The organism is Hamadaea tsunoensis DSM 44101 (assembly GCF_000428945.1).
Lineage (GTDB): Bacteria > Actinomycetota > Actinomycetes > Mycobacteriales > Micromonosporaceae > Hamadaea > Hamadaea tsunoensis.
This window is the reverse complement of sequence record NZ_AUAX01000007.1, coordinates 336692-383907: the sequence shown is the minus strand read 5'-3', so window position 1 is coordinate 383907 and position 47216 is coordinate 336692. Positions and strand designations below refer to the sequence as shown.

Annotated in this window: 47 protein-coding genes (1 of these 47 cut by a window edge); 29 read left to right on the top strand and 18 right to left on the bottom strand. The window is 71.7% G+C overall.

What is annotated here, in order from left to right; translation table 11 throughout:
• Nucleotides 1–160 precede the first annotated feature (160 nt).
• Nucleotides 161–937, bottom strand: coding sequence for a transglutaminase-like domain-containing protein (locus G401_RS0116180; protein ID WP_027343327.1), 777 nt, complete (start codon nucleotides 935–937; stop codon nucleotides 161–163).
• A 116-nt stretch (nucleotides 938–1053) separates the two neighbouring features.
• On the opposite strand from G401_RS0116180, the gene htpG reads away from it, so the two are divergent.
• Nucleotides 1054–2952 (top strand): molecular chaperone HtpG, encoded by a 1899-nt coding sequence (htpG, locus tag G401_RS0116175; protein WP_027343326.1) that lies wholly within the window; start codon nucleotides 1054–1056, stop codon nucleotides 2950–2952.
• Between the two features lie 151 nt (nucleotides 2953–3103).
• Here htpG and G401_RS46085 read toward each other — a convergent pair whose 3' ends face one another.
• A complete protein-coding gene (locus G401_RS46085) occupies nucleotides 3104–3571 on the bottom strand; it encodes a hypothetical protein (RefSeq protein ID WP_034591765.1) in 468 nt (155 codons plus the stop codon).
• 330 nt (nucleotides 3572–3901) lie between these two features.
• Here G401_RS46085 and ahcY point away from each other — a divergent pair, with 330 nt between their 5' ends.
• Nucleotides 3902–5356: an adenosylhomocysteinase gene (gene ahcY, locus G401_RS0116165; RefSeq protein WP_027343325.1), complete on the top strand. Its 1455-nt coding sequence runs from the start codon at nucleotides 3902–3904 to the stop codon at nucleotides 5354–5356.
• A gap of 56 nt (nucleotides 5357–5412) precedes the next feature.
• Here ahcY and G401_RS0116160 read toward each other — a convergent pair whose 3' ends face one another.
• Nucleotides 5413–6000: a TetR/AcrR family transcriptional regulator gene (locus tag G401_RS0116160; RefSeq protein WP_027343324.1), complete on the bottom strand. Its 588-nt coding sequence runs from the start codon at nucleotides 5998–6000 to the stop codon at nucleotides 5413–5415.
• 35 nt (nucleotides 6001–6035) lie between these two features.
• Between G401_RS0116160 and G401_RS0116155 the strand changes: the two genes are divergently transcribed.
• The 3 genes from G401_RS0116155 (at nucleotide 6036) to G401_RS0116145 (ending at nucleotide 9893) form a co-directional block, all read left to right on the top strand.
• Nucleotides 6036–6905, top strand: coding sequence for an alpha/beta fold hydrolase (locus G401_RS0116155; RefSeq protein WP_027343323.1), 870 nt, complete (start codon nucleotides 6036–6038; stop codon nucleotides 6903–6905).
• A 135-nt stretch (nucleotides 6906–7040) separates the two neighbouring features.
• Nucleotides 7041–8618, top strand: coding sequence for an AMP-binding protein (locus G401_RS0116150; RefSeq protein WP_034591763.1), 1578 nt, complete (start codon nucleotides 7041–7043; stop codon nucleotides 8616–8618).
• Nucleotides 8619–8627: 9 nt separating this feature from the next.
• Nucleotides 8628–9893, top strand: coding sequence for a class I SAM-dependent methyltransferase (locus G401_RS0116145; protein WP_027343321.1), 1266 nt, complete (start codon nucleotides 8628–8630; stop codon nucleotides 9891–9893).
• 126 nt (nucleotides 9894–10019) lie between these two features.
• Here the strand turns inward: G401_RS0116145 and G401_RS0116140 are convergent, their stop codons facing one another.
• A complete protein-coding gene (locus tag G401_RS0116140) occupies nucleotides 10020–11144 on the bottom strand; it encodes a 2-oxo acid dehydrogenase subunit E2 (RefSeq protein ID WP_027343320.1) in 1125 nt (374 codons plus the stop codon).
• 184 nt (nucleotides 11145–11328) lie between these two features.
• On the opposite strand from G401_RS0116140, the gene G401_RS46080 reads away from it, so the two are divergent.
• The 8 genes from G401_RS46080 to G401_RS0116105 are packed head-to-tail and all read left to right on the top strand — an operon-like array spanning nucleotide 11329 to nucleotide 19961.
• Nucleotides 11329–12642 (top strand): condensation domain-containing protein, encoded by a 1314-nt coding sequence (locus tag G401_RS46080; protein WP_034591761.1) that lies wholly within the window; start codon nucleotides 11329–11331, stop codon nucleotides 12640–12642.
• A gap of 24 nt (nucleotides 12643–12666) precedes the next feature.
• Entirely contained in the window at nucleotides 12667–14421 is a 1755-nt protein-coding gene (locus tag G401_RS46075) for a non-ribosomal peptide synthetase (RefSeq protein WP_051366717.1), read from the top strand.
• Nucleotides 14418–15317: a 3-oxoacyl-[acyl-carrier-protein] synthase III C-terminal domain-containing protein gene (locus tag G401_RS0116125; RefSeq protein WP_027343319.1), complete on the top strand. Its 900-nt coding sequence runs from the start codon at nucleotides 14418–14420 to the stop codon at nucleotides 15315–15317. Before G401_RS46075 ends, G401_RS0116125 begins: the two co-directional genes overlap by 4 nt.
• Before the next feature lie 2 nt (nucleotides 15318–15319).
• Nucleotides 15320–16630 carry an MATE family efflux transporter gene (locus G401_RS0116120; RefSeq protein ID WP_027343318.1) on the top strand — a complete coding sequence of 437 codons (1311 nt, stop codon included), beginning with the start codon at nucleotides 15320–15322 and terminating at the stop codon, nucleotides 16628–16630.
• Between the two features lie 11 nt (nucleotides 16631–16641).
• The gene (locus G401_RS46070; protein ID WP_034591759.1) at nucleotides 16642–16869 is read left to right on the top strand and encodes a phosphopantetheine-binding protein; all 228 of its coding nucleotides are present in this window, start codon (nucleotides 16642–16644) and stop codon (nucleotides 16867–16869) included.
• Nucleotides 16869–17795: a thiamine pyrophosphate-dependent dehydrogenase E1 component subunit alpha gene (locus G401_RS0116115; protein ID WP_034591757.1), complete on the top strand. Its 927-nt coding sequence runs from the start codon at nucleotides 16869–16871 to the stop codon at nucleotides 17793–17795. The genes G401_RS46070 and G401_RS0116115 overlap by 1 nt, the downstream gene beginning before the upstream one ends.
• Complete coding sequence (locus tag G401_RS0116110) at nucleotides 17792–18784, top strand: alpha-ketoacid dehydrogenase subunit beta (protein WP_027343316.1); 993 nt, start codon at nucleotides 17792–17794, stop codon at nucleotides 18782–18784. The genes G401_RS0116115 and G401_RS0116110 overlap by 4 nt, the downstream gene beginning before the upstream one ends.
• Before the next feature lie 31 nt (nucleotides 18785–18815).
• On the top strand, nucleotides 18816–19961 hold the full coding sequence (locus G401_RS0116105; RefSeq protein WP_027343315.1) for an acyl-CoA dehydrogenase family protein: 1146 nt from the start codon (nucleotides 18816–18818) through the stop codon (nucleotides 19959–19961).
• A 297-nt stretch (nucleotides 19962–20258) separates the two neighbouring features.
• On the opposite strand, the gene G401_RS0116100 is transcribed toward G401_RS0116105, so the two are convergent.
• Nucleotides 20259–21218: a GNAT family N-acetyltransferase gene (locus tag G401_RS0116100; protein ID WP_084557255.1), complete on the bottom strand. Its 960-nt coding sequence runs from the start codon at nucleotides 21216–21218 to the stop codon at nucleotides 20259–20261.
• Between the two features lie 303 nt (nucleotides 21219–21521).
• On the opposite strand from G401_RS0116100, the gene G401_RS0116095 reads away from it, so the two are divergent.
• Nucleotides 21522–24386 carry a glycoside hydrolase family 9 protein gene (locus G401_RS0116095; protein WP_027343313.1) on the top strand — a complete coding sequence of 955 codons (2865 nt, stop codon included), beginning with the start codon at nucleotides 21522–21524 and terminating at the stop codon, nucleotides 24384–24386.
• A gap of 228 nt (nucleotides 24387–24614) precedes the next feature.
• Nucleotides 24615–24929 (top strand): hypothetical protein, encoded by a 315-nt coding sequence (locus G401_RS0116090; RefSeq protein WP_027343312.1) that lies wholly within the window; start codon nucleotides 24615–24617, stop codon nucleotides 24927–24929.
• A gap of 1 nt (nucleotide 24930) precedes the next feature.
• Here the strand turns inward: G401_RS0116090 and G401_RS0116085 are convergent, their stop codons facing one another.
• The gene (locus G401_RS0116085; RefSeq protein ID WP_027343311.1) at nucleotides 24931–25692 is read right to left on the bottom strand and encodes a dienelactone hydrolase family protein; all 762 of its coding nucleotides are present in this window, start codon (nucleotides 25690–25692) and stop codon (nucleotides 24931–24933) included.
• 163 nt (nucleotides 25693–25855) lie between these two features.
• On the opposite strand from G401_RS0116085, the gene G401_RS0116080 reads away from it, so the two are divergent.
• Genes G401_RS0116080 through G401_RS0116070 form a run of 3 tightly spaced genes read left to right on the top strand, consistent with a single transcriptional unit; the run spans nucleotide 25856 to nucleotide 28244 of the window.
• Nucleotides 25856–26524: an NAD-dependent epimerase/dehydratase family protein gene (locus tag G401_RS0116080; protein WP_027343310.1), complete on the top strand. Its 669-nt coding sequence runs from the start codon at nucleotides 25856–25858 to the stop codon at nucleotides 26522–26524.
• Entirely contained in the window at nucleotides 26517–27329 is an 813-nt protein-coding gene (locus G401_RS0116075) for a MerR family transcriptional regulator (protein WP_027343309.1), read from the top strand. Before G401_RS0116080 ends, G401_RS0116075 begins: the two co-directional genes overlap by 8 nt.
• 36 nt (nucleotides 27330–27365) lie before the next feature.
• Nucleotides 27366–28244 carry a hypothetical protein gene (locus tag G401_RS0116070; protein WP_027343308.1) on the top strand — a complete coding sequence of 293 codons (879 nt, stop codon included), beginning with the start codon at nucleotides 27366–27368 and terminating at the stop codon, nucleotides 28242–28244.
• 121 nt (nucleotides 28245–28365) lie between these two features.
• On the opposite strand, the gene G401_RS55860 is transcribed toward G401_RS0116070, so the two are convergent.
• Nucleotides 28366–28569 carry a hypothetical protein gene (locus G401_RS55860; protein WP_157545773.1) on the bottom strand — a complete coding sequence of 68 codons (204 nt, stop codon included), beginning with the start codon at nucleotides 28567–28569 and terminating at the stop codon, nucleotides 28366–28368.
• Between the two features lie 44 nt (nucleotides 28570–28613).
• On the opposite strand from G401_RS55860, the gene G401_RS46065 reads away from it, so the two are divergent.
• The gene (locus G401_RS46065) at nucleotides 28614–29045 is read left to right on the top strand and encodes a MarR family winged helix-turn-helix transcriptional regulator (protein ID WP_051366716.1); all 432 of its coding nucleotides are present in this window, start codon (nucleotides 28614–28616) and stop codon (nucleotides 29043–29045) included.
• 6 nt (nucleotides 29046–29051) lie between these two features.
• Here the strand turns inward: G401_RS46065 and G401_RS0116060 are convergent, their stop codons facing one another.
• From G401_RS0116060 to G401_RS0116050, 3 genes are all read right to left on the bottom strand, one after another.
• The gene (locus tag G401_RS0116060) at nucleotides 29052–29696 is read right to left on the bottom strand and encodes an alpha-ketoglutarate-dependent dioxygenase AlkB (protein ID WP_027343307.1); all 645 of its coding nucleotides are present in this window, start codon (nucleotides 29694–29696) and stop codon (nucleotides 29052–29054) included.
• A gap of 108 nt (nucleotides 29697–29804) precedes the next feature.
• Complete coding sequence (locus tag G401_RS0116055) at nucleotides 29805–31319, bottom strand: methionine--tRNA ligase (RefSeq protein WP_027343306.1); 1515 nt, start codon at nucleotides 31317–31319, stop codon at nucleotides 29805–29807.
• Between the two features lie 246 nt (nucleotides 31320–31565).
• Nucleotides 31566–32522 (bottom strand): RNA polymerase subunit sigma-70, encoded by a 957-nt coding sequence (locus G401_RS0116050; RefSeq protein WP_027343305.1) that lies wholly within the window; start codon nucleotides 32520–32522, stop codon nucleotides 31566–31568.
• Nucleotides 32523–32591: 69 nt separating this feature from the next.
• On the opposite strand from G401_RS0116050, the gene G401_RS0116045 reads away from it, so the two are divergent.
• The gene (locus tag G401_RS0116045) at nucleotides 32592–32936 is read left to right on the top strand and encodes a VOC family protein (protein ID WP_027343304.1); all 345 of its coding nucleotides are present in this window, start codon (nucleotides 32592–32594) and stop codon (nucleotides 32934–32936) included.
• Nucleotides 32937–32997: 61 nt separating this feature from the next.
• Here G401_RS0116045 and G401_RS52775 read toward each other — a convergent pair whose 3' ends face one another.
• Nucleotides 32998–33768, bottom strand: coding sequence for a nucleotidyltransferase domain-containing protein (locus tag G401_RS52775; RefSeq protein WP_051366715.1), 771 nt, complete (start codon nucleotides 33766–33768; stop codon nucleotides 32998–33000).
• Between the two features lie 153 nt (nucleotides 33769–33921).
• Here G401_RS52775 and G401_RS57105 point away from each other — a divergent pair, with 153 nt between their 5' ends.
• Together G401_RS57105 and nhaA are read left to right on the top strand one after the other, a co-directional pair.
• Complete coding sequence (locus G401_RS57105; protein ID WP_064741773.1) at nucleotides 33922–34695, top strand: hypothetical protein; 774 nt, start codon at nucleotides 33922–33924, stop codon at nucleotides 34693–34695.
• A gap of 16 nt (nucleotides 34696–34711) precedes the next feature.
• Nucleotides 34712–36589: a Na+/H+ antiporter NhaA gene (nhaA, locus tag G401_RS46050; protein WP_034591755.1), complete on the top strand. Its 1878-nt coding sequence runs from the start codon at nucleotides 34712–34714 to the stop codon at nucleotides 36587–36589.
• A gap of 70 nt (nucleotides 36590–36659) precedes the next feature.
• Here nhaA and G401_RS46045 read toward each other — a convergent pair whose 3' ends face one another.
• Both G401_RS46045 and G401_RS0116015 read right to left on the bottom strand, forming a co-directional pair.
• Entirely contained in the window at nucleotides 36660–37115 is a 456-nt protein-coding gene (locus G401_RS46045) for an ATP-binding protein (RefSeq protein ID WP_027343303.1), read from the bottom strand.
• Between the two features lie 103 nt (nucleotides 37116–37218).
• Nucleotides 37219–38442: an alanine racemase gene (locus G401_RS0116015; RefSeq protein ID WP_034591754.1), complete on the bottom strand. Its 1224-nt coding sequence runs from the start codon at nucleotides 38440–38442 to the stop codon at nucleotides 37219–37221.
• 183 nt (nucleotides 38443–38625) lie between these two features.
• Here G401_RS0116015 and G401_RS0116010 point away from each other — a divergent pair, with 183 nt between their 5' ends.
• Genes G401_RS0116010 through G401_RS0116000 form a run of 3 tightly spaced genes read left to right on the top strand, consistent with a single transcriptional unit; the run spans nucleotide 38626 to nucleotide 40898 of the window.
• The gene (locus tag G401_RS0116010) at nucleotides 38626–39870 is read left to right on the top strand and encodes an amidohydrolase family protein (RefSeq protein WP_027343301.1); all 1245 of its coding nucleotides are present in this window, start codon (nucleotides 38626–38628) and stop codon (nucleotides 39868–39870) included.
• Between the two features lie 5 nt (nucleotides 39871–39875).
• Nucleotides 39876–40253, top strand: coding sequence for a RidA family protein (locus tag G401_RS0116005; protein WP_027343300.1), 378 nt, complete (start codon nucleotides 39876–39878; stop codon nucleotides 40251–40253).
• Between the two features lie 3 nt (nucleotides 40254–40256).
• Entirely contained in the window at nucleotides 40257–40898 is a 642-nt protein-coding gene (locus tag G401_RS0116000; RefSeq protein ID WP_027343299.1) for a class I SAM-dependent DNA methyltransferase, read from the top strand.
• A gap of 54 nt (nucleotides 40899–40952) precedes the next feature.
• Here the strand turns inward: G401_RS0116000 and G401_RS0115995 are convergent, their stop codons facing one another.
• Nucleotides 40953–41645 carry a Clp protease N-terminal domain-containing protein gene (locus G401_RS0115995; protein WP_027343298.1) on the bottom strand — a complete coding sequence of 231 codons (693 nt, stop codon included), beginning with the start codon at nucleotides 41643–41645 and terminating at the stop codon, nucleotides 40953–40955.
• A 25-nt stretch (nucleotides 41646–41670) separates the two neighbouring features.
• Nucleotides 41671–41886: a helix-turn-helix domain-containing protein gene (locus G401_RS0115990; protein ID WP_034591753.1), complete on the bottom strand. Its 216-nt coding sequence runs from the start codon at nucleotides 41884–41886 to the stop codon at nucleotides 41671–41673.
• 77 nt (nucleotides 41887–41963) lie between these two features.
• Here G401_RS0115990 and G401_RS46040 point away from each other — a divergent pair, with 77 nt between their 5' ends.
• Both G401_RS46040 and G401_RS0115980 read left to right on the top strand, forming a co-directional pair.
• On the top strand, nucleotides 41964–42479 hold the full coding sequence (locus G401_RS46040; RefSeq protein WP_034591751.1) for a hypothetical protein: 516 nt from the start codon (nucleotides 41964–41966) through the stop codon (nucleotides 42477–42479).
• Nucleotides 42480–42604: 125 nt separating this feature from the next.
• Nucleotides 42605–43144, top strand: coding sequence for a hypothetical protein (locus G401_RS0115980; protein ID WP_027343296.1), 540 nt, complete (start codon nucleotides 42605–42607; stop codon nucleotides 43142–43144).
• A 179-nt stretch (nucleotides 43145–43323) separates the two neighbouring features.
• On the opposite strand, the gene G401_RS0115975 is transcribed toward G401_RS0115980, so the two are convergent.
• Nucleotides 43324–43839 (bottom strand): DUF402 domain-containing protein, encoded by a 516-nt coding sequence (locus G401_RS0115975; protein WP_027343295.1) that lies wholly within the window; start codon nucleotides 43837–43839, stop codon nucleotides 43324–43326.
• A gap of 201 nt (nucleotides 43840–44040) precedes the next feature.
• Between G401_RS0115975 and G401_RS46035 the strand changes: the two genes are divergently transcribed.
• Together G401_RS46035 and purU are read left to right on the top strand one after the other, a co-directional pair.
• The gene (locus G401_RS46035) at nucleotides 44041–44829 is read left to right on the top strand and encodes a thioesterase II family protein (protein WP_245601732.1); all 789 of its coding nucleotides are present in this window, start codon (nucleotides 44041–44043) and stop codon (nucleotides 44827–44829) included.
• A 65-nt stretch (nucleotides 44830–44894) separates the two neighbouring features.
• Entirely contained in the window at nucleotides 44895–45737 is an 843-nt protein-coding gene (purU, locus tag G401_RS0115965; protein WP_027343294.1) for a formyltetrahydrofolate deformylase, read from the top strand.
• A gap of 164 nt (nucleotides 45738–45901) precedes the next feature.
• Here the strand turns inward: purU and G401_RS0115960 are convergent, their stop codons facing one another.
• Nucleotides 45902–47044, bottom strand: a complete 1143-nt coding sequence (locus G401_RS0115960) for a saccharopine dehydrogenase family protein (RefSeq protein ID WP_027343293.1) — start codon at nucleotides 47042–47044, stop codon at nucleotides 45902–45904.
• Between the two features lie 95 nt (nucleotides 47045–47139).
• Nucleotides 47140–47216, bottom strand: the 3' portion of a protein-coding gene (locus G401_RS0115955) for a saccharopine dehydrogenase (RefSeq protein WP_027343292.1). The gene runs 949 nt beyond the window's last position; 77 of the gene's 1026 nt are visible here — the last part of the coding sequence; its start codon lies off the right edge, out of view; the stop codon is at nucleotides 47140–47142.

The window sequence follows — 47216 nt, the reverse complement described above, 5'->3', positions numbered from 1 at the left end:
TCGCCCCACTCAGCTGGCAGTGGAGTCCCCGGAGCGTAGCGATAGGGGCGGAACGGTCTCCCGCGGGAGGAGCGGAGGTGAGATCGACGAACCCGGGACAAGTATGTGATCTTGAAGCTGATCTTTACGCACCCGGACTCTCGCGCAAGTTCTCCGCCGGTCAGCTGATCATGGAAGCGGGTACGGCGAGGTCGGCGGTCGCGTACAGGGCCGCGACGCTCTCGGGTTCGGCCTTGAGGCACACCTCTGCCACCTGGTCCATCAGCTCGTCGTAGTCCGGACCGGTACGCCCCGCGTACGAGTCGGCCATCCGGCCCCACTCGTCCCACGGGAGCATCTCGATGCGGTGCAGCGCGGCCAGGTCGCGGATCGCGTTGCCGCGGATCTCGCCGATGCCCCACGCGTGCGGTTCCCCGCCGACGCCGAACTTCTGCGGGTCGGCGTCCCCGGCCCGGAACCGCTGCCAGGCTTCGCCGCCGGTGAGGAACTCGCCCTCGGCGACGTCGCGGCCGATCTGCGGGTCGGTACGCACCCACCCGCCGCCGTCCCAGTACTCGGTGACCCAGTGGTCGACGTGCAGGCCGGGCTGGAAGTAGTCCGCGAAGCCGACCCGCGCCCGCGCCGGTACGCCTTTCGCCCGCAGCAGCGCCGTCGCCAGCGTGGCGAAGTGCCGGCAGGTCGCGACGAGCCGGCGCTCCACGGGCCGGACCACGTGCAGCGGGGCCGGATCGAGGGCCAACAGGATGTCCAGCGACCGGTTCATCGGGCGGATGTGCCGGTGGTCGCCGAGGCCCGCGCCGGCCTCGGACGGATGAATGATGAGGCCGGCCACCGCGGCGCAGACGCCGGCCGGGTCGTCCGGCAGCCCGGCGAGCGCGGGCAGCTGGGCGGCGTCGAGGGTGGTCAGCGGCCCCGGGGTCGCGTACGCCAGGCTCATCCGGGCAGAGTAACGCCGGGATACGACAGTCCGCGACGGCAACTATCCTGAGGGCGGTCTGATTTTCAGGCCGGCCTCAGAGTGAGCAAGGCCCCCTACTCAGGAAAGGCACGGGTGTGAGCGAGACCCTGGAGTTTCAGGCCGAGGCGCGTCAGCTGCTGCAGCTGATGGTCCATTCGATCTACTCCAACAAGGACGTGTTCCTGCGCGAGCTGATCTCCAACGCGTCCGACGCCCTCGACAAGCTGCGCATCGCGTCGCTCGTGGACAAGGACCTGGACGCCGACACGACCGATCTGCACATCGCGCTCGAGACCGACAGGTCCGCCCGCACCCTGAGCGTACGCGACAACGGCATCGGCATGAGCCGCGAGGACGTCGTGGGGCTGATCGGGACGATCGCCCGGTCGGGCACCGCCGAGCTGCTGCGCAAGCTCAAGGAGACGCAGGACGGCACGGGATCGCCGGAGCTCATCGGGCAGTTCGGGGTCGGCTTCTACGCGACGTTCATGGTGGCCGACAAGGTGACCCTGACGACCCGCCGGGCCGGGGAGTCCACCGGTACGCGCTGGGAGAGCGCGGGCGAGGGCACCTACACGATCGAGGAGGTCGAGGGGCTGCCGCCGGGCACGACGGTGACGGTGCACCTGAAGCCGGAGGACGCCGAGGACAAGCTCTTCGACTACACGGCCGAGTGGAAGATCCGGGAGATCGTCAAGCGGTACTCCGATTTCATCTCGTGGCCGATCCGGCTGACGACCGAGCGGGTCGGCGAGGACGAGGCCGTCGTCTCCGAGATCCAGACGCTCAACTCGATGAAGGCGCTGTGGGCCCGCCCGCGCGCCGAGGTCGACGAGGCCGAGTACGTCGAGTTCTACAAGCACATCAGCCACGACTGGGCCGAGCCGCTCGAGACCGTCCACATGCGCGCCGAGGGCACGTTCGAGTACGAGGCCCTGCTGTTCCTGCCCACGCACGCGCCGTTCGACCTGCACATGCGCGACGGCCGCCGCGGCGTCCAGCTCTACGTCAAGCGTGTGTTCATCATGGACGACTGCGAGGCCCTCATGCCGCACTACCTGCGGTTCGTGAAGGGCGTCGTCGACGCGCACGATCTCTCGCTCAACATCTCGCGCGAGATCCTCCAGCAGGACCGCCAGATCCAGAGCGTACGCCGGAAGCTGGTCAAGAAGATCCTCACGACGGTACGCGACCTGATGACCGCGGCGCCGGAGAAGTACACGACGTTCTGGACCGAGTTCGGCCGCGCGGTGAAGGAGGGTCTGCTGGAGGACCCCGACAACCGTGAGCTGATCCTCGACCTGGTGTCGGCCGCCTCGACCCACGACGCGGACGCGCCCACGACGCTGCGGGCGTACGTGGAGCGGATGAAGGACGGCCAGAAGGACATCTACTACATGACCGGCGACTCGCGGTCGATGATCGAGAACTCGCCGCACATGGAAGCCTTCCGCAGCAAGGGTTTCGAGGTGCTGATCCTGACCGACCCGATCGACGAGGTGTGGGTCGACCAGGTCATGCAGTACGACGGCAAGCCGCTGCAGTCCATCGCCAAGGGCCAGGTCGACCTGGACGCGGGCGCGGAGAAGTCCGAGGCCGAGAAGCAGGAGGAGGAGACCCAGCGCGAGCACTTCGGTCCCCTGCTGGGCTGGCTCGGCGAGACGCTGGCCGACCAGGTCAAGGAGGTACGCCTCTCGGCCCGCCTGACGACCTCGCCGGCCTGCATCGTCGGCGACACGATGGACATGACCCCGACGCTGGAGAAGATGTACCGGGCGATGGGCCAGGAGGTACCGCACGTCAAGCGGATCCTGGAGATCAATCCCGAGCACCCGCTCGTGCTGCGCCTGCAGGCCGCGCAGGCGGCGGGCAAGGACGAGACCGAGGTCGCCGAGCTGTTGTACGGGACGGCGCTGCTGGCCGAGGGCGGCGAGCTGGCCGACCCGGCCCGGTTCGCCCGGCTGCTCGCCGACCGCCTCGCGACGACGCTCTGACCGACCGCACCCGCGACCGCCTCCTGCTCTTCTGCTTCGGCTGCGCCCAGCAGGACGAGCAGGAGGTGTACGCGATCCTGCGCGACGACCGCATCCCCTGATCCGGCCGGGCCGTCATGGAATGAGCCCGGCCGATCCGCGGGGAGAAGGATCAGGGCCGGCCGTCGAGCAGGGCGCTCAGCTCGGTGGCCAGCGCGCCCAGGTCCTCCCCGTGGTAGACGCCGGCGAGCTCGGCCAGCAGACTGGCCGCGACCGCGACCTGGGCGGCCGTCAGCACCGCCGATCCCCGATCCTCCGCGAGCCGGGCCCGCAGGGCGGCCGCGTACTCGTCGCGGTTGAGCGGGTTGCCGGCCTCGTCCCGGGCCGCCGCCGTGGGGCGCGGCGGGATCACGCCGGACACGACCGTGCTGAGGTGGGCGTGCTGCGGACAGAAGTCGGCCTGGCGCACGGGATCGAACGTCCAGCCGGCCGCATGCTCGCGGGCGAACGCCAGGGCGTCCGTGTCGCTGCGCCAGCGCTCGATGGCCGCCGGCTCCAGCTGGACCGGACAGCCGGCCGCGTCGCAGCTGAGCACGACCCGCCGCTCGGAACCGCGCGCACTGGACAGGTGGATGCTCATGGACGCTCGCTCTCCCGGGCTTTCACCCCCGCCTGCACACGCCACGAGCGTCGGCTGAGTGGCCGCATCGCAGGATGTACGCCCAGCCTACGCTTGCCCCGCCAGCGGCGGCGAGGTGCACGCACATTGGTCAATACCGTCCGGTTTGGTATGCTCCCCTCATCGCGGTGCTTCCGCGGTCGGCCGCCGAGGGGCGCTGCGACGGATCACGAGCGATCATGGTCCGCCACGCTCGGCCACCGACTACCCGTTTCAAGGGCGCCTCCCATGTGTGGAGGCGTACCGGGAACCATTTCCCCGCCTCCCTTCGAGGGAAGTGAGGTAGACGCCGTGGGCGTCCAGCTCCAGCAAGTCAACGGCATCGAGTTCGCCGTCGCCGACCTCGGCCAGGCCGACGCGGGCCGTACCCAGATCCGCCTCGCCGAGCACGAGATGCCGGGCCTGATGGCGATCCGCCGCGAGTACGCGGACTCCCAGCCCCTGCGCGGCGCCCGCATCGCGGGTTCCCTGCACATGACGGTGCAGACGGCCGTGCTCATCGAGACCCTGGTCGACCTCGGGGCCGACGTCCGCTGGGTCTCCTGCAACATCTTCTCCACCCAGGACGAGGCGGCCGCGGCCGTCGTCGTCGGGCGTACCGGCACCGTCGAGGCGCCGGCCGGCGTACCGGTGTTCGCCTGGAAGGGCGAGACCATCGAGGAGTACTGGTGGTGCACCGACCAGGTGTTCCGCTTCGCCGGCGGCCTCGGCCCGAACGCCATCGTGGACGACGGCGGCGACGCCACCCTGCTCGTCCAGAAGGGCGTCGCCTTCGAGGCGAAGGGCTCCGTCCCGGATCCGTCCGACGAGGACTCGCACGAGTACCGCGAGGTGCTCGCGACGCTGACCCGCAGCCTCGCCGAGGACGGCCAGCGGTTCACCCGCATCGCCGCCGACATGCGCGGCATCTCCGAGGAGACCTCGACCGGCGTCGCCCGGCTCTACCACCTCGAGCGCGACGGCGAGCTGCTGTTCCCGGCGATCAACGTCAACGACTCGGTGACCAAGTCCAAGTTCGACAACAAGTACGGCATCCGCCACTCGCTCGTCGACGGGATCAACCGGGCCACCGACGTCATGCTCGCCGGCAAGCTCGCGGTCGTCTGCGGCTACGGCGACGTGGGCAAGGGCGCGGTCGAGGCGCTGCGCGGCCAGGGCGCCCGCGTCGTGGTCACCGAGGTCGACCCGATCTGCGCGCTGCAGGCGGCCATGTCCGGCCTGACCGTGGTACGCCTCGAAGAGGTGATCGCCGACGCCGACCTCGTGATCACCACGACCGGGAACACCGGCATCGTCCTCGTCGAGCACCTCGCGGCGCTCAAGCACAACGCGATCGTCGGCAACGTCGGGCACTTCGACGACGAGATCGACATGGCCGGCCTGGCCAAGGTGCCCGGCATCGTCAAGACGGAGATCAAGCCGCAGGTCCACGAGTGGACGTTCCCGGACGGCCACGCGATCATCGTGCTGTCCGAGGGCCGGCTGCTCAACCTCGGCAACGCCACCGGCCACCCGAGCTTCGTCATGTCGGCGTCGTTCACCAACCAAGTGATGGCGCAGATCTCCCTGTTCACCGAGGAGTACGCGATCGGCGTACACCGGCTGTCCAAGCAGCTCGACGAGAAGGTGGCCCGGCTGCACCTCGACGCGCTGGGCGTGCACCTGACCGAGCTGCGGGCGGAGCAGGCCGCGTACATCGGCGTGGAGGTCGAGGGGCCGTTCAAGCCGGAGCACTACCGGTACTGAGCGATCGTGCTGACAAGGGCCCGGCGGCGACCGACCGCCGGGCCCTTTCCCGTCCGCTACACGAAGAGCCGGTCGAGGTGATAGGTCAGCACGGCCAGGGCGGCGGCGCCGTCCCGCTGGCCGCCGAGCACGCTGGAGCCGAGCCCGTTCGTCATCGCGAGGAGTCCGGCCGCGACCGTGGCCGACTCGTCCGGCGCGCACGCCCCGCCGGCCGCGAGCTGCTTGGCCAGGAACCGTTCCAGCAGGTCGGGGTACGCCGTCCCGTGCTCGGTCGCCATCCCCGGCGTGGCCAGGACCAGCGTGTAGTACGCGGCGTACGTCCGGGTCAGCCGGCGGCTCTCCTCGTCGGTGGGCAGGATCGCGGTGAGGGTGCCGTAGACCATGCCGCGCGGGGTCGGGGGCGTGCCGAGGGCGCGGATGTGGCTCTCCACGCGCGCCGACAACTGCTCCCCCAGGTACGCCAGGCCGGCGACGAGCAGCTCGTCCTTGGTGTGGAAGTAGTACTGCACCAGGCGCAGCGACACCCCCGCCTCGGCCGCGACCTCGCGCATGCTGGCTGCCTGCAACCCTTTCGCGTACGCGATGCGCAGCAGGGCTTCGCCGATCTCGCGGCGGCGTACGTCGTGGTCCACTCGTCTCGGCACGACATGATGGTACCGCTTGATGGTACAGTCGTACCATGAAAACGGTGGGAGGCTTCACCAGCGAGCGGGCCCAGGCGAAGTTCCTGGCCGCCTACGAACAAGCACTCGACCGCTGCTGGCCCGGGCGGACCGTCCGCGACGTGCCGACGGCCTACGGGCGTACCCGCGTGCACCTGGCCGGTCCCGAGGACGGCGTACCGGTGCTGCTGCTGCCGGGAGCCGGCGGCAACTCCCTGATGTGGCACCGCTACGTCGGCGAACTGGGCAGGGACCGGCGGGTGATCGCGGTCGACCCGGTCGGCGAGCCCGGTGGGTCCACACAGGACCGACCGATCGAGGGCGCGGCGGACCTGTGCCGGTGGCTGGACGAGGTCGTCGAGGGCCTCGGCGGCCTCGGGCCGGTGGACATCCTCGGCTGCTCCTACGGCGGCTGGACCGCGATGCGGTACGCCGCCCACCGCCCGGCGGCGGTGCGGTCGCTGACGCTGCTGGACCCGGCCGGGTTCGGCAAGGTCGGCGGACGGTTCCTGGCCTGGGTCATCGTGGGCGGCCTCGCCGGTTTGCTGCCGAGACCCCTGCGGCACCGGGCCGCGGGGTGGCTGCACAACGCGACGCTGCGCGACGACGACGTGATGGGCCTGGCCGGGGCGATGATGGGATTCCGCCGCCGGCTGCCGGTCCCGCCCGCGATGACGGACGACGAACTGCGGGCGGTCACGGTGCCGGCGCTGGTCCTGCTCGGTGAGCGCAGCCAGCTCTACGACGCGGCCGCGGTGGCCGACCGGCTGCGCGCACTGACCGGCATGGCCGTCGAGGTCGTCCCCGATGCGGGCCACGACCTGCCGATGCGGTGCCCGGAACTGGTCCTCGACCGGATGGCCGCCCGGCACGCGGAGATCGGCTGACCCGCGCACAGCGCGAGCACCCCGGTCCGGCGTGGCATCCCGGCCGGGGTGCGGCACTCAGCTCTGTACATTCCTAGATCCCGGCCCGCATACTGTCGACTGTTTCGTGCAAGAAACAGACGAGGAGTACCGCGGATGCCTGCCGAGATCGTCCGACGCTTCGACGAGGCGGTACGCCGCCACCGCGACCTGCCCGCCCTGGAGCTGGCCGGCGAGACCGTCACGTACGCCGACCTCGGCCGGCGGGTGAACGCGGTCGCCGACCGGCTCGCGGGCGCGGGTCCGCGGGTCGGCGTACGCGTCGGGAAGAGTCTCGCCGGGCCGGTCGCGTACCTGGGGGTGCTCGTGTCGGGGCGGTCGGCCGTGCCGCTGTCGCCGCAGGCACCGGCCGGGCGGCTGGCGACGATGCTGGCGGCGGCCGGGATCACCACCGTCGTCACGGACACACCCTGGGAGCACGAGGGTGTCGAGGTCGTCGACGCGAGCAGCCCGGACAGCGCGGACGGTCCGAACAGCGCGGACGGCCCGAACAGCGCGGACGGTCCGAACAGCGCGGACGGTCCGAACAGCGCGGACGGTCCGAACAGCGCGGACGGTCCGGACGGCGCCGCGCGTGCCGAGAGCGGGACCGAGGCGTACGTGCTGTTCACCTCGGGGTCGACGGGGGTGCCGAAGGGCGTGTGCATACCGCACCCGGCGGTGAGCGCGTACGTGAAGCACGTGGTGAAGCGGTCGGAACTCGGGCCGGGCTGCCGGATCACGCACAACTTCGAGCTGACCTTCGACCCCTCCGTCTTCGACCTGCTGGCCGGGCTGACCTCGGGGGCCACGCTCGTCCTGCCCGAGCCGCACGAGGCGGCCAACCCGGTCGCGTACGCCACCGGCCGGCGGATCACGCACTGGTACTCGGTGCCCTCGGTCGTCTCGGTCGCGCGGCAGATGCGGCTGCTGGCCCCGGGCTCGATGCCGACGCTGGTCCGCAGCTGCTTCATCGGCGAGCCGCTCACCTTGGAGCAGGCGCGCACGTGGGCGGCGGCGGCACCGGGCACGGTCCTGGAGAACGTCTACGGGCCGACCGAGCTGACCGTCAGCTGCACCGAGTACGTACTGCCGGCCGATACCGCGAGCTGGCCGGCTCCGGGCAACGGAACCGTTCCGATCGGCGACGCGTACCCCCATCTTGAATGGTGCCTGGTGGACGACGGCGCGGTGGTGGCCGGCGAGGGCGAGCTGTGCATGCGCGGAGTGCAGCGGCTGACCACCTACCTGGACCCGGCGGACAACGCGGGGCGGTTCTTCGTCATCGAGGACGGCGTGGCGCGCGGGTACGACGGTCCGGCGCCGGTGCCGGACGGCTGCTGGTACCGGACCGGCGACCGGGTGCGGGTGGCGGACGGCCTGCTCGTCCACATCGGACGCCTCGACCGCCAGGTGAAGGTACGCGGTTTCCGGATCGAGCTGGGCGAGGTGGAGCAGCACGTACGCGGCCTCGCGGGGATCGGGGACGCGGCGGCGGTCGTCGCGGACGGCGCGCTCGGCAAGACGATCGTGGCGTTCTACACCGGCGCCGAGCGGCCGGCGTTCGAGCTGCGCGCGCAGCTGGCCGCCGCGATGCCCGCCTACATGGTGCCGGAGCGGCTCGTGCGCCTGGCCGACCTGCCGCGCAACGACCGCGGCAAGACCGACTACCGCCGCCTCGCGACGCTGATCTGAGGGAACGCCATGGACATCGCCCGCACCACGGCCGCGCTGCGCGGCGCGCCCCGGGTCCGCGCGGCCGCCGTCCTGCACGCGGGCGGCGAGCTGGTCGCGTACGTCGTTCCGGGCCACAACACCGCCGCCGTCAGCGCCTGGCGCGACGCCTTCCGCGAGATCTACAAGGAACCCGCCGCGCCGGACGGCTTCGACGCGCGCGGCTGGGTCTCCAGCATCGACGGCAAGCCGCTCGCCGAGCAGGACATGCGCGCCTGGCGCGACACCACCGTGGCCCGGCTCCTCGCCGCGCCGCCGGGCCGCGTCCTGGAAGTGGGCTGCGGCAACGGGTTGCTGGCCACCGAGCTGATCGGGCCGTGCGCCGCGTACACCGGCACCGACATCGTCGCCGAAGGCCTGCCCTCCCTGCGTACGCGTCTGCAGCCGCTCGGTCCCGGCAAGGCGACGCTCGTGCGGGCCGAGGCGACCGACCTGCACACGCTGCCGGGCGAGTACGACCTCATCGTGCTCAACTCGGTGATCCAGTACTTCCCGGACGCCCGCTACCTCCTCGACGTGCTCGACCAGGCGGTCGCGAAGCTCTCCCCCGGCGGGCGGCTGTTCGTCGGCGACGTGCGGCACTCCGGGCTGGCCGAACGGCTCTACGTCGAGCGCGCGTACGCCCGCCTCGCCGAGCCGACACCGGAGAAGGTCGCCCGGCTCGTCCGCGTATCGTCCACGGCAGAGGGTGAGCTGCTGGCCGACCCGCGGTTCTTCGTCGCGTACGCGCACCGCCTCGGCCCGGACTGGTACGCCGACGTCGAGCCGAAACGGGGCCGCTACGACAACGAACTGTCCCGTTACCGGTTCGACGCGACCCTCGGGCGGACGCCCGTTCCCGGTGCGGCACCGGTCGTGCGGTCCTTCGGCGACCTGCCGCGCCTGCTGGCCGGACACGTCTCCCCGATCGTGCTGCGGGACCTGCCCAACGCGCGGCTCGGGTCCGGCGGCGTGCACCCCGAGGACGTGTACGAACTCGGCGCGGCCCACGGGTACACCGTCCGGCTGGACTGGACGGGCGGCGGGCCGGAGTTCGACGCGTACCTGTCGCGGGACGGGCGGGTGGCGCCGCTGCGGCTCCCGCCCGACGGGACACCCGCGAGTCACGTGTCCGCACCCCGGCTCGGCGGGGCGAACGAGCGGCACGCGGCGGAGGTGCTGGCCCATCTGGGCGAGGTGCTGCCGGCGGACCTGATGCCCGCCCGCATCGAGATCGTCGACACCCTCCCCACCTGACCCCTGGCCGCTCTGCGCCGCCGACCCCGCCCCGCTTCAAGATCCCGTTGGGATCAGGGAAATCACCCGAATCTTGGCCTAAGATGACGTGGCGATCCCTGATCCAAACGGGATCTTGGGGGCGCGCTACGCGAGGATCGCGCGGAGGGCGTCGAGGTACTGGGCGGCTTCGCGGCCGTTGATCACCCGGTGGTCGTACGCGAGTCCCACGTACGCGACCCAGCGCCGGGCCACGTCGCCGTCGTCGGTGAGGTAGAGCTCCGCCTGCGGTGTCGTCAACGCGAGCGCGCACACCTGGCCGGGGAAGATGAACGGGATCGCCAGGACGACGTCCGCCTCCGTATGCAGAGTGACGCCAATGTTCGCCCCTTCCAGCTCGGCTGGGCGGAACGCGCCTTCGGCGGCCCGCGTACGCAGGTCGGCGAGCCGGGTCGCGATCTCCTCGGTGGACAGCCGGGCGGCGTTCCGCAGCACGGGCACGAACAGGCCGGTGCCGACGTCGACGGTGACGCCGATGTGCGGTGCCTCGGCCGGGATCACGGCCGAGCCGTCGGCGGTCAACCGGGAGTAGAACGCCGGGAACCGCCCGTGCAGCGCCGCGACCGCCTCGATGAACAGGTTCGCGATCGTGACCGGGCGGCGTACCTGGCGGATGAGGCGGCGGGCCCGCTCCTGCGCCGCCCCCATGTCGATCTTCGACACCGTGTACGCGGCCGGGATGGTCGTGTGCGACGTGGACACCGCCCAGCCCACGGCACGCTGCACCCTCGACAGCGGCTCGCCTTCCACCGGGTCCGCCCGCACCGATGACGGGGATGCCGCGGACGGCGAGCCTGCCAGCGTCTCGATGTCCGCGCTGCGTACCAGTTTCACGGGCAGGGCCAGTACCTGCTCCTCGGTGACGCCGAGCTCTGCCATCCGTGCCCGCGCCGGCGCGGTGATCAGCTGACCGCCGCCGGCCTGATCCTCCGCAGGGGACCGATCCGGGACGGGCACGCCCGGGACCGCCGCGCCGGCCGGGCTCGCGGACACCCGCGCGATCACCTGTCCGGGCTCGACCTCGGCCCCGGCGGCCACCGCGTGCGCGACGTAGCCGTCCTGCGGCGCGGGGATCTCCTCCACCGCCTTCGACGTCTCGACCTCGGCGAGCCCGGCGCCGGCGCGTACCGGTTCGCCGTCCTTGACCAGCCAGTCCACCAGCACGTACGCGCTGTCGTTGGCGTTCAGCTTGGGCACCCGTATCTCGGCCACGGTCCCCGGCTCCCGTCCGTCCCCTTGGGACCTCCGGCGTCCGGCCGCGCACACCCGGGGCCGAACATGATCCGGAAGGTCTCGTGCAGATTCTTGACGCAAAGGGTGGCACGAACCGACAGATGTCTGCAATATTTCAATCTACTGAGTCGCGGAGCGCGAAACGGAAACTCGGGGGTAACTCATGGCGCTACCGGCACGCACCGGCCCGTTGACCTGGGCGCAGCGCGAGTGGTACGCCGACCTCGGCGACGAGGCGGAAAACTCCTCGTCAGCGGCGACCAATGCGGCTGTCGAGTTCCCCGGGCACGAGCTGCCGGTCGAGGTGGCCACCGCCGCCGTCCAGGATGTCCTGAGCCGGCATGAAGGACTGCGTACGCTCATCGAGCGTCAGCCGGACGGTCAGCGCTTGCAAACCGCTTGCACAGTGGACGGGGCATCCCGTGACACGTATCTGCGGATCGTCGCGGACGGACCCGAGGCGCAGGCGGCGTACGCGACCGCGCGCGACACCCCGTTCCGGCTCGCCGCCGAGTGGCCGGTGCGGTTCGTGCTCGCCACCGGCGACGGCGTCGTGCGTCGCATCGGGACGGTCGTCGACCACGCCGTGATCGACGCATGGGGCTGGAAGGTCCTCGGCGCCGACCTCGACACCGCGCTGCGGGTGCGGGCCGGTGACGGCAAGCCGTGGGAGGCCGACCCGGAGCAGCCGCTCGACACCGCGTTGTGGGAGACCGGCCCGGACGGCGCCCGGTACGCCCGCCGCGCGACCGCCTTCTGGCGACGCCAGTACGAGACCCTGCGCGACGGACTCGACGGCTGGACGCCGCCGCCCTCGCCCCGAGCGGGAGAAAAGACGCTGCACGCCTTCCGGCTGGCGTCGTGGAAGACCGCCGATGCCGCTGAAGGGCTGGCGGCGCGCGGCATCCGCCCGGCCACGCTCTACCTGACCGCCTTCGCGGACGCGATCGGCGAGGTCGAGGGCACTGCTGTCGTCGGCGTCCAGACCCTGAACGCGAACCGGCTGACCCAAGGTACGCAGGCCTCGGTCCGCAAGGCCGTCATGCCCGCCCCGGTGGTGATCAGGCGCGGCGCGGACCCGGCCGGGATCGGCGCCCAGCAGCTCGACGGCGCCCGGTTCGCCAACCTCGACCCGGCCGTGGCCGCCGGCCTGGCCACCGAACTCCTGGGCGCCTACGCGCATCAGGGTCCCACCGCGGCCCGGTTCAACTTCCTCGACAACTCGGTCGTGCCGGGCCACCTCAACACCACGTCCCTGGGCGGCGAGGGCATCCGCTTCGTCGACCCGGCGGTCCAGGGTGCCGTCACCGAGGACCCGCCGCGACCCGGCGGTTCCCGGTTCATCCTGTCCGTCCAGCACCAGCCCCTCGGCGCGCTGCTGACACTGGCCTGCCACGCCGACACCGCGTGGCGGGCGGCCGGTCCGGACATGCTGCGCCACATCGAAGCCTTCATGGTGCGGGCCGCGGCCCGCTGACATACACGAGACAAGGACACCCCCATGCCCGGACTGGTGCCCGCCGACTGGTCGGCGGGAGACGCCCGCGCCCTGCCGCCCGTCACCGTGCTCGACCTGTTCGCCGCCCGGGCGGCGACCGCGCCGGACGCGGTCGCCGTCCATAGTGGAGATACCACGCTGACCTACGCCGAACTCGACGCCGCCGCCGGGTCGATCGCCGGCCGCCTGCTGGCGTACGGGGTGGAGCGGGGGGCCCGGGTGGGCGTCCTGGTCGACCGGTCGGCGGGCCTGCTCGCCGCCCTGCTCGGCGTCTGGCGGGCCGGCTGCGTCTACCTTCCGCTCGACGTCGAGCATCCGGCCGACCGCACCGCCTTCCTGCTCGCCGACGCCCGGGCCGCCGCCGTGGTCGCCGACCGCCCGGTCCCCGCGCCCCTGCCGGTGGTCGCTCCCGACGAGCGGCACACCCCGGGAGTACGCGTGCCCCAGCCGTCGGATCCGGCGTACCTCATCTACACCTCCGGGTCGACGGGGCGGCCCAAGGCGGTCGAGGTGGACCACGCCGCGCTGCTGAACGTCGTCACCGAACTCGGGACCGTGCTGCGGGTCGGGCCGGGCGAGCACTGGCTGAGCATGGCCCCGCCCACGTTCGACATCTCGCTCGCCGAGCTGTGCGTACCGGTGGCGACGGGGGCCACGCTGACGATCACGACCCGCGCCGAGGTACGCGACGCCGCCCGCCTGGTCCGCCTGATCACGGCCGGCCGGCCCGCGACCGGTGGCGTGACCCGGATGCAGGCCGTCCCGTCGCAGTGGCAGGCCCTGGTCGACGCCGGCCTGCACGCGCCGGACCTGATCGGCATGACCGGCGGCGAGGCGCTGCCGGCCCGCCTCGCGACCGCGTTGACGCAGCGCCTCGGCGGCCTCGTGAACGCGTACGGGCCGACGGAGACGACGATCCTGTCGACGGTGTGGCCGGTACCGGCCGAGCCCGGCGAGATCCGCATCGGCCGGCCGATCGCCAACACCCGCGTACTCGTGCTCGCCGAGGACGGGACCGAGGCCGCCGTCGGGGAGCCGGGCGAGCTGCACATCGGCGGCCTCGGCGTCGCCCGGGGGTACGCGGACGCGCCCGACCTGACCGCCGCGGCCTTCGTCGAGCACCCGCTCGGCCGGCTGTACCGGACCGGCGACCGCTGCCGGTGGCGTACCGACGGGAACCTGGAGTACCTCGGCCGGTCCGACAGCCAGGTGAAGATCCGCGGCCAGCGGGTGGAACTCGGCGAGGTCGAGGCCGGCCTGGAACGCTGCCCCGAGGTCGCGGCCGCCGTCGCCCTCGTCCGCGGCCAGGAACTGATCGCGTACGTGATGCCGGCCGACCCGGACGCCCCGCCCACGCCCTCGGCCGTCCGGGACCACGCCGCGCGGACGCTGCCCTCCGCGATGACGCCGACCTCGATCCTGGTGCTGAAGGAGTTCCCGCTGACCGCCAACGGCAAGATCGACCGGGCCGCGCTCGCCGAGGTGAACCCGGTGGCCGCCGCGGCGCCGGTCGCGCCGGCCGGCGCCGACCCGTTCACCACCGAGTTCTGCGCGCTCGTCGCCGAGGTGCTGGGCGCCGGGCGGGTCGGTCCCGCCGACGACTTCTTCGAGGTCGGCGGCCACTCGCTGGCCGTCATGCGGGTGGTGGCGGCGATCTCCGACCGCTGGGGGGTCGAGGTCGCGTCGGACGTCTTCTACGACACCGAGACCGTCGCCGACCTCGCCTCGGCCGTGAGCGCCCTGCGGAGCGCGCGATGACCGCCCTGCACGAGGTGGCCGCGTTCGTCCCGCCGTCGGTGCCGCTGGCCTCCCTCGGCGACCACCTGGGACTGTCCCCCATGGACGTACGCGTCTTCGAACGCCTGCACGGCCTGCGGGACGTCGCGATGGCGACCGGGACCGACTGGCCCGACCAGGTCCTGGCCGCCGCCGAACGCCTCACCGGCCTGCCCGCGTACGCCGACCGGATCCGGTATGTGATCGCGGCCCGCAGCGAGCTGCCGATGGCGTACACCCGGCCGTTCCCGCTGCATGACATCGCGGCCAAGCTGGGGCTGCCCGACGACGTGATCTGCTTCGCGCTGGCCGAGCACGCCTGCGCCTCGGGCCTGCTCGCGGTGCACACCGCCGGCCGGCTGCTCGCCCGCGACGCGGTGCCCGGGGGCCTCGCCCTCGTCCTCACCGGCGAGAAGGCGAGCCTGCCCGAGGTCCAGCACATCCCGAACCAGACCATCATGGCCGAGGGCGCCGCCGCCGTCGTGGTGGGCGATGGCGGGGACCGGGACCGCGTGCTCGCGTACGCGTCGCGTACCGGCGACGGGGTCGTGTCCTATCAGGACTCGTATCACGACGTGTTCGTGGACGCGATGAACGAGGCGGTCGCGACGGCCGGGCTTACCTGGGATGACATCACGGTCGTCCTGCCGCACAACGTCAACCGCGTCTCGTGGGTACGCATCGCCCGGCAGCTCGGCCTCCCGATCGAGCGGATCTTCCTCGACAACGTGCCGAAGCAGGCGCACTCGTTCTCGTCGGACGCATTCATCAACTATGCCGATGTGACGGCCGCGGGCGGGCTGCGGCCCGGGGACGCGTACATGATGACGGCGTCGGGGGTCAACACGGTCGCCTCGGTCATGGTCCTGCGGCACTGACGATGAGCGGCACCGACACCCTCGCCGCCGTCCCCGTCCGCGACGGCCCGGGCTACCGGCGGATCGTCGCGCTGGCGACGCCCCTCGCGCTGGCGAACGGCTTCGCGCTGAGCGCCCAGTGGCTCATCGTCGTGCTCATCGGCCGTTTCGGTCCCGAGGCCCTCTACGTACGCTCGCTCTACCTACCGGCGTCGTTCATCCTGTCGGCCTTCCAGGTCGGCATCGACATCAGCACCCTGGTGGCGGTGGCGCGCGCGGGGACGGCTCCCGGCGCGGTCGGCCGCACGGTCCGGCCGCTCCTGACCGCCGGCCTGACCGCGATCGGCGCGGCCGCCGCGCTCGTGGCGGCCGCCGCGGCCCCGCTCGCCGCCGCGCTCGGCGCCCACCCCGGAACTTCCTTCGTCCCGTTCCTGCGCCTGATGTGCCTGGTCGTCGTCCTCGAAGTCCCGTGCATGATCCTCACCGCCGCGCTCCGCGCCACCGGCCACCCCGGCCAGGCGTCCGGCGTGGCGGTCACGGTCATGGTGATCCAGGTGGCCGGAGTTGCGGTCTTCGGCGGCGTACTGGGCCTGGGATTGAACGGCTTCCCGCTCGCCGTCGCCGCGTCGGCGGCTGTCGGCCTGGCGGCGGCTGCCGTCCTGCTGCAACGGCACGGGCTGCTGAGCGCGATCATCCACACCCGACACACCGATCACGGTGGCCACGGCGAAGCCTGGAGAGCACTGGCGGCGGTCGGCGTACCCGTGGGCGGCACCTTCGTCGTCCTCTTCCTCGCCAACAGCGCCACCATCCGCGTCCTGGCCAGGTTCGGCGAAGCAGCGGTCGCCGGCTACGGCATCGCCAGCACCACCCAGATCGTTCTGATAGTCCCCGCGATGGGCCTCGGAACAGCAGTGGCGATCCTGGTGAACCAGGACCGGAGCACCCCGCCCATCACGACCGTCCGCCGCGGAGCGGCCCTGGCGACACTCATGTACGCCCCGATCAGCGTATTCCTGTGGTTGTTCGCCGGAAGAATCGCGGACCTGGCGGCGCCCGATGCGGAGACAGCCCGCGTGACCTACGAGTTCCTGAAAATCACAGGTCCTTCACTCGCCTGCGTGGGGATCATGCTGACCCTGCTGACGGTGCTGGAGCAGACGGGGTCGGGGTTCGTCGCACTGAGCTTCAACCTCTGCTACTTCGCGGCGGCGATCGGCGTCGGCGCGGTCCTGGCCCGGCACGACTACGAACCGCTCTTCACCACGATGGCCGTCGTGAACGTGCTGGCCCTCGCCTGCGCGGTACCGATGGTCCGGCGCCGCATCCGATGAAAGGAAGAGACATGCCCACCTTGGAGAAGATCGTCTGCGACGTACTGGAGATCGACCCCGCCACGCAGGGCGAGATCAGCCACACGACGCACGGCGAGTGGACGAGCATCAAGCAGGTCCAGATCATGATCTCCCTGGAGGACGCCTACGACGTGACCTTCACCGGCGACGAGATGGCGTCCGGCACCTCGGTGGCGCGGCTGCGGGAGATGCTGGCGGGCAAGGGCGTGGCCGCCTGATGGCGCACCCGGCACCCCCACTCGTCGTCGCCCGGGCCGATCTCGCGGCGCTGCTGTTCATCCGGCATTTCGAGACCGCGCTGCTGGAGCTGTTCGCGCAGGGCCGGGTCGCCGGAACCACGCACACCTGCCTCGGCCAGGAGTACATCCCCGTCGCGCTGGCGCCGCTGCTCGCCGGGGACCACGTGTTCAGCAACCACCGGGGACACGGCCACTACCTCGCCCGGTACGACGATCCGGCGGGCCTGCTCGCCGAGATCATGGGCCGGGCCGGCGGGGTCTGCGGCGGGGTGGGCGGCAGCCAGCACCTGTGGCGGCCGGACTACCTGTCTACCGGCGTGCAGGGGCAGAGCGTGCCGGTGGCGGCCGGGGTGGCGCTGCACCTGCAGCAGTCCGGGCGCGGGCAGCTGGCCGCGGCGTTCGTCGGCGACGGCACGTTCGGCGAGGGCGCCGTGTACGAGGGGCTCAACCTGGCCGCGCTGTGGCGGCTGCCGCTCGTGCTGTTCGTGGAGAACAACGGCATCGCGCAGTCCACACCCACCGACCGGCAGCTCGCCGGAACGATCGCCGGGCGCGCGGCGGCGTTCGGGATCGCGTACGCGGGTGTCGACACGGACGATGTCGGCGAGATCCGGTCGGCCGTCGGCCCGCTCCTCGCGGCGGTACGCGACGGCGGCGGTCCGCTGATCGTCGAGTTCCGCACCCGGCGGCTGGGCCCGCACAGCAAGGGCGACGACTCGCGTACGCCGGCCGAGCTCGCGGCCCTGCGATCGGCGGACTGGTACGCCCGCACGCGCGCGCTGGACCCGGTCACGTTCGACGAGATCGACGAGCGGCAGCGGGCGCGGATGGCCGCGGTCCTGGCGGACGTGGCGAACCGCGAACCCGCCGGGCAGTGGGCCGGCACGCAGTGGGCCGCCGCGTGAACCGCGTCGCGGACGACCTCAACGCCGCACTGCACAAGCTGTTCGAGGCGGACCCCTCGGCGTACCTGCTGGGCGAGGACGTGGCCGACCCGTACGGCGGCGCCTTCAAGATCACGAAGGGGCTGACGACCCGCTTCCCGGGCCGCGTCCGCGCGACGCCGATCAGCGAGGCCGGCTTCACCGGCGTGGCCTGCGGGCTGGCCCTGACGGGGAACACGGTGATCGTCGAGATCATGTTCGCCGACTTCCTCTTCCTCGCGCTGGACCAGATCGTCAACTTCGCGGCCAAGTCCGTCAGCATGTACGGTCGGCGGCTGCCGATGCGCCTGATCGTGCGCTGCCCGACCGGCGGCCGCCGGGGCTACGGCGCGACGCACAGCCAGAGCCCGCAGAAGCACCTGATCGGCGTACCGGACCTGGCGATCTACGAGCTGTCGCCGCTGCACCCGGCCGCGGCGGTGTTCGCCGAGATGACCGCGGCGGCGATCCCGTGCCTGTTCGTCGAGGACAAGTCCCTCTACGGCGAGCGGCTGCCGGCCGGCGACCGCCTCGACGACCTGTTCTCCTTCGACCGCCTCGGCACGCACGCCCGCGCGTACGCCGACCGGAGCCTGCCCGTGGACCACCTGGTCCTCGCGCCGGGCGGGATGCTCGGCCGGACGCTCGCGGCGGCCCGCCGGCTGCTGCTCGACCGCGAGGAGAACACCCAGATCGTGGTGCCGTCCCGGCTCTACCCGCTCGACCTCGACCCGCTGCTGCCGCTGCTGACCGCCGCCGGCCGGGTGTCCGTCGTGGAGGAGAGCACCGCCGGCGGCACGTGGGGCGAGCACGTCGCGGCGCGGATCAACGCGGCCGTCCGGCTGCGGCACCCGGTGACCCTGGTCAGCTCGGCGGACTCGATCATCCCGGCCGCCCCGCAGCTCGAAGCCCAGGTCGTGGCGGGCGCCGACACGATCTACGCGGCCCTCGCCACGGGACCGCTCGCATGAGACACGCCGACCTCGCCACCGGAGCGCTCGCATGAGGGACGCCGTCCTCACCGAGGATCAGCTCGCGTTCCGCGACACCGTACGCGCGTTCGTCCGCCGCGAAGTCCTCCCGCACTATCCCGCCTGGGAGGAGGCCGGCCGGGTCGACCGGTCCGCCTGGCTGGCCGCCGGCCGGCAGGGCCTGCTCGGGCTCGACATGCCGGCCGAGTACGGCGGCGGCGACTGCGCCGACTACCGGTTCGCCGCGCTGATCACGGAGGAACTGGCGCGTACCGGGACGGCGGGGTTCGCCCTCGCGCTGCACAACGACATCATCGGCCCCTACCTGCTCGGCCTGGCCGATCAGCAGCAGCGCGGACGCTGGCTGCCCGGCTTCTGCTCCGGCGGGACCCTGGCCGCCCTGGCGCTCACCGAACCCGGCGCGGGCAGCGACCTGGCCGGCGTACGCACCTCGGCCCGCCGGGACGGCGACGACTACGTGCTCACCGGGTCCAAGACGCTGATCAGCAACGCCCTGCAGGCCGACATCGTGCTCGTCGCGGCGGTCACCGATCCCGCCCGGCAGACCCGCGGGCGGCTGACCCTGCTCGTGGTCGAACGGGACATGCCCGGCTTCACGCGCGGACCGGCCCTGCGCAAGATCGGGCTGCACGCCCAGGACACCGCCGAACTGTTCTTCGACGAGGTACGCGTACCGGCCGCGAACCGGCTCGGCGACGAGGGCGGCGGCTGGCAGTACCTGATGCGCCACCTGCCCCGGGAGCGGCTGAGCATCGCGGTCGCCGCGGTGGCCGCCGCCGAGGCGGTGCTGGCCGAGACGATCGCCTACTGCCGCGACCGCCGGGTGTTCGGCCGGACCCTCGGCGAATTCCAGCACGTACGCTTCGAGCTGGCCGAGATGTCCACCGAGGTCGAGATCGCCCGCACGTACGCCGACCAGTGCGTCCTCGACCACGTCGCCGGCCGGCTGGACGAGGTCGGGGCGGCCCGGGCGAAATGGTGGACGACCGACCTGCAGCGCCGGGTCGTCGACCGCTGCCTCCAGCTGCACGGCGGCTACGGGTACCTGGTCGAGTATCCGGTCGCACGGGCGTACATGGACACCCGCATGATGCCGATCTACGGCGGCACCAACGAGATCATGAAAGAGATCATCGGCCGCTCCCTGGGCCTGTGACCGCCCCGCCCCCGCCCTGCCCCCGCCCTGCCCGTCGGTCCAAGATCCCGCTTGGATCAGGGAAATCACCCGAATCTTGGGCCAAGATTACGTGGCGATCCCTGATCCAAACCGGATCTTGGGGTGGGGGGCGAGAGCGGAGACCGACGCCTCCCCGGCGCCGGAACTAGTCCAGCGCCGGGACCGCAGGCGGGCGTCCGATACAGATTCGCGACGATAGCCGTCCGCGATATGCCCATTGTCCGTCGCATGCGGACGCTGCGTGAGCGAAACCCGTCAGTAGCTTGGGCAATCCGATCAGTAGCCCACCACCCGGTGGACGCGGATGAAGGTCTCCTCGAAGCCGAGCGCCGGCCAGGCTCGCGACGACAACAGGTTCGTCACGCGCCAGTCCGTGACGACGCTGGTGAACCCCGCATCCCGGGCCCACACGCACACCGTCTCGCCCAGCGCCCGTCCGGCGCCGAGTCCGCGGGCGGCCGGCAGCACCGCGGCGAATCCGAGGAAGCCCGCATTCTCGGTACGCGCGAGCGCCGTGTGCGAGCCGGACTTGCTCAGTGCGCAGCCGATCGCGGAACCGATGACGGCACCCTCGTGCTCGGCGACGAAGACCGCGTACTCGGGATCGTCGAAGTCGGACTCCCACTCGTCCAGGGCCTCCTGGAGGTCCGGTGTCGAGCCCGCCGAGAACACCGGCGACCGGCCCTGGTGGTGCGGCAGTTCGAGGTCGAGCTGAGCCAGCAGGGGGATGTCGGCGCGGACGGCCGGGCGTACGGCGACCTTCGACGGTGTAACTTCCACGGCCGTGTCCCGGATCCCGTGGGCATGCTGCTGGCCGAAGCCCAGGCGGTACCAGGAGTTCAGCAGCGCCGGATCGGCCGGGGCGAGGGCGTAGTGCGCGGTACGCCCTTCGTCGACCCAGCGCTGGGCCGCCACGGCGTACAGGTCGCGGAGGTCTTCGGGGTCGGTGCACGCGTGGCCGGCCGACTCGACCCAGACGTTCGGCCCCCACAGCTCGCTGCCTTTCGGGGCGCCGAGGACGAAGCCGGCCGGCTGCCCGTCGCGTACGCCGAAAGCCCCGGAGGCATCGGGTTGCGCGAAGGCGGCGGCGACGGCCTGCGCCGCGACCGACGGGTCCTCGAAGGAGGGCGACAGCAGCGGCGCGGTACGCCGGTGGGCGCGGTGGCGCGCGGCGAGCAGGCCGGCCGCGGCGTCGATGTCGTCGGCGGTGAAGGACCGGACCTGGATGCGTGACATGCCGGTCAGGGTAGGCAGCCGGCCGGGCCGCGGCATCCGAATTTGCGGGGCGGGACAAATGCGGGTCTTCCCAAAATCGGATGGGGGCGGTTGAATCAGCCCAACGGATTGTCCCGTCTCGATTCTGGGAGCGCTCCCAGAATCGGTGCTCGGGCCGGCCGGAAACCCCTCCGCGTGGTTCGCCCAAGCCACCGGCGGCGGCAGGGCGACGACCGCGCTCCCGGCGGCCCGGCGCATCCGGCCGCATGATCCCCGCCGCGCCCGGGCGCGCCCGCGACCTCCCACGGACCACAGGAGAGCCGCATGCCCGCTCCCGCATCGAGACGTTCGCGACGGCTGATCGCCGCGGGCGCCACCCTCGCGGCCGTCGCCGCGGGGCTGACCGGCGCCGTCACGGCCACCGCGCCCGCCCACGCCGCCGTCACCTACAACTACGGCGAGGCCCTGCAGAAGTCGATCTGGTTCTACGAGGCCCAGCAGTCCGGCACGAAGCCGAGCTGGAGCCGCGTCTCCTGGCGCGGGGACTCCGCCCTGACCGACGGCTCGGACGTCGGGCTGGACCTGACCGGCGGCTGGTACGACGCCGGCGACAACGTGAAGTTCGGCTTCCCGATGGCCGCCTCGACCACGATGCTCGCCTGGGGCGCCGTGGAGAACCGGTCGGCGTACGCGAGCTCGGGGCAGCTGACCAACCTGCTGAACAACCTGCGCTTCGTCAACGACTACTTCATCAAGGCCCACCCGTCGGCCAACGTCCTCTATGGACAGGTCGGCAACGGCGGCACCGACCACGCGTGGTGGGGCCCGGCCGAGGTGATGAAGATGGCGCGGCCGGCGTACAAGGTCGACGCCAGCTGCGGCGGGACGGAACTGGCGGCGGAGACGGCCGCCGCGATGGCCGCCAGCTCCATCGTCTTCCGGCCGACGGACAGCGCGTACGCCGACAAGCTGCTCACCAACGCGACGCAGCTCTACACGTTCGCCGACACCGTCCGCAAGAAGTACAGCGACTGCATCACCGACGCGGCCGGGTACTACCAGTCGTGGAGCGGCTACAACGACGAGCTCGTCTGGGGCGCGCTGTGGCTGTACCGGGCCACGAACCAGCAGTCCTACCTGGACAAGGCCGAGGCCGGGTACGCGAACCTGAGCACCGAGCCGCAGTCGACCACGCACTCGTACAAGTGGACGCAGGACTGGGACGACAAGACGTACGGCTCGTACGTGCTGCTGGCCAAGCTGACCGGCAAGCAGCAGTACATCGACGACGCCAACCGGTGGCTGGACTACTGGACGGTCGGCGTCAACGGCGCGAAGATCACCTACTCCCCCGGCGGCCAGGCGTGGCTGCAGCAGTGGGGCTCACTGCGCTACTCGGCGAACACGGCGTGGGTGGCGCTCGTCTACTCGGACTGGCTGACCGACGCCACCCGCAAGGCGCGCTACCACGACTTCGCGCTGAGCCAGATCAACTACATTCTGGGCAGCAACCCGAACAACCGCAGCTACGAGATCGGGTTCGGCAACAATCCGCCGATCAACCCGCATCACCGTACCGGGCACGGGTCGTGGACCGACAGCCTCACCAGCCCGACCAACAACCGGCACGTCCTCTACGGCGCTCTCGTGGGCGGTCCCGGGTCGGCCAATGACGCGTACACCGACGACCGGTCCAACTACCAGATGAACGAGGTCGCCGACGACTACAACGCCGGCTTCACCTCCGCGCTCGCGCGCCTCTACGGCGAATACGGCGGTACGCCGCTGGCGAGCTTCCCGCCGACCGAGACGCCGGACGACAACGAGATGTACATCGAGGCGGGCGTCAACGCGACCGGCTCGACGTTCACCGAGATGAAGGCGACCGTCTACAACAAGTCGGCGTGGCCGGCCCGGAAGCTGACCAACGGCTCCTTCCGGTACTACTTCACGCTCGACGGGACGACGACGCCGAGCCAGATCTCGCTGACGTCGGCGTACAACCAGTGCTCGGCGCCGACCGGGCCGACGCAGTTCAGCGGGAACGTGTACTACGTGACGGTGTCCTGCTCCGGTCAGGTCATCGCCCCGGCGGGCCAGTCGGACTGGCGGCGTGAGGTCCAGTTCCGCATCACGAGCGCGGGCACCTGGGACCCGACCAACGACTGGTCGTACCAGTCGGCGATCGCCCGGGACGCGCACATGACCCTGTACGACGGCTCGACCCTGGTGTGGGGTACCGCGCCCGGGCCGCAGACGCCGGACACCACCGCCCCCACCACCCCGGGTACGCCGGCCGCGTCCTCGATCACGTCGACCGGTGCCACGCTGACCTGGACGGCCTCGACCGACGCGGGCGGCAGCGGCCTCGCCGGGTACAACGTCTACCGGGAGGCCGGAGCGACCGACGTGCTCGTGGGCTCCCCCACCACCAACACGATCACGCTGACCGGGCTCACCGCGTCCACGTCGTACACCTACTACGTGGTCGCCCGGGACGGCGCCGGCAACCTGTCGACCGCCTCGACGCCGGTGACGTTCTCCACCACCGCCCCGCCGACCGACACCACCAAGCCGACCACCCCCGGTACGCCGGTCGCCAGCGCGATCACGTCCACCGGTGCGACGCTGACCTGGACGGCCTCGACGGACTCCGGCGGCAGCGGCCTGGCCGGCTACAACGTGATCCGCCAGCAGGGCGACGCCCTCCAGATCGTCGGTACGCCGACCACGAACACGTTCGCGCTGACCGGCCTGACGGCGTCGACGTCGTACACGTACTACATCGTCGCCCGCGACGGTGCCGGCAACGTGTCGGCGAACTCGCCCACGGTCACGTTCAGCACCACCGCTACCGGAGGCGGCGCCGGCTGCGACGTCGCGTACGTGATCGGCAACGAGTGGCCGGGCGGGTTCACGGCGTACATCACGATCAAGAACACCGGGACGACGGCGCTGTCCAGCTGGTCGCTCGCCTGGACGTTCCCGGCCGCCGGTCAGGCCGTGGGCCAGGGCTGGTCGGCCACGTACGCGCAGACCGGCGCGAACGCGACGGCCACGAGCCTGTCCTACAACGGCACGATCGCCGCGGGCGGGAACGTGCAGATCGGGTTCAACGGCGCCTGGACCACGGCGGACCCGGAGCCGACCGCCTTCACCCTGAACGGCTCCGCCTGCACGGTCTCCTGAAGCACCACCCCATAGATGCCCGCGGCGGGATCTCCCGCCGCGGGCGCCCCACCTCGCTCGGGCCGCCCGTTGGGGCTACCCGCCTGCCTCGCGCCCGTTGGGCCGCGCATGATCCCGTTGGGCCGCGCGGCGGGATCAGGGCTTAGGGGGCGGCGGGGGCGCGAATTGGGGGGAGAGTCAGGGGCGTGATCGCGGGACGCGGTGGCGCCGCCGGGGCATGCTGGACGCATGGCCAACGAGTGGAACGAGATCGGCGAGCGCCTGCAGGGCCTCGGCCTCAAGCTGAAGCTGCACTACGAGCAGTCCGGCCCGAGCGAGATGCCGGACGCCTTCAACAAGCTGGGCACCGCGCTGGAGGACCTGTTCAAGACGGCCGGCAACGCCGTCAAGGACGACGCCGTGCGGACGGACCTGAAGGACGTCGGCCACATGCTCGCCGACGCGGTGACCAACAACCTGAACCGGGCTAGCAACGAGGTCCGGGACTGGATCAACAAGGACAAGCCGGAGTCCCCGAAGGAAGAACCCCCCAAGAGCGAGTAGCTCACAGGCCGCCCAGGAACTCCAGGAGCCGCCGCCACGCGTCCGCCGATGCGGCGAGGTGCTCCTCCTGGTGCAGGTCGAAGAAGCTGTGCGGCGCGCCGGGGTAGGTCACGAGGTCGTGGCGCACCCCGGCGGCCGCGAGCGCAGCGCCGAACCGCGCGACCGCCTCGGCCGGGATGCCCTCGTCGGCTCCGCCGAACAAGCCCAGGACCGGCGTACGCAGATCCGCCGCGAGCTGGATGGGTCCGGGTGCCCCGTTGATCGGGTCGAGGGCGCCGTAGAACCCGGCGACGCCGGCGAGCTCGAATTCGGGCCGGCCTGTCAGGAAGGCGAAGCGGCCGCCGACGCAGAACCCGACCGTCGCGACGGGCCGGTCGGACAGCCGGCGCACGTGGTCGATCCCGGTCTGGATGTCGCCGTAGAGCGTCTCCTTCTTGAGCCCCATCAGATGCGGCATCAGCGTCGCCAGATCGTCGAACCCGGTACGCGACGCGTACTCCAGCCCGGCCGTACGGCTGTAGTAGTCGACCGCGAGCGCCCAGTGCCCCTGCTCGGCGAGGCGTACGCACAGCTGCTCGTAGAAGCCCGACAGCCCGCGGTTGTCCGGCAGCACGACGACGGCGGCGCCCGACGGCTCCCGCGGAGCGGCGAGGTAGGAGGCGAACGGCTGCCCGTCCACGGAGGTCAGTACGCCACCGGCGGCCGTGACGGCGCTGACGGGCGGCCCGAAGACGGGCGGGGAGGCATCGGAGTCATGACACATGCGGCCGATGCTAATTGTGGTATCCGGGCATGATACCACAAAAACGATCTTGATACAAGTACCCGCCGGGCAGAGAACGCTCGGCCGGACGGCCTGGCTCTGCCGCCGCTCCGGCCCCGGCGCGTACGGTGTCCGGCATGAAAAACCGCGTACGGTGTCTGGCATGAAGGTCGTCGTCTTCGGAGCCACCGGCATGATCGGCCAGGGCGTCCTGCGCGAAGCCCTGCTCGCCGACGACGTCGAGGCGGTGCTGACCGTCGGGCGCAAGGCGACCCGGATGCACCACGCGAGGCTGACCGAGATCGAGCACGCCGACCTGGCCGACCTGAGCCCGCTGGCCGACCGGCTGGCCGCGTACGACGCGTGCTTCTTCTGCCTCGGCGTCTCCTCGGCCGGGATGGCGGAGGACGCGTACCGGAAGGTGACCTACGACCTGACGATGGCGGCGGCCCGGCCGATCGCCCAGGGGAACCCGGACGCCACCTTCGTCTACGTCTCGGGCGCCGGCACCGACGGCACCGAACGCGGCCGGTCCATGTGGGCGCGGGTCAAGGGCAAGACCGAGAACGACCTGTTCGCGCTGCCCTTCCACGCGTACGCCTTCCGGCCCGGTTACATTCAGCCGCTGCACGGGATCACCTCGCGTACCCGCCTCTACCGCGCCCTGTACGCGATCACGACCCCGCTGTACCCGGTGCTGCGGCGGCTCGCCCCGAAGTTCGTGACCACGACGGAGATCCTCGGCCGGGCGATGCTGACCGTGGCCCGCGACGGCTGGCCCGACCGCGTTCTGGAGGTACCCGCGATCAACGAGGCGGGCGCCGGTGCCTGACCGGCTGCTGACGATCGGGGCGTTCGCCCGGCGGTCCCGGCTGTCGGCGAAGGCGCTGCGGCTCTACGACCGGCTCGGCCTGCTGCCACCGGCCCATGTGGACGATGCCAACGGGTACCGCCGCTACGACGAGTCGCAGCTGGCCGACGCCCGCCTGATCGCCCTGCTGCGCCGCCTGGACATGCCGCTGGCCGAGATCGCCGAGGTGCTCGCCGCGCCCGGTCCGGCCGGGGCACGGTTGCTCGCCGGCTACTGGGCGCAGGTCGAGACCCGCATCGCGCACCAGCGGGAACTCGCGGCGTACCTGCGGCGGCGGATGGACGGCGAACCGGTCCCGGACTTCACCGTCCACGTACGCGACGTCCCCGAGCAGGTCGTGCTCACCGAGCAGCGCCGCGTACGCGTCCCGGAACTCGTGGACTTCATCGGCTCGGCCAGCGAGCGGCTCTACCGCCACGCGGAGAAGCTCGGCGGGCCGGCCGGACCGTCGTTTGTGATCTATCACGGCCAGGTCGACGAGGACAGCGACGGCCCCGTCGAGATCTGCCTGCCGGTCGGCGTACCCCTGGCCGAGGCCGGGCCGGGCGCGCGGCTCGAACCGGCCCGCGTCGAGGCGTACACGCGCATTCGCAAGGCGCAGACCGCGTTCCCGCAGATCCTCGGCGCGTACGAGGCGGTCGAAAGATGGCTGGACGAGCGCGGCCACGAGATGACGGCCTCGCCGCGCGAGGTCTATTTCACCGACTTCGCCGCGGCCGCGGCGGACAACGACGCCTGCGACGTAGCGTTTCCCTTCGCGACCTGACAGAGTCTCCCCAACCGTTCGGCCCAGGGGGAACACATGCGCAGAACCCTCCTCTTCGTCGCCGTCGCGGTGCTGGCCGCGGGCTGCAGCCTCGGCGACATCCTCAACGCGCCCGACGACTCCCGCTGGGCCGACCTGTCCGGACCGGAACTGGTCGGCGTCTGGCAGGGCGACCACGGCCACCGGTTCGAGTTCACCGCCGACGGCGAGTTCTACGGCAAGGATCTCGACTATCTCTTCGCCGGTGACGACATGCGCGACGCCGTCGACATGACACAGGGCGCCGGCATGGCCTCCGGCCGATGGCAGCTCGCCCGGCCGCTGTCGGACGGCCGGCACTCGTTCGGCGAGGTGACGTTCGACGTCGTCGCGAACCAGCCGGTCGCCATCTCGCTCAGCACCTTCCTCGCCATCAACACCGACCAGGGCCTGCGCCTGTCGGTCGACATGGGCCGCCAGTCGCCCGGCGTCTTCGAGAGCTTCGCGAAATGCGGCGACTGCCCGCCCGTCGCCCCCGGCCGGCCGAAGCCCGGCAAGCTCACGGCGGCGACGGATCTCGCCGGGACCTGGCGGGACCAGCACCGCACCGCCCTCGTCCTGCGACCGGACGGCACCTTCACCGCGGAGGACGTGCGGTGGGCGTACGTCGCGACGGGGCGGCTCCTGCCCTACAACGTCACCGAAACGGATCCGATCACCGCGACGGGAACGTGGAAGACCAGTCCTCCGCAGCACGACCCGAACGGCGCCGCGACGTCGGTGGTCCTCGCATTCAAGACGGTCGCCGGCAAGCCGTCGTTCGGCGTCCGCTCGCTGCTCATCTACCAGTCGGGCAAGGAGCTCGTCCTCGCCACGCTCTCGACCGACCCGGAAGTCCTGGAACAACACCTTTTCATCGCCCATGAGCGCCCCTGAAGGTCCCAAAAGATCAAGAGCCTTTTGTCCCGGGCTCGTCGATCTCACTTCCGCTCCTCGCGCGGGAGACCGTTCCGGCGCGGGGCGCCTCCACTGCCAGCACAGTGGGGCGACGCATCCTTCACCGTGGTCCGGTCGCCGCTTCACCCGTCACCCCCGGGCCTTTGTCGCGACTGTCCGACTCGTACCCGACAGGCTCGACGATCTTGCGCGAATGTCCCGAATTTCGTCCGAAATACCAGGAATGCCCGGACATTCGCGCAAGATCGTCGATCGCCACCCAGCCGCTGGCGATCACCGGCGAATCGACCTGCCCAGCCGTCATTTCGCTGTCGTGACAGTTACTGCTGGAGCAGCTAGTGTGAGCTCATGACCGACATCCCCATTGCCCTCGTTCTCGGCGGCGGCTCCCTGCTCTACCAGATAGGCCGCGAGCTGGCCGCCGCCACCGACCGCCGGCTCGCGGCGCACGATCTGACCATGCAGCAGGCCGCGCTGCTGGTGTACGCCCACCTCGAATCGAGCCCGAGCCGGCTCAAGGACGACATCGGCACCGACACCGCGGGCGTGACCCGCCTGCTGGATCGGCTGGAGGCCAAGGGTCTCCTGCGACGCGAGCGGCACGGCACCGACCGCCGTGCCGTCGTCGTCGCGCTCACCGACGCGGGCAAGGCGCTCGTGCCGCACCTGCCGCCGCTGTTCGGCGAGGTCTCGACTCGGGCCTTCACCGGCTTCAGCGCCGCCGAGGTCGAGCAGGTCAGGACGCTGCTGCGCCGCATGCTCGCGAACCTCACCGAGTAGTACGCGTCACCGCACCCCGCGTACGCGGAACTGGATGCTGATGCGGGGGCCCGCCGGCCGGGCCGTCTTGGGGATGGCGTGCTCCCACGTGCGCTGGCAGCTGCCGCCCATGACGATCAGGTCGCCGTGCCCGAGCTCGTAGCGCAGCGTCTCGCCGCCGCCCCGGGCGAGTTCGGGCCGCGGCCGCAGGGCGAGGGCGCGGGGGTCGCCGACCGACAGGATGGCGACCATGGTGTCGTCGGTGCCGCCCCGGCCGACCGTGTCGCCGTGCCAGGCGACGCTGTCCTTGCCGTCGCGGTAGAGGCACAGCCCGGCGGTGCGGAACGGCTCCCCCAGCTCGGCCGCGTAGTACGCGTCGAGCAGCGCCTTCGCCTCGTCGAGCGACGGGTCGGGCAGGGCCTGCCCCTCGTCGTAGAAGCAGAGCAGCCGCGGCACGTCGACGACCCGCTCGTACATCTGCCGGCGTTCGGCCCGCCAGGGGACGTCGCGCTCCAGCCGCAGGAACAGCTCGTCGGCGCCGGTCATCCAGCCCGGCCGCAGGTCGATCCACGCCCCGAAGCTCAGCGGCACGCGCTCCACGGCGCCGTCGAGCGGGCCGAGCCGGATCTCCTGCCCGACGTCGAAGAGCGAGCCCTGGAATGCGCCGGTCATCCCGGCAGCATACGCCCCCTTCGTACGCACGTGCGACTCCACACCTTCGGTGGGTCGTCGGAGCCGCTCGGCGGTAGTGGTGGGACGAGATGGCAGCTGATGGGATGGTCATGGGTCAAGTCGCGGAAAGACCGGCTGCGGGGTCGGGACCTGTCGCCCTTCACCCAGCTGCGCGGCGAGTTTGGCCGAGCCCGTGGGCAGGAAGGGCGTCAGCTCGTGGGTGAGGATGCGGCACGCGGTGATCAGCGTTGTGAGCACGGCGTCAAGCCGCTCGCCGGCGACGTCATCACCGGCCTGCTCGCGTCGCGCGAGTTCCCATGGCCGTTCCGCTTCGACGAGGCGGTTGGCTGCTGCGACGACCACCCAGATCGCGTCGGTGGCGGCACGGAGGTCGAACGCTGCCAGGGCACGGTCGATGTCGGCGGGTAGCTCAGCGCACAGGTGGATGAGGTCGCTCCCGACGTCGACTGCGGGGCTCTGGTCGCCGACGGTTCCGTGGCGGTACTTGTGGATCAGTGACACTGTGCGGTTGACGAGGTTGCCCAGGTCGTTGGCGAGGTCGTGGTGGTACCGGGCACGTAGCCGCTCCTCCGTGAAATCCGTGTCGCCGAGGCCGGCGACCTCGCGCAGGAGCCACCAACGCAGTGCGTCGTCGCCGTATCGCTCGACCAGATCGACCGGGTCAACGGCATTGCCGGCGGTCTTGGACAGCTTGGCCTTGTCCACGGTGAGGTACTCGTGCACGAAGATGGCGTCGGGCAAGGGCTGACCGGTGGACAGCAGCAATGCCAGCCAGTACACGGCGTGGAACCGCACGATGCCCTTGCCGATGACGTGCACCCGTTCCGCCGCCTCGACCCACCACTGCTGGTAGGCCCGGTCGTCGCCGCCGTAGCCCAGCGCTGTCACGTAGTTGGCAAGCGCGTCCCACCACACGTAGACGACCTGCTCAGGGTCGCCGGGCACCGGGATGCCCCAACCCGCGGCGCGCGCCGCCGGCCGCGAGACGCTGATGTCCTGCAGCCCGGCACGCACAAAGGACAGCACCTCGTTGCGCTTGGCCGCGGGCTCGATGCGTACGGCTCCGGACTCGAGCGCGTGCAGGATCCTGTCACCGTAATCGGAGAGTCGAAAGAACCAGTTGGACTCGGCCACCCGCTCAGGTACGACGCCGTGCTCCGGGCACCGGCCGGCCGGAAGCTCCGCCGGCGGGTAGAACTGTTCACAGCCCTGGCAGTACAAACCGTCGTAGCGGCGCCGATAGAAGTCGCCTCGGGCCGCGCTCTGCAGCCACAACCGCTGCACCCCTGGCGCGTGACGGCGGTCGCTGCTCGTGCGGATGAAGTCGTCGAACGACAGCTCCAGCACCTCCCGGAGCTCGGCGAACCGGTCCGCGTTCGCCGCCACGAAGGCTGCGACGTCCAGTCCCGCGGCCTTCGCGGCGGTCACGTTCTTCAGCGCGTTCTCGTCGGTACCGGTCAGAAACCGGACGGGCTGACCGCGCAGGCGTCGATGCCGGGCGAGGACGTCCGCCTGCACCAACTCCAACGCGTGACCGAGATGCGGTGCGGCATTGACGTACGGGATGGCCGTGGTGACATAGAAACCGTTGGCCTGACTCATGACGATCTCCGATCCGCGCCCGCTACGCAGGGACAGATCGCGCCCGACAGCCCCTGCAGCAGGGGCTGGTAGTGGCGGGTTAACGCACGCCGACAGGCCCCGTGACGGGGCGCATCATTCCCAGGAGGTACGGCGGCATGGGCCCATGATGCCAGACGCCGGCTGACTGCCGCACCCCGAAAACAGCGACGCCGACGGGCGCGTCCACCTGCTCAGCGCACACCCGCCCACGGGCCCGGCAGCGGGTCAGACGGACTTCGGGAACCCGAACGGCCCGGTGAACTCGTCGCCGAGGAACGAGGTGATCGCCGAGACCCGGTCCCCGCGTACGGTCAACACGGTCAGCGCGAACGCCGTGTGCTCCGCTTCGGGGCTCTCCCCCACGTAGAACGCGATCGCCGGTTGCCCGTTCGCGCCCGCGGGCCGCCATCGCCAGCTGGGGCACAGCGTGAACGGCATCCGGGCGGCGAAGTCGGCCACGGCGGCGCGGCCGGCGTACCAGGCGGTGAGCGGCGGCATCGACCAGGTGACGTCCTCGGTCAGCAGAGCCACCAGCGCATCCGTGTCGCGCCGCTCGAACGCGTCGGCGAACGCGGTGACGAGTGCGCGTACGCCGGTGTCGGTGAGGGTCCGCAGCGCCCGCTGCCGGCTGATCTCGGGGCTCTTCTCCGCGAGGACCCGGCGGGCGCGGGCCAGTGCCGAATTCACCGCAGTGGTCGACGTGGCCATCATCTCGGCGATCTCGGCGGCCGAGAAGCCGAGCACCTCGAACAGCAGCAGCACCGCGCGCTGGTTGCCCGGCAGGTGCTGCAGCGCGGCGACGAACGCCAGCTCGACCGTTTCGCGCCGCTCCGCGGCGAGTTCCGTGTCCGGGTACGCGGTCAGCCAGGCGATCTCCGTCGCCGGACCCTGGTCGAGGACGGCGTACGCGCTGGCGGGGCCGAGGTCGGCGGGCAGCGCGCGGCGTCCCCGGGCGGCGATGACGTCGAGGCTGCAGCGGGTGGCGACGGTGTACAGCCAAGCGCGCAGGGAACCGCGGCCGGCGTAGCCGTCGAAGCCGCGCCAGGCGCGCAGCAGGGCTTCCTGCAACGCGTCGTCGGCGTCGTGCACGGAGCCGAGCATGCGGTAGCAGTGCGCGCGCAGCTCTCCGCGCAGCGGGGCGACCAGCTCGGCGAACGCGTCGTCGGAAAGTTTTTCCGTCACGAGCGACGATTGTGCCGCACGGCGCGAGTCACATCCGGTGTGAGTGATCAACGCATCGAGGAGGCACCCTTGTCCGTCACACCCGGCTGGTTCGACATATCGACGCCCGACGCGCCCCGCGCCCGGGGTTTCTACGGTGACCTGTTCGGCTGGCCCGTCCAGGTCCTCGACGACACGTACGCCCTGGTCGGCGGGGACGGCGGCGCACCGGTCGGGGGCATCGGCCAGGCGGGGCCGGGCAGCCCGTACACCGGGCTCGTCGTCTACTTCCGGGTGGACGACGTCGCCGAGGCGCTCGACCGGGCCGAGAAGCTCGGCGCGACGCGCGTCATGGCGGCGCAGGCCACGCCGACCGGCCGGATCGCGGCCTTCACCGACCCGGACGGCAACACGGTCGGGCTGATCAGCGCCTGACCTGCTGAAGTCCTCATCCGCGGCCCCGCGCAGACCGGGGCCGCGGATGCCGGGCCCCCCGTCAGCCGAAGCGCCGGTCGGCGTCGGCGATGACCGCGGCCGCCGCGTCGGCCGCCGCCCGCAGATCGCGCACGGTGAAGGCCGCCTCCTCCCCCGCCCGCCACCGGACCGCGCGTTCCGCGAGGTCGCTCCACTGTGGAAAGAACTCTCCGAGGTACGCGGCCACGCCCGGTTTCCCGACGATCGCCTCGTACGCGAGGGTGTAGTGCAGCCGCCCCGGACCGAGGATCATCCAGTCGACGCTGTCCGCCGGAACCGATTCGCCGTCGTCGACGCCGTCGGTGGCCGCGCGTACCTGGGCGGCCAGCGGTTCCCAGTACTCGTGCAGGTTGGTCAGGTTGTACCGGCGCAGCGCCGCCGCGTCGAACGGGATCGCGAGCTCCGCCGGGGCCGGACCGCGTACGCCGATGCCGTGGCGGGCCAGCAGCAGCCACAGCACCGGATGCAGCTCGCCGCACGGCCGGTCGGTCACCAGCTCGCCGCCGACGACGAACGGGACCACCGGCTGGTCGGCCGGGAACCGGTCGAACGTCTCGCGGTCCAGGTAGACGCCGTCGAAGCCGGTGTGCGCCGCGCGTACCGGCTCGATGTCGCCGGCGCCGAGCGGACGGCTGGTGACGATGACCGTGTCGATGTCGCTGCGCCCCGGCCGGTACGCGTCCAGCGCCACCGAACCCGTCACATACAAGCCTTCGACGAGGCCGGGCCGGGATGCGTCCACGGCCGACAGGTAGCGTGCCAGCGTTCCCGCGACGGCCTTCGGCAGATTCATGACGCCTATCCCACCACCCGGCTATGAGATGAAGCGACCGGATCGTGCCCCCGGCGAGCAGCGACCGTCCGGGCGAACACGGATGCCGGACCCCGGTTGAGCGATCTACCGGTTCTCGACCTGTTTCAAGGTGAAAGTCGCTATTGTTCGTTCATGTCCGATCCGGTGATCTTCCGTCGCCTGATGCCGGCGACCCTTCCGGCCCTCACGACCCTTCTCACCACCGTCCTCACGATGTTCGCGTACGCCGCCCCGGCCGGGGCCGCCGCGATCTACCAGTCCCAGGCCCAGGTCGAGTTCAGGCTCGCGGCGGCCGGGATCACCTGGTGGTCCTCGGGCAACTGCTCCGACCGGGGCAACCCGAACTGCACCTCGTTCCAGTACCTGCGGACGAGCACGCTGGACGGCGTGATCACGCTGAAGCAGGCGAGCGGCTGCCCGATCATGATCACGGGCGGCACCGAGACCGGGCACGGCAACGGCCCGGGATACACGCACTGGAACGGCTGGAAGGTCGACATCGCGCGCTGGGCGTGCGTGTCGGCGTACATCCGGCGGTACTTCGCCGATCTCGGCTACATCGCCGGGTGGGGCGAGCAGTTCCGGGCGCCGTCGGGGAACCTCTACACCGACGAGGGGTCCCACTGGGACATCCTGTACTACACCTGCGGCGGCTGCGGCCCGGCGCTGAGCGTGTCGCCGACAGCGACTGCGACACCGAAGCCCAGCGGGGTCGCCCGGGCCGAGGCGGCACCCGTGCCCGAGCCGGCGACGATCCAGGATCGCGTGGACGAGCTGCGGGAACACGCCGATGCGCTGCGGGCGCGGTGGGACGCGCTCCGCGTACCGGTGAAGGAGAAAGGCGAGCCGCCGGCCTTGCGAGGGCCGCGGCGCGAAGCCACCAGCGGCCCGGCCGCCCGTGGTTGATCGTTAAAGTGTGTCCATGGCGAACGGGTGGTCGGCGCACACGGCATGGACGCGCAACGTCGACACACCGCTGCGGCGGTTCCTGCGGACGGAGACGGGTGGCGCGGCGATCCTGCTCGGCGCCACCCTCGTCGCCCTGCTGTGGGTCAACATCGACCAGCACTCGTACCAGGCGGTGTGGGAGACGCACTTCTCGCTGACGCTGGGCCGGTGGAGCGTGGGCATGGACCTGCGCGAGTGGATCAACAGCGGCCTGATGACGTTCTTCTTCTTCATCGTGGGGCTGGAGGCGCGGCGCGAGTTCGACATCGGCGAGCTGCGGGAACGGCGGCGGTTCGCGCTGCCGATCGGCGCGGGCCTCGCCGGCATCCTCATCCCGATCGCCGTCTTCCTCGTCTTCAACGGCGGCAAGGACTCCGCGCACGGCTGGGGCGCGGCGATGTCCACCGACACCGCGTTCGCGCTGGGCATGCTGGCCCTCGTCGGGCCGCGCTTCCCCACCCGGCTGCGCGCCTTCCTGCTCACCGTCTCCGTGGTGGACGACCTGCTCGCGCTGTGCGTGATCGCGTTCGCGTACAGCAGCGACGTCCAGCTCGGGCCGCTGCTGTTCGCGGTCGGCGTGCTCGTCCTCGCCCTCGCCGCGCGCGCCGGTCGCGTCCGCTACGGCCTGCTCTACCTGCTGCTCGGTGTCACCGCGTGGATCGCGGTCACCGCGTCCGGCGTCGACCCCGTCGTGGTCGGCCTCGCGATGGGCCTGCTGACGTACGCGTACCCGTCGTCGCGGTCGGAGCTGGAACGCGCGACCGACCTGTTCCGCACGTTCCGGGAGCAGCCGACACCGGAACTGGAGCGCACGGCCCGTTCCGGGCTCGCGTCGGCGGTGTCGCCCAACGAGCGGCTGCAGGCGCTGTTCCACCCGTGGACGAGCTACGTCATCGTGCCGCTGTTCGCCCTGGCCAACGCCGGAATCGCGATCAACGGCTCGTTCCTCGCGGCGGCGTACGCGTCACCGATCACGATCGGCATCATCGTCGGCTACGTCCTCGGCAAGCCGATCGGCGTGGTCGGCGGCACGTGGCTGGTGACGAAGCTGTCCCGCGGCCGCCTGCGTACGCCGGTCGGCTGGGTCGCGGTCGCGGGCGCCGGGACGATCGCGGGCATCGGGTTCACGGTGTCGCTGCTCATCTCGACGATCGCGTTCTCGGGCGAGCAGCTGGAGCAGGCGAAGCTCGGCGTGCTCACGGCGGCGCTGGTGGCCTCCCTGCTGACCTGGGTGGTGTTCCGGGTGACGAGCATGCTCTCGCCGCGGCGGCGGGCCGAGGCGCTCATCGGCCAGGCGGAGTCCATCGTCGACCTGGAAGTGCAGGTCGACCCGGAGCGCGACCACATCCGGGGCCCGGTCGACTCCCCGGTCACCGTGGTGGAATACGGCGACTTCGAATGCCCCCACTGCGGCCAGGCCGAACCCATCGTCCGCGCGCTGCTCGCCGACTTCGCCGACGTCACCTACGTGTGGCGGCACCTGCCGCTGACCGACGTGCACCCGCGCGCCCAGCTCGCGGCCGAGGCCGCCGAGGCCGCCGCCGACCAGGACGCCTTCTGGGAGATGCACGACGTGCTGCTGACCCACCAGGAGGATCTGACCCCCGAGGACCTCGCCGGGTACGCCGCCGACCTCGGCCTCGACGTCGACCGCTTCGAGAAGGACCTGCAGCAGCGCAGCGGGGCCGCCCGCGTGGCCGAGGACGTCGACTCGGCCGACCTGAGCGGGGTCTCCGGAACGCCGACCTTCTTCATCAACGGCCTGCGCCACCACGGCGCGTACGACATCGAATCGCTGACGTCGGCGGTCAAGTCGGCGAAGGCCCGGGCCTTCATCGGCCGGCCCGCTTAGCCTTTCCGGTGGCCGGGTCTCTCAGGCGGCCGCATCTCAGGGCGGCTGCGTTCTTCGGGGCGCCTGTTCCTCAGGGCAGGCGCTTGTGCAGGCGTACGCTCGTGCCGGTCGACGAAGTGCGGATGCGCACCAGGTCGCACAGCTGCCCGGCCATCCACAAGCCCCGGCCGCCGAGCTGTTCCAGTCCGGGACGATGCCGGCCGGGGCGGCGCTGGGACGGCATGCGGCCGCGGTCGCGTACCTCGCAGACGAGGAAGCCGCCGTCGATCCAGAGCAGCACGGTTCCGCTGCCGCCGCCGTGGGCGAGGCTGTTCGTGGCCACCTCGTTGACTGCCATGACGAGATCGTCGGCGCCCTCGGCGGACAGGCCGACCTTGAGCGCGTACCGCTTGACGATGTCGCGCACGCCCCGCAGTGCGTACGGCTCGGTCCCGAAGGTGACGATCTCGGCGTCGTCCGGCGCCGACGGCGGCACGGGCATCGACTGCGGCGGATCGCCGAGCGTCCAGCCGTGCTCTTCTTCCATCACGTCGGGCTCCCGCCGTCGCCTCGGTGTCCTCGGGGCTGGTCACCTTGGTGCCCGGACTATACGCCCAGTGGGAGCCCTCCCGAAGTCAATGAAGCGACTCTCAGAAGTAGGTCCGGATCACCCCGGTGACCGTGTCGTCGGCCGCCACCAGCGGGATCGCCGACCATCTGTCGAATGCCGTACAGGGATGGGAGATCCCGAAGCCGACGAGGTCCCCGGGCGCCAGTTCGAGGGGACCGGCCACCGACACGTACGCGTGGTGGTCGTTGAGGCGCAGCACGGACAGTCCGGTCGCCGCCTCGACCGCCCCGGACGGGCGGCGTACGCGCAGCGGCACCGGCAGTCCCAGGTCGTAGGGCGCCTCGCGCTTGCCCATGCCGACGAGGGCGAGACCGGGTTCGGGAGTGGAGGTGACCTGCGCCCAGATCTCCAGCGCGGCGGTCAGCGACCCTTCCCCGGCGAGCCGTCCGAACGGCGTGGTCTGCGCGTAGTGCTCGTGGTCGTGCGAGATGTACGCCCCGCTGCGCAGCACCGTCCGCAGTGGACGGCCGCCGATCCGGTCGCCGGTCAGGCGCTGGAGGACGACGTCGAAGAAGGCGCTGCCGCCGGCGCTGAGGATCGCCTCCTCGCCCTCGAAGTGGTGCGCGATCTGCTCGGCGGCGGCCCGCAGCGACGCCGCGAACTCGTCGGCCGCGGCCAGGTCCGGCAGGCTGCCCTCGAATCCGGCCACCCCGGCCAGTTGCAGGCCGGGTGCCGCGGCCACCGCCTGCGCCACCGCCGTCAGCTGCTCGACGGTGCGGCAGCCGGTGCGCCCGCCGGCGTACCCCCACTCGGCGAGCACGCGCAGCGGCCTCGATCCGGGCACGGTCGCCATCGCGTCGGCCAGTGCCGCCACGCCCGCCACCGAGTCCGCGTAGCACAACAGGTCGAAGCCCGCGGCCACCTCCGCGGCGAACCACCGCAGCACCACCGGGTCCAGCACCTCGTTCGCCAGCAGGACGCGCGGCACACCCCACGCGCGGTAGGCCAGCACCTGGTTCGCGGTCGCCGCGGTGATCGCCCACGCGCCCGCCGCCAGCTGCGCGGTGAACAACGCGGGCGCCATCGTGGTCTTGCCGTGCGGCGCGAGGCTCAGCCCGTGCCGCTCCGCGAAATCCGCCATCGTACGCACATTCGCGTCGATCGCGTCCCGGCGGGCGATCAGGACGGGCCAGGTGAACGCGCCCCCGAACAGGTTGTGCCGCGCGGCGGCGAACTCCTCGTCCGGGACGGGCGGTCCGGGGTTCCAGAAGCCCTTCGTACGCCAGTCGATCTCGCCGGTCACGCCGTCCCCACTCTCGTATGCTGCTCTGCGGGCGCCTGCGTCCGCCCGGCTCGGCCACACGTGTGTGCGCCGAACGTGATTGCGGACGCCTGCGTCCGCCCGGCTCGGCCACACGTGTGTGCGCCGAACGTGATTGCGGACGCCTGCGTTCCGCAAGGTACTACAGCCCGACGGGAGTCAACCATGCGCTTCGACCTGCTGCTGCGCGGCGGTGAGGTGATCGACCCCGGCGGCCGGTCCGCCGCCCTCGACGTCGGCGTGCGGGCGGGCCGGATCGCGGCGGTCGAACCCGGTCTGGATCCGGCCGGTGCCCGCGAGGTCGCCGACGTCTCCGGTCTCGTCGTCACCCCGGGCCTCGTCGATCTGCACACCCATGTCGGGATCGGCTACTGGGGCATCGACCCGGACCCGGTCGCCTGGTGCACCGGGGTCACCACGTGGGTCGACGCCGGTTCGGCGGGCGCGTACACGTTCCGGGCCTTCCGTGCGTACGCGCAGACGCGACGCGTACGCACGCCGGCGCTGCTCAACGTGGCCGGGCCGGGACTGGCCGGGCAGACCGGCGAGGGGCGCGATCCCGCCGCGCTGGACGTCGACGCCGCGATCGCGACCGTCCTGGGCAACCGCGACGTGATCGTCGGAGTGAAGGCCCGCCTGGACAGCGGCGCGGCCGGCAGCCTGGAACCGTTGCGGCGCGCGCTCACCGTCGCCGAGGCCGGCGGCCTGCCCGTCATGGCGCACATCGGCGTCGCTCCCCCGCGCGCGGACGAGGTGCTGGACCTGCTGCGCCCCGGCGACATCGTCACGCACTGCGCCAGCGGCCTCGCCGAAGGGCTGCTGGACGGTGGCCGGCCGAGCCGGGCAGTCGTGGACGCGTACGCCCGGGGGGTGCTCTTCGATCTGGGCCACGGTGCCGGCGGCTTCTCGTTCGCGACGCTGGACGCGCTGCTGGCGGCGGGCCTGCCGCCGCACACGGTCTCGACCGACCTGCACGCGCGGTCGGTGTTCGGCCCGGTGTTCGACCTGCCCACGACGATGGCGAAGCTGCTCGCGGCGGGCCTGCCGCTCGCGGACGTGATCGCGGCGGCGACCGTCCGCCCCGCCCGCGCGCTCGGCCTGCCGGGCGGAACGCTGACGGTCGGCGGGCCGGCGGACATCGCGGTCTTCGCCGTGACCGAGGAGCCGTTCGACGTGGCCGACGTGCACCTGACCGTACGCACGGCGCCGCGGCGGCTGGCCAACGTCGCGACCTATGTGGACGGTGCACTGCTGCCGCCGCTGCTCCCGCCCGGCCCGCCGCCCTGGATTCCGCTGACCGGCGCCCAGCGGGCCGCCCTCGACGCGCGTACGCGGATCTTCCGCGACCTGCTCACCCAGCCGCTCGTGGCCGCCGACGGCCTCGACGAACAGTTCCGCCGACAGGAGTGACAAGCATGCCCAAGAAGATCGTGTCCACCGAGAACGCGGCGCTGCCCGGCGGCCCGTACTCCCAGGCCGTCATCGCCGGCGACCACGTCTACCTCGCCGGCGCCTGCCCGGTACGCCCCGACGGCACCTGGGTCCGGGGCGACTTCACCGACCAGGCGCACGCCGCGTTCACCAACCTGAAGAACGTCGCCGAGGCCGCCGGCGGCTCCCTCGACCAGGTCGTACGCGTCGGCGTCTACCTGCGCGACTGGGCGGACTTCCCGGCCATGAACGAGGTCTACGTGCAGTACTTCGGGCCGGAGGGGCTGCCCGCGCGGACGACGATTCCGGTGGCCCTCAACGGCTTCGACATCGAGGTCGACGCCGTCCTCTACCTCGGCTGAGCCATGACCGCCGACTGGCTCGCCGACACCAGGACCTCCTACGACACCGTCGCGGCCGATTACGCGACGATCGTGCGGGGGATCTTCGGCACGGACGCGTACCTGCGGGGCGTGCTGCGGCTCTTCGCCGACCTGACGGCCGGCGGCTCCGACGGCGGCGGGCCGGTGCTGGACGCCGGCTGCGGGCCGGGGCACGTGACCGCCCACCTGGCCGGGCTCGGCGTGGACGCGTTCGGCGTCGACCTGTCCCCCGGGATGATCGAGGTCGCCCGCCGTGACCATCCCGGCCTGCGGTTCGAGGTGGGCACGATGACCGCGCTCGACCTCCCCGCCGCCTCGCTGGCCGGCCTGCTCGCCTGGTGGTCCCTCGTGCACGTGCCCGACGAGGCGCTCCCGTCGATCATGGCCGAGTTCCGTCGCGTCGTGCGCCCCGGCGGCGTGGTGCTGCTCGGCTTCCACGTGGGCTCGGGTTCGCGGCACAAGACCGAGGGGTACGGCGGGCATCCGATGGACGTGCACGTCTACCGGCGCGGCATCGCCGAGCTGTCCGGCCTCCTGGTGTCGGCGGGCTTCACGGTCGAGACGGAGATCGCCCTGCAGCCGCTCAGCGAGCGTCCCGGCGGCATCGTCATCGCCCGGTCCTGAAGCCTTCTCTGAGGACCGCCTTCCGGGCCTCGGTCACGAAGCTCGGTTGCGGGCTTACAGGTAGGCGAGCACGCCGCCGCTGACCGATCGGCCGGTGGTCCGCTGGTAGCGGCGCACGATCTCGGCCGAACGCGATCGTGCGCCCCACCGGCGGTCTGCCCGCAGGAGGGCGTTGCGGTGCGGCGGCGGGAACGCGTCCCGCAGCGCGTCCAGCGGCTCCCGCGCGTCGACGCCGAGCCGGCGCATCACCCACGCCGCACCGGGATCGAGGGCGAGCAGCGTCAGGACGAGATGCTCCACCCGGTGCTCGCCTTCCCGGCGGGCCAGCGCCAGCCGCAGCGACGCCTCGTACGCGGCCTGCGCGTCCAGGCCGAGCGGCGGCTCGAAGCGCGCACAGCGGCGGCGGGCGCGGGCGGAACCCCACGGCAGCAACGGTTCCCGCCGGATCATCCGGTCCAGCGCGGCCGGACCAGCCGGTCCCACCAGCGCCGCGACGTCGATCCCCAGCGGTGCCAGGGTCTCCCGGTCGGCCGCGAACCCGGCCCCCATCGGGGCGGCCTCGCGTACGGCGACGAGAACGGCGTCCCTGGTCAGGCCGTGCCGGGCGAGGAGTTCGGCGACGTCGCCGGCCGTCGTCGACGCCAGCAGCAGGTGCTCGCTGCCCGTACGCGGATGGCCGAGATCGCGGGCGGCGGCGATGGAACGGCCGATCACCCGGTCGACCTCGGGATGGTCACCTCGGAACACGATGCCCCCTTCGCGGCCGGCGGAACTACCGGGACTGCGGGCGGTGCTTGCGGTGGACGGTCTGCTTGGTGACGCCGAGCCGCTCAGCGATGTCCTGCCAGGACCAGCCCGCCCGGCGGGCCGTCGCGATCTGCTCCGCCTCCAGCTGCTCGACCAGGTGGCGCAGCCGGGCGACCGCCCGCAACGCGGCGTCGACATCGCCGCTGTAGACGGCCGGTTCGAGGTCGGTGAGCGCGGACATGTCGTCAGCATATGCTGACAGGCCCGACCACGTCAACAAAAGCTGACGACGGCGGGAGAAGTGCTACAACGATGGACATGGACCTCTCCGAACTCGAACGCCGCATGGCCACACTGGACGCCGCGTACCGGCCGGTCAGCACGGGGCCGGTCGACCTCGGCGCGCTGGACACCCTCGGCGAGCGGGTCACCGCCGAGCTCGCCGCCCTGGGCGTCGACGAGCAGGCGCAGGTCGTCCTGCGCGCCGTCCTCGACCTGTACGCCTCCGGTGACGAACGGACCCGGAGCAGCCTGCGCGGGCTGTTCGACCGCTACACGGCGTTCCGCTGGGCCGCCCACCTCCCGTCCACCTGGGACAGCCCGGAGGAGTTCCGCGCTCACCTCATCCACCTGTCCGTACGCGACCAGGGCGCCGACACCCGCGACGAGATCCTCGAACTGCAGGGCCTGTGCGAGCAGGCCCGCCGGGCCGGGATCGATCCGCGTCCGGCGCTGGCGGAGGTGGCGGCGATGTCGAGCGACGAGAACCGCTACGGCATGGGATCCATGCGCTCGATCTTCCTGACCTACGGCGGCATCGCGGAGACCCGCTGATCGCGTCAACCCTCATGATCCGCTGGTCGTTCTCCGCTCTCGGCGTAAGCCCTCGCCATTGCAGCTGTAATGGCGTAATCATGTAATCATCCTTCGCACGACCAGCGGGAGAGGAGAGGCAGGACATGATCAGAGTTGCCGGGCGCGGCGAACCGCCCACCGCCGACGACGCCCCCGCGTGGATCACCGGGCTGCTGCCCGACGAGTGGTTCACCGGACGTCCCGACGTCACCATCGATCGCGACGAGATCCTCATCATCGGTACGCTCGCCGAACCGGCCCACGCCGCGGAAGCGACCGAGGCCGACCGGGCCGTGGCCGAACGCGGCCGCATCTCCGGATTCCGGGAGACCACCCGGGAGCAACGCATCCGGTACGCCCGCCAGATCGAGCACACCTACCAGCGGAAGGTCGCCTGGGGCGCGAAGGCCGGCGGGACGACCGAGTTGTTCACGACGCTGTCGGCGCCGGTGATGACCCGGCTACGCCAGCCCGAACGGCAGGTGCTCGACACGCTCGTGGACGCCGGGGTGGCCCGGTCCCGGTCGGACGCCCTCGCCTGGTGCGTACGCCTCGTGGGCGAGCACGCCGACGAGTGGCTCACGCAGCTGCGGTCGGCCATGGGCGCGGTGGACGACCTCCGCCGCCAAGGCCCGACCCTGTAACCGCACCCACCGCACCCGCACACCCGCACTCGCCCGCGCTCCAAGATCCCGCGCGGGCGCGCCCCAAGATCCCGTTTGGATCAGGTTTTCGCACGTAATCATGGCCCATGATTCGGGTGATTTCCCTGATCCAAACCGGATCTTGGGGCGGGGCGGGGCGGGGCGGGGCGGGGGAAAAGTTAAGGGAGGCGGGTGAGCCAGGCGGGGCCTACCTGGTCGAACGGTTCGCGGCGGGCGGTGACCTCGGCCATCAGCCACGCCGCCGCCTCGGCCGCCGACGCGATCACCTCGGCCGGGTACGCGTACCGCACCTGGTGTTCGGCGAACTCGTCCTCGTCGTCGAGGATGACGCGGCCGTCCGGCCGGAGGCGGATCACGTCGAGATCGAGGTCCACCATGGTGACCTCGCCGGTCGACGGCCACTGGACGGGCGTCGTGATGTCGCAGTAGATCTCGGTCTGGTGAGTGGCGGACGGAGCGTTGAAGGCCGCCGTGTACCAGCCCTCGTGGGGGCACAGAATCACATGGTCGAAGCCGAGCTCGACCAGCGGCCCGTCATGCCCCTTCTGCTCGATCAACCCGGCCCGGGCGCCGAGCCAGACGCCGTACGCGTCCTCGCCGAGCCGGTGCATCCTCTTGTGCCAGTGCAGGGAGCCGTCGTACTTCGTGTAAACCACGCGCGTGTCACCCGTCATGACGAAACGGTAACCGCGTGTAAACTGTGCGCGCGACCGAGTTACCGTGCGGTTCTACCCTCCGGTACTGCCCGTCCTGAGTGGACATTGAGGCTTCGGCAGGTCGTCATGTTCTCGTCACTAGATCACCCTGGCAGCCGGCGACCGCCGCGCGATACGGTGGCTCGGTATAGATACCAAGCAATCTAGCGGAGTGTCACGTTGCCCGGTCATCCTGCACGCTGGTTCCATCCCGCCCTCGACGAGGTGCCGCCTGGGCCGCGAGTGTTCTGCTTCCCGCATGCCGGCGGCAATCCGCGTACGTTCCTGAGCTGGCAGCCGCTGCTGGAGAGCCCCGGCGACGGATGCACACCCCGGATCGTGGTCGTCGGCATGCCCAGCCGCGGCCACCGGGCCCACGAGCTGCCGACCACGAGCGTGACCGATCTGGCCGACGGGGCGGCCGAGGCCATCGCCCGGGTCGCCGGCGAGCATCCGGCCTACCTGTTCGGCCACGGCCTCGGCGCCGTGGTCGCCTTCGAGACCGCGCGGCGGCTGCGCGGCGTACCGGGGGTGCGGCACCTGATCGCCTCCGGCTGCCTGGCGCCCTCGTCGCTGCCGTCGAACCGGACGATGCGGACCGCCGGGCTGCGCGGGCGGGAGTTCGCGGACGCGGTCGCGCTGTCGGGCGGGCTGCCGCCGGAGATCGTCGCCGCCGAACAGCTGCACGACCTGCTGCTGCCGGGTCTGCAGGCGGACTTCCGGCTCGCCGCCGAGTACGAGTACCGGTCGGCCTCGCCGCTGACGATCGGCCTCACCCTCATCAATGGGCAAGACTCGGGCACCGACCCGGCCGCGCTGCTGCCGTGGCGCGACGAGACCGTCGAGACGCCCGCGTACCATTGGGCGCCCGGCGGGCACTTCTACTTCCAGCAGCGCCCGCGGGCCGTGGCCGACCTGCTGCGTACGCTCACCGCGTCGGCACCGGCCCACCATGTGGAGCTGATCTAGGGTCTCCGGTCGGCGGCTCAGCGGCGAGCCGGGCCGCCGGACCCGCGCACCCGGAGGTAACGCCCGTGAGTACGCTGCGCCTGCTCGTCTCCTGCCCGGACCGCCCCGGCATCGTCAGCGCCGTGTCGGGATTCTTGTTCGAGCGCGGAGCGAACATCGTGCACTCCGCGCAGCACACGTCCGACCCGGCGGGCGGGACCTTCTTCCTGCGCATGGAGTTCGACCTGCCGGACGGCGAACGCGGCGACCTGCTGGACGCGTTCGCGGCCCGGGTGGCGATCCCGTTCGACATGAACTGGCACATCGCCGACTCGGCCGTCCCGAAGCGGATCGCGGTGCTGGCCTCCAAGGCCGACCACTGCCTCGTCGACCTGCTCTGGCGCTGGCGGCGCGGTACGCTCGGCGCCGAGATCGCGCTGGTCGCCGCCAACCACGACGACCTGCGGGGCGAGGTGGAGCCGTTCGGCCTGCCCTATCACCACGTCGCGGTCGAGTCCGGCCGCAAGGACGACGCCGAGGCGCGCCTGGCCGATCTGCTGGAAGGCTGCGACCTCGTCGTCCTCGCCCGCTACATGCAGATCCTCTCCGGGGACTTCCTGGCCAAGATCGGCGTACCGGTGATCAACATTCACCACTCCTTCCTGCCGGCGTTCCCCGGTGCCGGCCCCTACGAGCGGGCGCGGCAGCGCGGCGTGAAGCTGATCGGCGCCACCGCGCACTACGTCACCGAGGACCTCGACGAGGGGCCGATCATCGAGCAGGACGTCATCCGCGTGACACACCGCGAGAACGCCCAGGGCCTCGCCCGGCTCGGCGCCGACATCGAGCGAACGGTGCTGGCGCGGGCGGTCCAGTGGCACTGCGAGGACCGCCTGCTCCGGCACGGCAACACGGTGGTCGTCTTCTGACGCAAATCAAGATCATGTAAAGAACCTTGTCCCGGATCCGTCGATCTCACCTCCGCTCCTCGCGCGGGAGACCGCTCCGGCCTTGATCATGTGATGCGTATATGTCGAAAACCCCAGTCCGGCGACGTATGCGCATCACATGATCATGCAGGCCACCGAGTCGTTTACGGCTCGATCAGGCGGCAGTCGATGCCCTGGGCGCGCAGGGCGTCGAGCCAGCGATCCGCGTCGGCGTGGTCGGCGAGGGCCTTGTGCAGGCCCGGGGGCGTGCGCCCGTCGAGGATGTCGGCCACGCCCAGCGCGAGCGGCACCGACACCGTCTTCGCCATCGCGTTCTCTCCACCGTCCTTAGCCGCGGTGCCGACCATGTCCAGCAGGTACGCCCCGGACCAGTCGGCGCCGCCGTCGACCTGGACGCGCAGGGCGACCGACAGCACCACGCGGTCCCGGTCGGCGGCCGTGGTCGGATAGGTGGCGGCCAGGTCGGCGGCGAGCGCGTCGATCAGGCTGCCGTCGCCGGTCTTGAGCACCTCGAAGACCGGCGCCCAGGCCGCCCGCCAGCCGTCGAGCCGCAGGGTCCCCCGGACGAACTCCCGCGTACGCCAGCCGGCCGGGAACGCGTACTGGGCGAGGAAGGGCAGGCTGTCGCGGTTGGGGTAGACCTCGAAGGTCTCGCCGCCCAGCACGTGCGGCGCGGTGGCCTCCCAGGGCCGGGCCGCGACCGTGGCCTCACCGTCCACGATGGACCGCGCGGGTGAGCAGAGGGCCGACAGCACCCCGCGCGGCGCCCAGCTGAACCGGTAGCGGAAGTCGTTCGGCTCCGCCGGTACGCCGCCGCAGTACGACGTGAACCAGGCCTGCGCCGGCCCGTCGCCGACCGCCGCGCGGGCCCGGGCGACGAGCGAGTGCGCCAGGATGTGGTCGATGCCCGGGTCGAGCCCCGCCTCGGTGAGCACCACGACGTCCGCCCGCACCGCGTCCGGCGCGTACGCCGCGATCTCGTCCGAGGTGTAGCTCGAACACGCGAAGTGCGCGCCACGGCTCAGCGCGAGGCGTACCAGGGCGGGGTGTTCGGTGGCGGGCAGCATGGAGACGACCACGTCGCCGGCGCCGACGGCCTGGTCGAGGTCTTCCAGCGCGCCGACGGCGGCGCGGCCGGTGAGGCCGTTGCGCTCCAGGCAGGCGGCGGCCTTCTCGGCCGTGCGGCCCCAGACCGTGACGTCCGCGCGGTCGCACAGCAGGGCCAGGCCGCTGCCGGTGGACAGCCCCGTGCCGATCCAGTGCACCTTGCCGCTAGCGCTGGGCATCGCCATCCTCCTTCATTCCTTGCAGGACGCAGGCGCCCGCAATCACGTTCGGCGCACACACGTGTGGCCGATCCGGGCGGGCGCAAGCGCCCGCGTCACATCTGTGCATTCTGTGCCTTGCGGTACACAGCCTCACACCGATCCCAGACCGGATTGCCGAGACTCAGGAGCT

Bases quoted from the DNA above. Each gene is read 5' to 3' on its own strand.
- G401_RS0116180 (WP_027343327.1), bottom strand. From the start codon at position 937: ATGAGCCTGGCGTACGCGACCCCGGGGCCGCTGACCACCCTCGACGCC.
- G401_RS46085 (WP_034591765.1), bottom strand. From the start codon at position 3,571: ATGAGCATCCACCTGTCCAGTGCGCGCGGTTCCGAGCGGCGGGTCGTG.
- G401_RS0116155 (WP_027343323.1), top strand. From the start codon at position 6,036: ATGAAAACGGTGGGAGGCTTCACCAGCGAGCGGGCCCAGGCGAAGTTC.
- G401_RS0116150 (WP_034591763.1), top strand. From the start codon at position 7,041: ATGCCTGCCGAGATCGTCCGACGCTTCGACGAGGCGGTACGCCGCCAC.
- G401_RS0116145 (WP_027343321.1), top strand. From the start codon at position 8,628: ATGGACATCGCCCGCACCACGGCCGCGCTGCGCGGCGCGCCCCGGGTC.
- G401_RS46080 (WP_034591761.1), top strand. From the start codon at position 11,329: ATGGCGCTACCGGCACGCACCGGCCCGTTGACCTGGGCGCAGCGCGAG.
- G401_RS46075 (WP_051366717.1), top strand. From the start codon at position 12,667: ATGCCCGGACTGGTGCCCGCCGACTGGTCGGCGGGAGACGCCCGCGCC.
- G401_RS0116125 (WP_027343319.1), top strand. From the start codon at position 14,418: ATGACCGCCCTGCACGAGGTGGCCGCGTTCGTCCCGCCGTCGGTGCCG.
- G401_RS0116120 (WP_027343318.1), top strand. From the start codon at position 15,320: ATGAGCGGCACCGACACCCTCGCCGCCGTCCCCGTCCGCGACGGCCCG.
- G401_RS46070 (WP_034591759.1), top strand. From the start codon at position 16,642: ATGCCCACCTTGGAGAAGATCGTCTGCGACGTACTGGAGATCGACCCC.
- G401_RS0116115 (WP_034591757.1), top strand. From the start codon at position 16,869: ATGGCGCACCCGGCACCCCCACTCGTCGTCGCCCGGGCCGATCTCGCG.
- G401_RS0116105 (WP_027343315.1), top strand. From the start codon at position 18,816: ATGAGGGACGCCGTCCTCACCGAGGATCAGCTCGCGTTCCGCGACACC.
- G401_RS0116100 (WP_084557255.1), bottom strand. From the start codon at position 21,218: ATGTCACGCATCCAGGTCCGGTCCTTCACCGCCGACGACATCGACGCC.
- G401_RS0116095 (WP_027343313.1), top strand. From the start codon at position 21,522: ATGCCCGCTCCCGCATCGAGACGTTCGCGACGGCTGATCGCCGCGGGC.
- G401_RS0116090 (WP_027343312.1), top strand. From the start codon at position 24,615: ATGGCCAACGAGTGGAACGAGATCGGCGAGCGCCTGCAGGGCCTCGGC.
- G401_RS0116085 (WP_027343311.1), bottom strand. From the start codon at position 25,692: ATGTGTCATGACTCCGATGCCTCCCCGCCCGTCTTCGGGCCGCCCGTC.
- G401_RS0116080 (WP_027343310.1), top strand. From the start codon at position 25,856: ATGAAGGTCGTCGTCTTCGGAGCCACCGGCATGATCGGCCAGGGCGTC.
- G401_RS0116070 (WP_027343308.1), top strand. From the start codon at position 27,366: ATGCGCAGAACCCTCCTCTTCGTCGCCGTCGCGGTGCTGGCCGCGGGC.
- G401_RS55860 (WP_157545773.1), bottom strand. From the start codon at position 28,569: ATGACGGCTGGGCAGGTCGATTCGCCGGTGATCGCCAGCGGCTGGGTG.
- G401_RS46065 (WP_051366716.1), top strand. From the start codon at position 28,614: ATGACCGACATCCCCATTGCCCTCGTTCTCGGCGGCGGCTCCCTGCTC.
- G401_RS0116060 (WP_027343307.1), bottom strand. From the start codon at position 29,696: ATGACCGGCGCATTCCAGGGCTCGCTCTTCGACGTCGGGCAGGAGATC.
- G401_RS0116055 (WP_027343306.1), bottom strand. From the start codon at position 31,319: ATGAGTCAGGCCAACGGTTTCTATGTCACCACGGCCATCCCGTACGTC.
- G401_RS52775 (WP_051366715.1), bottom strand. From the start codon at position 33,768: ATGAATCTGCCGAAGGCCGTCGCGGGAACGCTGGCACGCTACCTGTCG.
- G401_RS57105 (WP_064741773.1), top strand. From the start codon at position 33,922: ATGTCCGATCCGGTGATCTTCCGTCGCCTGATGCCGGCGACCCTTCCG.
- nhaA (WP_034591755.1), top strand. From the start codon at position 34,712: ATGGCGAACGGGTGGTCGGCGCACACGGCATGGACGCGCAACGTCGAC.
- G401_RS46045 (WP_027343303.1), bottom strand. From the start codon at position 37,115: ATGGAAGAAGAGCACGGCTGGACGCTCGGCGATCCGCCGCAGTCGATG.
- G401_RS0116010 (WP_027343301.1), top strand. From the start codon at position 38,626: ATGCGCTTCGACCTGCTGCTGCGCGGCGGTGAGGTGATCGACCCCGGC.
- G401_RS0116005 (WP_027343300.1), top strand. From the start codon at position 39,876: ATGCCCAAGAAGATCGTGTCCACCGAGAACGCGGCGCTGCCCGGCGGC.
- G401_RS0116000 (WP_027343299.1), top strand. From the start codon at position 40,257: ATGACCGCCGACTGGCTCGCCGACACCAGGACCTCCTACGACACCGTC.
- G401_RS0115990 (WP_034591753.1), bottom strand. From the start codon at position 41,886: ATGTCCGCGCTCACCGACCTCGAACCGGCCGTCTACAGCGGCGATGTC.
- G401_RS46040 (WP_034591751.1), top strand. From the start codon at position 41,964: ATGGACCTCTCCGAACTCGAACGCCGCATGGCCACACTGGACGCCGCG.
- G401_RS0115980 (WP_027343296.1), top strand. From the start codon at position 42,605: ATGATCAGAGTTGCCGGGCGCGGCGAACCGCCCACCGCCGACGACGCC.
- G401_RS0115975 (WP_027343295.1), bottom strand. From the start codon at position 43,839: ATGACGGGTGACACGCGCGTGGTTTACACGAAGTACGACGGCTCCCTG.
- G401_RS0115960 (WP_027343293.1), bottom strand. From the start codon at position 47,044: ATGCCCAGCGCTAGCGGCAAGGTGCACTGGATCGGCACGGGGCTGTCC.